Origin of the sequence: Schaalia meyeri (assembly GCF_900105015.1) — a bacterium.
Lineage (GTDB): Bacteria > Actinomycetota > Actinomycetes > Actinomycetales > Actinomycetaceae > Pauljensenia > Pauljensenia meyeri.
On sequence record NZ_FNLK01000008.1, the window covers coordinates 115343 to 164280 of the forward strand.

The following is a 48938-nucleotide window of genomic DNA, read 5'->3' on the forward strand; positions in this document are numbered from 1 at the left end:
TCACGATAGGAGACCTTTTCAACGGCTCATTCGCCGCCCTGCGCGCCAACCCCAAGGTTCTCTTCGGTTTCACGTTCGCGGTGATGGCGGTCGTCGCCCTGATCACCGCCATCGCATCGTATCTTCCAACCCTCACCTTCCAGTCACTGACGGGCTCCTCAGACCCCCAATCACTGTCCCGCCATTCGACTGAGGCCCAAGCGATAGCAATCATGACGTCGCTGGCCTCGAGCGGCGTGCAAACGCTGGCGACGCTCGCGGGGACGGCGATCCTCACGGGTGTTTTGGCCGCGACCGTGTCGCAGCTGATGATCGGCAACACGCTCACGATCGGCCAGGCATGGGCGATGACCCGGTCGCGGCTCGGGGCGCTGATCGGAACAACCATCCTGTCGGGAATCATCGCGGTCTTGCCGGTGATCTGCTGGGTCGCCGTATCGATCGCTCTCATTGCCGCAATGTTCTACTCCCCGGCCATCGGCTTCTCCATCTTCGGCGTGATCCTCGGATTCTTCCCCGTGCTCGCCCTGACCGTCTACCTGGTCACCAAGCTGCAGTTCTCACCGATTTGCGCGGTGCTTGAGGAGAAAGGGCCGATCCAGTCCCTGAAGCGCTCGTGGTCCCTGACCCGCGGGGAATTCTGGTCGACGCTCGTGCGGATGTTCCTCATGTCCCTGGTGACAAGCACTGTCGTGACAATTCTCAGCGGCGTTGTCGGCATCATCGTCTCCCTCGTCGTTTTCGCGATCGGCAGCTCCGAAGACTCAAGTGTTGTCCTCGCTGTCTCGTCGGGCCTCGCGGTCCTTGCCGCCAGCTTGGTCACGCCTCTCACATCGACGTTTACGACGCTGGTCTACGCGGACCTGCGCATGTGCAAAGAGAATTTCGCCGTGGTTCTCGCCCAAGCGAGCGCGCAGCAGGGGTGACACCCATGCTCGCGTGCGAGGCTCCGCTGACGCCCGACCAGGGCGAGGCTCACGAGTGGCTGGTCAAAGAGCTGGCTCGTGGCGAGTATTCGGATGCCCCGAACCCGGTCGTGCGTTTCGTCGCGTCGATCATCGATTGGCTCACCGATGCCGTGAGCTGGCGTGGTCATGGCGTCCCTCCGATCTCACTGGTTCTCATAATCCTGGCGATCATCGCGATCGCGGGCGTCGTTATCGCGTTGATTTTCAATCCGATTCGCCTGTCCTCGCGGCGCGTCTCCCACACAGTGTTTGAGGAAGAGATCGGCCTTCCCGAGGCACGGGGAGCCTTCGACCAGGCCGTCGCCGCCCAGGATTGGAACCTGGCCTACGTGTGGGCGTATCGCCTGATGGTCCTGGGGCTGGACGAGTGCGAGGTCATTTCCTCGACCCCCGGCCTCACGGCGCGCGAGGCGGCGGACGCAGCGACGCGTCTCATCCCCGATCTGGGTCCTCAACTGGCGCACTACGCGCAGACCTTCGACCGCGTGCGTTACGGAGGGTCGCCTGCCTCGCGCGACCAGGTCGACACACTGCGCGATTTCACGCCGCACCTGCTGCACGAGTGCCGCCACGCGGGGGACCAATCATGAAGGCTCGCCAGGTTGCGGTCGTTACCCCAACAGCCCGCGAGCGCTTGTCGGCGGCACGCCCGGGGCTCATCTTGATTGCGTTTACGATCATCGTCCTGTTCGCCGTCGCGCTGATCCCCCGGGCGGATTTCAACGAGTCGCCGGTGGGGATCCGCAACAGGGGCCCAAACGGCGCGAGGGCCTTCGCGCAGGTGCTACGCAGCCACGGGATCCGAGTCCGCGAGGTGTCGGCGTCGCAGGCGGTGTCCGTGGACGAAGACACGACTCTCGTCGTCGTTTTCCCGTCGCGCATGAAGCACACCCTGGCCAAGAGGATCGAGACGCGAGCAAACGTCGTCTACGTCGGCCTGGAGGAGGAGTTCGCGTCTGGCTCCCCATACATGGACAAGCTGGAGTCGGTACGCGACTGGGGGAGCCCGCACCGCGCGTCGCCGGGCTGTTCCTCCCAGGCCGCCGCCCGCGCCCAGGCGCTCCACACGTCCAGGTACATGATCACGGGCGACACCCCCGGATGGCAGCTTTGTTTCAGCGCCAGCGGCGCTTCCTACGCGTACGCCGAGCGCTCCGAGCCGGGACGTTTCCGCGCACTCATCCCCGACTCGGCGCGCCTGCGTAACCGCGGCATCACCGACGGGGGCAACGCGGCGCTCGCGATCAATGCGATAGCGCGCACGCCCAAGGTCGCGTGGTACTCGCCCAAGGAGTCCGACGACCTCACCGATGGCGGGGAATCGGCCGACCGGTCCCCCTACATCGCCCCCGCTTTCCTCATGGTCGTCGGCGCAGGGCTGCTGGCCGCCGTGGCCTACGGCAGACGGATGGGGCCGCTCACGTCCGAGCGTCTCCCCGTTGAGGTTCCCGCGGCCGAAACGCTCATCGGCAGGGCCCGGCTCATGCGATCCCAACGCGCCTACGCACACGCGGCCAAGGCGCTACGCAGCGCGACGGCCTCGCGGATCGCGACCGCGCTGGGAGTCGCACACACGGCGGACCGCCAGACGCTGACGCGAGCGATTGAGCAACGAGGCCTGCCCGCCTCACGCTCCACCGCACTCTTGTGGGGCCCACCCCCCACCTCCGAAGCGGCGCTCGTCCGCCTCGCCAACGACCTCGCCTCTCTCGAAAAGGAGATACGCCATGACTAGCCCGATCCCCGGTCCCGCACCGCAGGGACCCCCACAGCCCGGTCCCGCGCCCACGGCGCCTCCCAACGCGTTCACGCCCCAAGCCGACATGCCCCCGCAGGGAACCCCGACCTCGTTCGCCGCCCCCACCGGAGAAGGCTGGACGGGCCGCGCCCTGAGCGACACCGAAAAGTTGACGCAGGAAACCCTCCTCGCCCTCAAAGCAGAAATCGGTAAAGCGATCGTGGGCCAGGACGCGGCGATCACCGGGCTGATCGTCGCGCTGGTCGCGCAGGGGCACGCGCTGCTGGAGGGGGTCCCGGGCGTCGCGAAGACGCTGCTCGTGCGCACCCTCGCCCGCGCCCTTGACGTCGACATGGCTCGCATCCAGTTCACACCGGATCTCATGCCCGCGGACATCACGGGATCCATGGTGTGGGACGCGGGCCGCTCCGAATTCGTTTTCCGCGAGGGCCCCGTGTTCACGAACCTCCTGTTGGCCGACGAAATCAACCGGACGCCCCCAAAAACCCAGTCCGCGCTGCTGGAGTCGATGGAGGAACACACCGTTTCCATTGACGGCGCAACGCGAGCACTTCCCGATCCCTTCATGGTGATCGCCACCCAAAACCCCGTCGAATACGAGGGCACCTACCCGCTGCCCGAGGCGCAGCTGGACCGGTTCCTGCTCAAGCTTGAAATCCCCCTGCCGGAACGCGACGGTGAGATCGACATTGTCACCCGCCACCAGGCCGGATTCAATCCCATGTCCCTGGCCGAGGCCGGGATTCAGCCGGTCGCAAAGGCCGCCGACATTCACGCCGCCCACGAGGCCGCCTCCCGCGTCGAGGTCTCCCCCGCCGTCGTGGGTTACCTTGTCGACCTGTGCCGCGCGACGCGCACCTCACCCGCCGTGCGCCTGGGCGTCTCTCCCCGAGGAGCCACCGCGCTGCTGCGTACCTCGCGCGTGTGGGCGTTCCTGCAGGGGCGCGGCTTCGTCACTCCCGACGACGTTAAGATCATGGCCCCCGTGACTCTGGCGCACCGCTTGGGCCTGCGCGCCGAGGCAAACCTGGAAGGCATCACGGCCACTGACGTCATCACGGGGGTTCTCGCCGCTACCCCTGTGCCCCGCTGAGGCGCCCCATGGCGATTTCGGCACGCAGCGCGCTCCTCATCCTGGTCGGGCTCATCCCCCTGGCCTTCGCCCCGTCGCGTAGCTTCGCGTGGATGTGGTTCTGTCTCGTCGTGGCCGTGTGCCTGCTGGACGCCCTCGGAGCCCCCTCGCCACGCACCCTGCGCCTCAGCCGCGAAGTGACCGGCCCGATTCGCGCCGACCAGACGACCAAGGCGACGCTGCGGCTGACGAATACGACAAAGCGCCACATGTTGCTGGACGTGCGCGACGCGTGGCCGCCCTCGTTGCGGCCCTCGCCCTGCCGTCAAAGGGTTCGGCTGCGACCCGGCGAAGGCGTGCGCATCTCAACCACGCTGGCTCCCACCAGGCGCGGCACGCGCCACGCCGACGTTGTCACTGTCCGGTCGTGGGGGCCGCTGCATCTGGGGGCGCGTCAGGTTTCCTTCGGCGCGCCCCTGAGCCTGTCGGCGCTCCCGGAGTTCAAAGCACGCGTCCTCCTGCCCGCGCGCCTGGCGCGCCTGCACGAGCTGGAGGGAACCACCCCGACGACGCTGCGCGGAGCGGGAACGGAGTTCGATTCGCTGCGCGCCTACGTCATCGGCGACGACCCGCGCGACATCGACTGGCGGGCGTCCGCTCGATCAACCGAGCTCATGGTGCGCCAGTGGCGCCCCGAACGCGACCGACACGTCGTCATCGTCGTGGACTGCGGGAGAGCGTCCTCCGCGCTTCTGGGTGCCCCCGAACACGAGGAGGTCGACTCGATCGCCTTGGGGCGCGCCCCCCGACTGGATTCCTCCATCGAGACGGCGCTGCTCCTGGCAGCCCTGGCGGACCGAGCGGGCGACAAAGTACACGTCCTGGGAGTCGATTCCCGTGTGCGCGCACGCGTGTCGGGCGTGCGCGGCGCGAAGGTCATCGAGACTCTGGCCCACGCGTTCATGGACATCTCACCGCGCCTGGACGTCACCGACTGGTCCGAGGTGACCCGTGCCGTTGAGCAAACCGTCCACCACTCGGCCTTCGTCGTGATCGCCACGAAGATCCCTCCCGCCGGCATGGACACCGAGTTCACCGACGCGCTGGCGCGCCTGAGCGAGCGCCACACGGTGCTCGTCGCCTCCGCGACGGACCCCGACGAGATACGCGCGCGTAACAACGTCGGCGACGCCGAGCAGGTGTTCCTGGCGGCATCAGCGGCGCTCGCGGAGCGCTCCGACGACGCCGGGGCGGCCGACGCCCGTCTTGCCGGCGCGCTGACGGTGCGCGCCTCGGCCGGCCTGCTTCCGGCGCGCACGGCAGACTATTACATCGACCTCAAAAAGAGCGGCCGCCTCTAGGAGCACCGGCAAGAGCCCAGGCAATCCCCGACGCTGTCCGGGCGCTCAGCCGGCGACGGGTTGATAGTAGCCCGCGTCGATGCCGACGTCCGCGCTCTCCTGCGCCCGATGCGCCCGGCTGCCGAGGATTAGGGTGTACGCCCACGTGGCCACGGTCAGGAGGGTGCCAAGAGTGATCTTGAGAGCATCAGGCAGCTCGGAGGGCGTGACGAAGCCTTCGAGGAAGCCGGATCCTGCCAGAAGAATCGCGCACCCCACCGCCGCGGTTATGGAGGCGCGGGCGGCGCTGCCGACAGCCTGGAAGCGGGTCGCCTCACCGGGGACCAGGAGCGCCCAGAACACCCGCAGGCCCGCCGCGAGCGACATGAATATAGCCGTCAGTTCGGGCAGCCCATGTGGCAGGATGAAACGAAAGAAGTGCCAGGGACCCCCGTAGGCGATGACGATGCCCGCCACGTTGCCCAGCACCGTCGCGTTCTGCCACAGGAGCCAGAGGGGATACACGCCCGTGATGCCCGTGGCCACCCCCTGCAGCGCGATCCACGAGTTGTTTGCCCACACAGACAGGCCAAACTCTGAGCGCGTGTCCTGGTGATAGTACTCCACGAAGGCGCTGTGGGCGTAGTTTCGCAGCTGCTCCGGCGTTCCCAGCGCGTTCATGGCGTCGGGTGTGGTCATCAGATAGTGCGCCTGGATCGCGCTGATCGCGATGAAGGCGGCCATGATGGCCAGGGTCACCCACCGGATCCGATACAGCGTGAGCGGCAGCGAGACCGCAAAAAACCGCGCGATGACGGCCCCCGTCAGCCCGCCTGTGCCCGCCAGGCGTCCGCGCGCGGCGGACAGGGTACGCGATAACTCCGCGATCACGTCGGGATCGGGACTCACGGTGCGCACGCGCGCCAGGTCCGTGGTGGCCACCCGGTAGAGGCGGTCGAGTTCGTCGATCTGTTCGCCGGTCAGTGACCGCTTGCGTGTCAGCTCGTTGAGCCGTTTCCACTCCGCTTTTCCGCTCACCCGCAGCACGTCAATGTCCATTGGACTAGCGTGTCACATATGAGCGCACCACGCAGTCACACAAATGATGTTCCAGGGGACTACGTCCGCACCGGCGAGGCCGTATCCCTTGACATGACGCCGGCGTCTCCCCCGGAACGGCTCGCGGCGGCCTTCATGGACTGCACCACCTACCTCGGGGCTGCCCTGATCATCACGGTTATTGCCGCGCGAACCTGGTCGTCGGGTTCCGACTCGCTCGTGCGCGTGTTCTTTATCGGCGTGTTCTCCTCGGTCACGTTCTTCGCGCCTTTCGTCGTCGAGGTGGCCACGCGCGGACGATCTCTGGGGAAGTGGGCGATGAACCTGCGGGTCGTTCGCGACGACGGCGGAGCGATCACGGCGCGCCACAGCGCGGTTCGCGTCTCGACGGGCATCTTAGAAAACTGGCTGACCGCGGGGGGCATCGCCTGCGGCGCTGAGCTGATTAGCTCACAGGGCAAGCGCCTGGGAGACATGGCGGCGGGGACGATGGTGTGTTCTTTGGGCTCCGCTACGTTCTTCCCGCCCCTTGTGACGCCCCCCGGTCTCGAGGGGTGGGTGCGCACGGCCACGATCCTTCCCCTCGACAACGCTCTTGCCGCCGAAGCACGCGCGTTCTTAGGGGCGAACCGCTCCCTCAACAAGGATCTGCGGGCCCAGGTCGCCTTATCGCTGGCGGAGCGCTTATCGCGGCGCGTCCAGACTCCCCTGCCCGCGGGCCTCCCCCCAGAGATTGTGATTGCGGCGGTGATGGTGGCGCGCAGGAATCGGGAGTGGGAACGCGAAACGCGGCGCCGCGCGCACAGCAAGGCCCGTTTTCACGAAGCAACGCGGGCTCGTTTCGACCTCTAGGAGTTGCCCGTCGCCTCGTCGTCGGCGCCGCTCACGACGGTGAACTGCGCGCGCCTGCGCGCGTAGGGACTCGACGGGTCCAGGGGGCTGGTCGTGTCGGGGGTTCCCGCAAAGCGTGCGGGGCTAAAGGGACCGGCCTGCGCCTTGTGGGAGTCTGGGTTCGGGGACGGCGCTTCCTGAGCCTCTTCGGCAACCCTGCGCACGGCGTCAACGAGGGCGGCGAGATCGTCGCCCGACGGGGGCGCGGGCTCGAAGCTCGTCGCCAGGCGGACGACCTGCCAGCCGAGAGGGGCCGTCAGGTGTTGCGCATGTTCGTCGCACAGATCGTAGGAGTTCGGGTCGGCGACGGTCGCGAGGGGGCCGACGACAACCGTCGAGTCGCGGTAATCGTACGTGAGGGTTGCGACGGCTGCCGTTGAACAGCCGGGCTTGGAGCAGTGTCGTTGGGCAATCACGTCCCTAAGGGTACGACACTCTGCACCCGCATCGCGCGTTCCAACGCCCCTTGAGCCTAGGCTGAGGGGGTGATGCACAAGCGCCGTCATGTATCGAGTCGCGACCGTCATGGTCGCGGTCCGCGCGGTCCCCTCTTTTTCCCGGGGACCCCAGCGTGGAGGACGCGGCGTGAGGACTTCGATCTGATGGTCGGCGAGCTGGTGGCGGGGATGATTCGCCGTTGGCCGCAGGTTGCCACGATCGAGTTCGCCGTGGAGGATGTTCCCCCCTCAGACCCCGCCCCGTGGGAGTCCCATAATGTCGTCGTCGCCCGGGTTTTTCCGGCGGATCGGCGCAGGGGGCTTCGGGATCGGATCGTGGTTTATCGCCTGCCGATCACCCAGCGTTGCCCGCCAGAGGAGGTGTCCGTCGTGACGCGCCGGGTGCTGGTGGAGCGGATCAGTCACATTCTGGCGCTGCCGCCGGACGAGATCGACGATGCGCTTCGCTGAGCGCGCGGTTTAGTTGGCGGTGCGAATGTCGCCGGTGGCGGCGCTGATGCCCTCGGTTCCGACGTTCCACGTGGTGGTCATGGTGCCGACAGCGGTGTCGGCTGAGACCACGAGGGCCGCCTGAATCGGCGATTCCGCGTTGATCTGCACCGCAGCGTCGGGCGCCTCCACGAGGGTGGGGACACCGGGTGCGACGTGGATGGTCCGTCCCCCCACCCGAACGGTAACGGCTCCCGGAGTGGAGGGGGATGTGCCGCTTGACTGAGCATCCTGGGCGGGGCCGGATTGCGGGGGCGCAGGCGAGGGGGACGCCCAGATGTCGGGGGTGGGGGTAGGGTCGCCGGACTGAGCGTTATTCCGCCGGTTTTGCTTTGCCGAGACACCGGAAGTATCGGCGGGAACGTAGAGCAGGAGGCTCGCGCGAACGGTGCTCACCCCGGAGTCGGTGGCGAGGGAGGTGGCGCGTATCGGAGTCGAGGACAGCACGCGGGTGGCCATCTCCTTGAGCTGGGTGCGACCCGGAATCATCGCCTCCGTCAGGGGGGTCGAGGGGGTCGCGTTGGAGCGCATGATCCAGGCACTGGCGCGCTCGGCCCAGGGGGCGCCCAGGGTGATCGTCGTCGTCTGGGCGACGACCTCGCGATCGGATGTGACGATGAGGGCGATCGGGGTCGAGTCGCTCGAGGCGCCGTCCAGGGGCATTTCGAGGGTGGTTCCCTCCGCCACGGTCGCCTCTGCGCCGGGCAGCGCCCGCACGCCCGCTGAGTCCGCGACCGATACGCTGACGTGGGCGTCACCCGAGGGCGAGATGAGGCGCAGCAAGGAGGTTCCCCGCGGGTCCACCCCGAGGATGGTCTGGCTGGTCGCGGGCACCACCGCCGGGGCGAGCGTCGTTCCCTGGGGAACCTCGCCGTTCATCAGGGAAGCCTGTGCCCACGCGGCAACGCCTCCGCCGTCGGCGCGCACGTGCACGGCGAGGGCCGTTTCGTCCGGGAACCATCCGGCGAGCAGGACAGATGCGGATGAGGACGCCGGGACGGTCACCTGGCGCGGGGCCGCGTTGAGGGGCCCCGACGAGCCGTATCCGTCGACGCTGACGACGGAGGCCGTGGGTCCGGGGTTAGACAGGACCAGAACCATGTCGGCGCCGGAGGTGGTCGCGCCCGTTGCAATCCACTGGGAGGTGCGGGGGGCTGCACACCCGACCGCGCTGAGTCCGGCGAGCTCGCCGCCCCCCTGTCCAGCGAGTGTCAGCGCGCTCGGGATGACGCCTCCGTGCCCCGTCAGGCTGAAGGGAGCGGGGGTCGGGGCGGCGTCCAGTGAGGACCAGGTGGAGGCTGCGGCGACGTTGCTCGTATCGAAGGGGTCAACGATTCCAGACGGGCAGGCCAACTGGACCTGGGAGGGGTGGGCGCTCTGCGCGGTTCCGCCCACCGTTGAGGGAGCGGGACCAACCCACAGGGACGCCACCGCCATGACCGCCACCGCGCACCCGGCGCCCGCGGTGGTCATCAGGGAGCGGATCCTGGGGGGTATCATCTCTTCCTCCTCGATAGGGCGCTGGCCGTGGCGACGACCAGGCAGATGCCCGCGCCGATTCGCCAGGGAATGGTCCACCAGGGGCTGTATGTGACGCTCAGGTGTCCCGCCGTTGGCATGTCGAACGCCTGTGACCAGCCATCCGCCGCCTTGACGGCGGACAGTTCAACGCCGTCGACCGACGCGCGCCATCCGGAGCTGGCCCTCTCCGCGAGGATGAGGGTGCCGCTCGCGTTGACCTCGCCGTCAACGCGCAGCTGCGAGGAACCGACGGGGCTCGAAACGCCGCTGGGGGATTCGACCCGCACGAGGGAGGGCGCGACCCCTTCGGGACGAACGCGCCACACGGTACCGGAATTGGTCTCGCCCACCTTCTCCAGTCCCGCCGCCCGGTCCAGGCCCGCGGCGAGGGCCTGCGCGCCGCTGGCTCCGAGGGGGACGAGGATTGTGTCGACGCCGTGGGCGGCCAGGGTCGCCACGGTCGTGTCGTCGGGGTAGACCACCAGCGTGTAGGCTGCCTGCGCCAGCGAGGCTGTGGCGGGGTCACTCAGGGACCCGCTGGCCGCACCTGCGCGCGCTTGGGCGAGGGAGCGCGCGCGGGTCGCGGGTGAAGAATCGGTCAGGCTGACGCCCGTCCCGCGCCACAGGGCAGCATTGACGGTGCCGGTCGTCGGATCGCCGTCGAGAACGAGGACGCGTCCGGCTCGCTGCGAGCGCTGCGCCTGGGCGGCTACGGCGGAAATGATGGGGGAGGATATCGGCGAAACCGTCTCGCGCTGGGACAGGGTGTAGGTCGGGGTGGATGAGGCATCGGCGCGCGCAGCGATAGCGGAGGCAGCTGCGGCCGAGCCCGCGCCGACGAGGGTGACGGCAGCCAGGGTGGCGCACGCGCGCAGCACGAGGGGGCGCGAAGCGTCCCAGGCAAGGGGCTGGCCGGTTGCCTCCGCGCGCGCGAACCGCGTGAGGGTGAGGTTCGAAGACAAAGCGAGCAGGAGCCCGAAGGACAGGGACAGGGCGGGGGAGGTCCACGCGGAAGCGATGTATGTGCCGTGAAGCCCCACTGCGACGTGTGAGCCCGCCCAGCCGAGCGCGGCCGCGATGAGGGCGCGGCAATAGGCCGCAAAAACGGCGCGCGACCGACGCTGCACGAGCGCGATGGTCGCCAGCACCGCCACCGCGGCGCCTACGCCGCCGAGCGCAATCCCCTCCTGCAGGGACGAAGGCGCCGCTGGCATGCCCAGGATAGCGAGCCAGGAGGGCGCGCGCGTGTAGGCGTGCACTCCCCCGGCGGTGGAGGCCAGGGCGACCCAGGAGGCGGGACGTACCAGGATCGAGACATAGGTGGGGGCAAGCAGGACGGCCGCGGGCAACGCCACGACGAGGCGGCGCCTGGAGGACCACGCCAGCACAGCAGCGCCGACCGGCAGCGTCCACGGCGCGCAGCACGCCAGGACGAGGAGGGCCAGCGATGCGCAGCCTGCGTTGATGGCGCGCGGGCGCAGCGGCGCGGGCGTGACGCCGGAGGCGCCGGCGACGAGCAGCGGGCCGGGAGAACGCAGGCAATGCGCCGCAAAGATCGGCAGTGCGCAGTGAGCGAGGGTGCCCGCGAGGACGCCGTGGGTGGCGCTCATCATGAGCGCGGGGCCGAGCGACCACGCCAGGGACAGGAGGAAACGGGCGGGCAGGGACGAGGTCAGGGTCCGAGAGGGGATCCATGCGGCCATCGCCGCGATGGGGCCAGAGGCGAGAAGCAGGAATGTCGCCAGAGCCCCCGGAGTGACGCCCAGGGGGACGACCGGCGCGCTCAGGAGGGCCATGAGGATGGTCAGGGGGTCGGCGCCGCCGGCGTATCCGTCGCCGCCGGGGATCCAGGCGGACCAGGCGGCGCTCCACAGCTCGATCCACGTGGGAGGCAGATACGCCCATGCCCCACCAACGAGTCCCCCCGACGCGCCCCACCACTGCAACAGGGCGATGAGGCAGGTCGCGGCGAGCAGGCTCAGGCCCGTGGACGCGCAACGGATCCGGTAGCGCCGCATCGAGGAGCAGGCGAGCGGATCGATACGTTCTCCGCGGTCGTCTTCATCCGCTCCGGCGGGCTTTGCGCGCAGGGACGAGGGGGCGGTTTCCAGGGAGCGCAGGGAGGAGCGCGGCACGACGCGGGATTTGGCAGCCCGAGCGCGCCCGAGGAGCAGGCGCGGTGCGGCGCCGATCAGGGACAGGAGCGCGCCGAACTCGGGGAGAGCCAGGGACACGCGGCCCGTCAGGATTCGCCCGAGGGCGCGGGCGGGGGTCCACACCAGGAGCCACAGCGCCAGGAGCGGGAGGAGGAGCGCGGGCACGGCCTTGCACCAGTTGTACAGCTGCGCATAGCGTCGCCTGCGGAAGGATCCGTCGGCGGCCGACTCGGGATCCGAGGGGACCGCAGCGGTATCGATGTGGATGTCGGGGTAGAGGGAGGCGCGGGCGTGGCGCACGCGCGCGCGGGGGGCAACGACGACGCGGTAGCCGGCCAGGTGAAGGCGGCGCCCCATGTCGAGGCCGTCGCCGAAGGGACCCAGCGCGGGGTCGAAGCCCCCGACGGCCTCGTAGGCGTCGGCGCGCAGGAGGAGGCCGACGGTTCCGGCTCCCAGGACGTCGCTCGTGCCGTCGTACTGGCCCTGGTCGATGTCCCCCTCGCCGACGCATTCGAGTCTGCGGGCGCTGGCCGTCGCGAAGATTCCCAGTTCAAGGAGGCGGCTGCCGTCCCAGCTGAGCTGCTTGACGCCGACGGCCCCCACCGTTTTGCTGATGGCCGCGACCCTGGTGAGTTCGCTGAGGCACCGGGGTTCGGGCGCGCAGTCGTCGTGCAGGATCCACCACCACTGCTGCGAGGCGAAGGGGGCGCCTTGGGCGCGCGCGCGCCGGATGGCGTCGCCGAGGTTGCGCGCACGCCCGACGCGCACGAGCTCCGCGCCTTCGGGCACTCGATCGGCCGGGAAAGGGGTTACGTGACGCCCCGCGACGTCAACGATGGTAAGGGAGTGTGGGGCCACCGTTTGTTCCTCGATGGCCCGCATAACGGACTGTGTGAGCGGCGCTTCTCCCCGCGTGACCAGGATTGCGCCGACCGTGCGCTGCGTAGGACTCAACCGGCCATACGGCGCAGGCGCCGCCTCTCACGTTCGGACATGCCACCCCAGATACCAAAGCGCTCGTCGTGAGCCAACGCGTATTCGAGGCACTCTGCACGCACCTGGCAGGACTGGCAGACAGCCTTGGCCTCGCGCGTCGAACCGCCCTTTTCGGGGAAGAATGCCTCAGGATCCGTCTGGGCACACAGCGCGTGCTGCTGCCACGCCAGAGGGCCGTCAATGCGCGCATACAGCGCCGCGTCGGCGTCCTCGGACCACTCAACGGGCCCGTCACCGAAGATGTTCCACATTGCGGAGCCTCCTTATAACGAATCGATCAATAAGAGAATTACACGCGTGTCGTTGCTGGAAGTCAAGCGCATTCACGATAGTGAGACCTTTCCCGTTCCGCTTGACCCGACGGTAAAACAGTGCAGCATCCCGAAAGCTTCACAGTTACTAAGTACTTGGAGGGCATGACACCTCCGATATACTTGAAACCATGAACGATAATCTGCCGCATAATATGATCAGGCTCACTGACTGTGTCAGGCTGGTTAACGGCTGGTCAGGACCCGCTCTGACGCAGTACGGCCAGGAGCGGGTCGAACTCGGCGGCCCCGTTGTCAGCCGGTGGCTGGCAAAGATCGCGAACTACCTGACCAACGAACTTGCGACCGATCTGTTTGACACGGGGGAAGCGGCTCCCGCTCGCCTATACACTTCCCTTCAACCGTGGCAGGACGTCCTCTGGCAGGTCGCGGCGCGCGCAATGGCGTGGGAAATCCTCGGCACCCGGCGCCCCCTGCCCGGCGACCTCTTTGTGACGAACACTATAGGCCCTGAGTCCTTTAATGCCCTATTAGCGGGCGCTCACGTCCTGGCACAACCCCCCGCCTACCTCTCCTTCGCGTGGGATGGGCCACTTGACGGCGCCTTGGATTGCCTGGCGGAGATCGCCATGCAGCCCGACGCCCTCATCGTCGGTACTCCCCCCGTGCTCGCAGCAGCGAGGGACGAGGCGCTGGCGGGCTCGCGCCCCTCGGCGCCCATCGACGGCGGTCGCGTCGCGCTCCTGTGGGACGCGCATACCGGCGCGGGGCAGGTGTTGGATCAGTGGATGGCCGGCCGCTCCGTCGTCGTCATCGACCCGCGACACACCCCTCCCGATTCGCTCCCCCAGATCCTGGCCACGGAGGACGTGGATGCGGGCCTGGTGAGGTACCGGCGCTGACTACCAGACCCCCAGGACGCGCGCGGCGGCCAGCTTTATCCCCTCGATTCGGTCGCGCCTGATCTGCGGCCAGCGCAGGAAAAAACGCAGCCGGGACCCCAGCCCGCGGTCCTGAAGTTCGCCCAGGATCGCTACAAGCTCGCGGCGACGCTCGGGCTCGAAAGAACCGACCTCCAGGGCGGCGCGGGCCGTCAGGACGAATTGATTGCAGTAGAAACCGCTGCGCAGCCTGGCCATGCGAGCGTCGCGCGCTCCCGCGCCGGAGTTCGCGCCCTGCACGTTGCCCCCGTGCTGGCGGTATTCCAGGGTAGGCGACTCTCCGATCACCCACGGCAGACCGATCGATCGAGCCAGCGCGTACACGTACCAGTCGTGTACGCCAATCTCGGCGTAGTCCAGGCGAGCCAGAGCCTCCACCAAAGTGCGGTGGGCCTCGGGAGAAAATAGGTAGGTGGACCCGGGGCCGGCGGCCTCGAAGAGAAAATCCCAGGCGCGCTGGGGCTGAGACTTGCGAATGAGGCGCCGCTCCCCCACGCCGCCCCCCGGCAGGGAACGGAACGAGGTGACGTTGGAGGACACGACGAACGCTCCCGCATCGCGCATGAGGGCCAGCTGCCTCTCCAGCTTGTCCTCATGCCACACGTCGTCCTGGTCGGTGAAGGCAACGAAAGAACCGTCGGGAACGTGGGTCGTGAACAGGTGCAGGAAATTACCCGTCACCCCGGGCGGACCGTCGCGCTGGGGCAGGACTGTGATGCGAGGGTCGAGGGCCGAACGCCGCTGGAGGTGGGCGCGCGTCGCATCCGTTGAAGCGTCGTCGGATACGACGAGCGACACGTCCACGCCCACCTGGGCGAGCACGGAGTCAACCTGCTCGTCGAGCCACGCCCCGCCCTCGGCCATCCCGTTGTAGGTGGCCATGAGGACGGTGACGCGGGGACGAGGCACTCCCCCATCCGGGGTCACGCCGACCAAGGACTCAGTGCCCCTCGGCGGCGTACTTTGCCTCAACGGCCTCCTTGAGGGGAGCCCACCACGCCTCGTTGCCCGTGTACCAGGCGATCGTATCGGCCAGGCCGTCGCGGAAGTTCGTGAAGCGGGGCTGCCAACCGAGTTCGGTGACAAGCTTCGAGTTGTCGATCGCGTAGCGCAGGTCATGACCCGGGCGGTCGCTCACGTGATCAAAATCGTCGGGGGCAAAGCCCATCAACTCGTTCAAGATGGCCACGACGTCGCGGTTGTTGGTTTCGCCATCCGCGCCGATCAGGTAGGTGTCGCCGATGCGGCCCCTCATAAGAATGTCCCACACGGCCGTGTTGTGGTCGCGCACGTGGATCCAGTCGCGCACGTTCAGACCGTCGCCGTAGAGGCGGGGACGCACGCCGCGCAGACGGTTCGTGATCATGCGGGGAATGAACTTCTCAATGTGCTGATAGGGTCCGTAGTTGTTCGAGCAATTCGAGATGGTCGCCTCCACGCCGAAGGAACGCACCCACGCGCGCACCAGCAGATCCGAACCGGCCTTGGAGGAGGAGTAGGGCGAGGACGGATTATAGGGGGTGGTCGGGGTGAACTTCGCGGGGTCATCCAGCTCGAGGTCACCGTAAACCTCGTCCGTGGAGATGTGGTGGAAGCGGACCTTGTGGCGGCGCACGGCCTCCAGCAGGGTGAAGGTGCCAACCAGGTTCGTCTGGATAAAGGGCGAGGGATCGAGCAGCGAATTGTCGTTGTGCGACTCGGCAGCAAAGTGGACCACCGCGTCCGCCCCCGCAACCAGGCCGTCAACCAGGTCCGCGTCAGTGACGTCGCCCTCAACGACGGTGAGGCGCGGCGCCTGATCCTCGGGAATGTCCGCCAGGGAGGCGCGATTGCCCGCGTAGGTGAACTTGTCCAGGACCACGACGTCGACGTCCGGATGGTCCTCAAGCAGCGTGTGAACGAAATTCGCTCCGATAAAGCCGGCACCGCCGGTCACGACGATCTTCATGTATTTTCTCCTTTGAGCGCCCGCAGGCATGTCGTGGTCGTGTGTTGTCGGGCGCGCACGCGCCCGCCGCCGTCCCCATTATGCCGCAGATGCGAACGGAGTATTCACGCACGCGCTAGTTGGGGGAGGAAATGCCGCACGAACGGGAAAACCCGCGTGTCAGGCGTCCACCTCGATCGAGGAGTTCAGCGCCACGGGTCCCGACCCGATGCCGTTGCCCTGCACCACCAGATCCCACGCGCCGTCCCGTTGCGCGTAGGGTTGCCCGCCCGCGTCGTCGATCGACACGTTCATCCGGTACATCCCCTCGCCCAGGGTCAGGGTCGGAACGGTGATCATCACCGTTGCGTCTCCTTCGATAGCGGGCAGGCTCGCACCGGAATTACGCGAGTTGTAGTAGTGCAGCTTCTGCCCGAGATTCGTATCCAGAGAAAAAGCCGTCACCCAGCCCTCAATGCGCTTGGTGGCGCTGAGATCCATGCGAATACGGATGGTGTCGCCCGTCCGGGCGACGCGGATGGGTTCCCCGGCCTCGTCCACCATCGCGATGTCGCGGATGGATATCATGCCCGTTTCCTCCGTATGCACGGGAGCGGCCAGCGCATCGCGTTGGAATCCCTCGCGCAAAATGCGCACGGCATCGGACGTCGATCCGTCAAAGACAAGCTTGCCGTGATCGAGGACGACTCCTCGCGTGCACACGGACTCCACCTGCTCGGCCGAGTGGGACACCAAGACGATTGCCCGCCCCTCGGTCTGGAACTCGTGGATCTTATCCATGCACTTGCGCTGGAAGGGCTCGTCGCCGACCGCCAGCACCTCGTCCACGAGAAGAACATCCGGGTCCGAGTGGACGGCGACCGCGAACGCGAGCCGCACATACATGCCCGACGAATAGAACTTCACCTGGGTATCGATGAACTGTTCGATGCCGGAAAAGTCCACGATTTCATCGAAGCACGCTTCCGTTTCTGCGCGCGTCATCCCCAGGATCGAGGCGTTCAAAAAGACGTTCTCGCGCCCCGTGAGATCCTGGTGGAATCCGGCGCCAAGCTCCAGCAAAGCGGCCATGCGCCCGCGCGTGGTCACGCGCCCGGTCGTCGGGCGAATGATGGAACCCATAATCTTGAGCAGCGTGGACTTACCCGATCCGTTATGCCCCATCAGGCCGACGGATTCGTTGAGACGAACGTCCACGCTCACGGAGTCGAGCGCGCGAAACTTTTGGACGCGGGACCGCGAGGAACGCAGCACGCGGTCCTTCACGGAGGTGTCCCTGTGCAGCTGAAAGACCTTGGAAACGTTGTCCACTCGGACAACCTCGGGCATTGACATTACAGCTCCTGAGCGAAATTTCCCTCGAGGCGCGCGAAAACGCGGTGCGCCCCAAAGATGAGGACGAGACCGATCACGGCCGCGAGGGCCAAGCGGGTCATGAGGTGCGTGGGGCAGGGCTGATCCGCCCCCGCAGCCCACAGCGACCGCTGGAAGCCGAGAATAGCCAGCGTGATGGGGTTAGCGAGGTAGGCCTCGTGCACGATCGGATAGCTCGTGGCCAGCGCCCGCTGCACGTAGCTGTAGGAGTACACGATCGGGGAGGCCCAGAACGCCAGGAAGGTAATGACCTCGATGAGGTGCTGAATGTCGCGCATATAAACGTTGAGCGCCGACAGCGCCAGCGCGCACAGCGTCGCGTACAGGACCAGCACAATCAGGCTAAGCGGCAGGTAGGCCAGCTGGGAAACAGAGGGGACCGCCCCCGTGACACCGATCGCCACCAGCAGGACCACCAGTTGAATCGCAGAGTTGACCGCTGCGGTACCCAGGGTCGAGAGGGGAAAGATCTCGCGAGGCAGATAGACTTTCTTGATCAGCCCGGAATTGGCCACGATCGACCCGGTTCCCCCGGTCACCGCTTCGAGAAAGAAACCCCAGGCCGTCAGGCCCGTGAACACGAAAATCGCGAAGGAGGGGATGCCCCGGGAGGCCCCCAGGAACTGACCGATCACGATGAAGTAGATGAGCAGCTGGGAGAGCGGCTTGAACATCGACCACACGAACCCCAGGTTCGAGTCCTTATAGCGCGCCTTGAGCTCACGGTTGATGAGCAGACGCAAAAGCTCACGACGGTGCCAGATGTCGACAAAAGCACGCTTCGTTCCGGCCCACAGACCTCTCTTGTCCCCCAGCTCGCGCAGGGGCTCTCCCTCGATGCGCGCCACTCGCACCTCAAGGGGTGACGAAGGGGATTGTGGCGTGGTTTCAGTCATCATAACTCACTATCTCCGACCACATCGTCAGTCATTCACTGACCGTATCGCTTCAGCGGGGAACGAACGCCCCTGCGCACGCCCCTCCACTTTTGAACGTGGTAGGCGGGGTTTAAGAAGAAGCCGCTGATCTTGCGGCGCCTGCCGACCCCGCGGTCGCGGGCAAGACGCAGCGCGTCCTTCAGGATTCCCGTCGTCACCATGCGGATCACCGTGGGGATCGAGGGCATCGCGACGTCGATCCCCACCTCGCGCAGTCCCTGGGTCTCCTCGAACATGCGATCGTCATATTCGGCCACCGTCATCTCATTGGAGTGCATGACTGCGGCGCGAGGGGCGTAGGCCTTGATGTATCCGGCCGCGATGACGTCCCGCCCCAGCAGCTGGTCCTCCGCGTAGGAGACGTCGCGGTATGGGACCTCGCCGGTCAGCAAGTCCTTGCGGGCCGCGGAGTTCACGTCGGAATAGAAGGTAACGGCGTTTCTTACGCCCTCGTCCTGGATGAAGTCGTCGTCGTAGAACAGCGTGGTCCCAAAGCCCGGTCCGAACCCATTGAACACGCCCTTGATCTCGTATCGCAGCAGAGGAAAGGCATCGGGCCGGGGAATCTGCGATCCCATGACGGCGACGATTCGATCGGAAATCGCGAACGGCGCGGTGATCTCGTGCAGCCACCTGTCCGAGGCCGGGGTGGCGTCGTGCGTCAGGTAGGCAACGATGCGTCCCTTCGCCAGGTGCGCCCCGAGATTGCGGGTCTTGCCGTGCCCGAACTCGCTGTTTGGGATCTGGTGGAGGCGCACACCCGGATACTTCGCGACAATGTCCAAAGTGGAGTCGGTGGAACCTGAGTCGATGACGACGATCTCGTAGGTACCGTCGAAGCGCTGGCTGGTCAAAGAGGCGAGGATCTCGTCAATATGCCGCTCACCGTTGTACGTCAGGATGACCACGCTCGCGTCCAGGGTGGCGTCTTGTCCGTCAACGAAGTGGGTCTCAGTGGCCATGTGCTTGGATCTCCTGCCATGTTTTCGTGATCCCTTCGTCGAGCGGCGTCATCTCGAAAGGACCGAACTCTGCGTTCACGCGTTCCGTATTGAGGACGGATCCGTGCACGTAGGTTGAGGGGGTGGGAACGTGTTGAATCTCCGGGTTCGTCCCGGTAACTCGCCCGATGGAAGCGACAATCTGAGCGACGCTGGTGCCGTGTCCCGAGCCGATGTTGTAGATCGACCGGGTCGCACCCCGCTGGATCATGGTCGACACGATGGAGGCGAAGTCGCCCACGTAGATATAGTCGCGGAACATGCTCCCATCGCCCATGACGGTCAGCGGCTCGCCGCCCAGGACATGCCGCAGGAAAATGGGGATGATGCCCTGTCGCTTGTGCGGATTTTGCCTGGTTCCATACGGATTGGAGATGCGCAGGGAGGTCGAGTTCAGCCCGAACTTACGCGCAAAGAAACGCATGTAGTTTTCGATGGTGAGTTTGCCGATCCCATAGGGGGAAACCGGAAGCGTGGGGTCGTCCTCGTGGTAGCTGACCTTGTCCTGGTCGCCGTAGATCGTGCCGCCGCTGGAGGCGAAGTACACGTGCTGCACCCCAGCGTCCACGCACGCGCGGAAGAGGTCAATGCTGCCCTGGATATTCGTGCGCACGTCCAGCGTGGGGTCGTTCTCCGCCGTCGCAGGGTCCGTCGTCGAGAGCATGTGCACGACGATGTCCATCCCGCAAACGGCGCGCGATACGTCGTCGCGGTTGAGGAAGTTACCGTCGAAGGCCTCGACGCCGCGAGCGCTCCAGTGGGTTCCGTTGCCGAACATATCGAAGGCGCGGATCGTCGTCGCGTCGCCCTGCGCGAGCGCGTCGACCAGGTGAGAGCCGAGGAACCCGTTTCCTCCAACCACCAAAATCTTAGACATGCATGGCCTCCGCAAAGTCTGAGACGAACCGCCTGCCCGAGTCCTCCCAGCTGAGGGACTTCACCGAGGCCGCGGCGCGACGCGAGAGCTCCACCTGGTCGGACGCGTCAACGATGCGGATCAGCTCTGTTGCCAGGGCGCCGGGCGACAGGGGCACGTAATCGATATTGGGGTTGTCTGCGACCAGCCTGTTGTTGGGGCCATCGTTGACGACCGGGATCGTCCCGCAGGACAGCAACTCGAGGGGCAGCAGCGACAGATTCGTCAGCGACATGACGAGGGCGGCGGCGCACTGGTTGTACAGCGGGGAAAGTTCCTCGAGTTTCATGGCCCCGTGATTCACATAGTCGAAGGGGACCTTCCAGTCCGAGACATCCCATCCCGCCATGTGGATGCGGATGTCGGGGCGGCGCTTCTTGACGTCGGCCAGCACAATGCACCCCAGTTCGAAGCCGCGGCGCATGGTGACCGGACGAGAGTAGAAGAAGAGGTCTTTGCGCCGCGCATCGTTCGTGCGCTGATAGAGCGACAGGTCCGTTGCGAAGTCAAAGGGGTGGGTCGTCATCCCGTAGTCATCGTGCAGCCTCTTAGCCAGCCACTTGCCCGCCGTGAACGCCTCGAAACCGAAGCGGTAGGTGTTTTCGGCGAGCTGATTCTCCGATCCGACGGGGTAGAAGGACGGTTCGAAGTCCTGCACGAAGTAGAAGCGCCGAGCGTTGGAGGGGTCGAGGTAGGCGGGGTAGGCGGTCTCCCACCCCGTCGCAAAGATGGCGTCGACGTCCGATCCCACCCCGACCGGCGGGTCGTAGAGGGCGTAGCTGGCTTTCAGGGACGGATAGGCGCTGGAACGCTCCACCATGTCGCGCACGCGCTGGGCATCGACGGGAATCTTTTGCGCCCAATACAGGAATATCTTCACGCGGTGCCCAGCGGCCTCCAGATAGGACAGGAAGCGGAAGATGTTCTGGTGTCCTCCCGAGGACTCTCCGGGAGGTGACATGATCCACGCTGTCGTGTAGGGTCCCTCGCCGACGGCGCGCGGCTCGGTCTTCCAATGAGGTTCGCTCGCCCAGTCCAGCGCGGCCGCGTCAGAGAATTTAACGAGCATCTCCAGGGGGATGCTGCCCTTGCCTTTTCCCTTGCCGGAGTTCGCGATCTGGTTGCCCATGCCCTGCAGGAGCCGGGCGGTGGTCATGCGCACCCCGTGACGTCTGAGGTAGGAGGTGCCCTTCACGACCTTACGCACCAGAGGATTCGTCTGTGTCATGCTCGCCAGTTTAGCGGCTAACGGAACCATACTCGGATGAGGGAGGCCCCAAGGTGCTGGGCGACGCTGTATCTTTACTCACTTTCCCCCGCCGCGCGCTTGCGGACCGCATTTCCTGACGCGCCGCAGGGCTCGCCTGCGCAGCGCGGCGGGGAGGGCCGCGATCCCCTGGGCGACGCCGCGGGAAGCCGGGCCACTAAAACCTGCGCGCGCGGCTCGGCCCAGGGAACGGGCCAGCGCCCTGGCGAACACGCGCCAGGGGGCGTGCTCGGCTGCCACGATCAGGCGGTTGCGCGCGTTGACGCGCGCAAACATGGGCGAGGCGGCATCCGAGGAGGCGGCGTGCTCGTGATCGGCGATGGCGTCGCGCACAAAGCGCACGCCGTATCCGGCTTCGCGCAGCTTGTAGGACAGGTCCGTGTCTTCGTAGTACATGAACAGGTCGGCGCGCATCCCGCCGACCCTATCCCAGGCGTCGCGCCGGATCGCGCACGCTCCCCCGCATACGCCGAACACGTCGGCGGGTGCGCTGAGCAGCGACGCCTCCTTCAGCCAGTCTCTGTCCTGCCCATTTCCGGACGCGTCCACCACGTTGCCGGTCGAGTTAACGAGGACCACCCCCTCCCCCGCCTCGGCCTCGGCCTCGCTGACCCGCACCCAGCGTTGACGCCCCTTCCCGCTCAACGCGTTAGCCTCGTCTTCGCGCGCGGGTCGGTACCTCCCGGCCAGGAGGAGTAGCGCGGTGGTGGCTCCCACCGCGGGGTCGCGCAGCGGCGTGAGGAGCGCGTCCAAAAATCCGTCGCGAGCCGTGGCGTCGTTATTGAGCAGGACCAGGGCGTCCTCGCCCATCCCGCGCGCGCCCGCCATGACGCCGGCTCCGAATCCGCCATTCTCTCCCGCGTCGAGAACCTCAACCTGCCCGCATTCGGCGATTGCCGCACCCTCCAGCTGCCCGTCTTTTTCCGTGTCTCCCCATTCGCCGCACCCTCCCGCGAGCGCGCGCAGCCCGGGCGCCTCGGCGCGCATGGCACTCAGTGAGCCGTCACCCGAACCGTTGTCGACCAGGACGAGGCGGTCGCCGGGGGCCAGCTGGGGAGCGATGGAATGTGCTGCCCGCAGGGTCAGGGCCGCGTTCTTCCAATTGACCAGGACGATGCGCGCGCTGGGGCGCGCGGCTCCCGGGGACGGGCAGGACGCCGTCACTCGCGGAGCGTTCGCTCCGGGCGGGGGGGTCATCGCGCGCCTGCCAGGGATTCGTACAGGCGGGCGTGGGAGGCGGCCGAGGACTCCCACGTGAAGTCGCGGGCGTGCTCGCGTCCAGCCGCGCTCAGGCGATCGTGATCGGGGCCTGCGGCGGCTTGAAGCGCCTCGGCCAGGGCGTGGGGGTCGGTGGCAGGTGCCAGCAGTCCCGCGTCGGCCCCGGTAATCTCCGCCATGCAGGTGCCTTCGCTGGTGACGACGGGGGTCCCGTGTGCCATGGCTTCGAGGACGGGCAGGCCAAAACCCTCCCAGATGGAGGGGAAGGTAAAGACGCGCGCTCCGGCGTAGGCGCACGCCAGGTCTTCGTCGTCCAAGCGTCCCAGGACGTGGACGCGGGAGGCGGGCAGGTCCGCCTCGGTGGGATCCTCCCCCCACCCCGCGGGTCCCACGAGGACCAGGTCCAGCTCCGTGGTGGGGGCCAGTGCGCGGTATGCCTGAATCAGGGTGGGCAGGTTCTTGCGGGGTTCGCGGGTCCCGACCCACAGGATGTACGGGCGGTTCAGGGTGTGGCGGGCGCGAAATGCCTCGACCTGCTGGTGGGTGACGGGCGTGTGCGTCAGGCCGTGAGGGATGACGCTGATGAGGTCCTCATCGATTCCGGCTTCCACGCAGTCTGCGGCCGTCGCCTGGGAGGGGACGATGACGGCGTCGGCGTGCTTCTTCGTCGCCGCCAAGGCGCGACGAAAGTAGGCGGCCCCGTGGGCGGTGAAATGGCTCGCCTCGCGCAGGAAAGCGACATCGTGGACGGTGACAATCAGGGGTCGAGACGTTGGGGGAATCGCCCAGGTCGTCGCGTGAACCACGTCGGCTCCCCGGCCCGATCCCGCTCCCAGCACTCGATCCACGCCGGGGATCCCCAGCCGATCCCACGCGGCGTACAGCGCGCGGCGCGGCAGGGCGCAGCTGCGCACGGGGATGGACAGGCCAACCTGCTCCGGCCGCTCTGCTCCCCTCCCGTGGCGCGCAGCGATACCGATGGCGTTTACTCCCTGGGCGGCCAGGCGCGAGGCGACCTCCACGATGTAGCGCCCCGACCCGCCGGGCACGCTCTGCCACATCTGCTCCACAACCATTCCGACGCGCACGCTCATGCCCTCACAATAGTGGACGCGACGGTCTCGTCGGAGGTCGCGCGCGCATCATGCCCTACAATGAGGGAAATCCATCGCCACGACCGGGGACCGTCATGCCTGTTTCTCTCTCCTCCACACCAATCCGCGTCCTGATGGACGCCACCGCGATTCCCGCGAACCTGGGGGGTGTGGGACGCTACGTGGATGATCTGGTACCCGAACTGGAAAACCAGGGCGTGAAACTGACGATGGCCGTGCAGGAGCGCGACGCGGAACACTTCGCCAGGCGCTTGCCATCCGCTCGCATCATTCCCATTTCCCCGCGCTTCGAATCGCGCCCGACGCGCATGGCGTGGGAGCAGACGGGCCTCCCCTCCCTCGTTCGCAAGGTTCGCCCCGACGTCCTTCACTCCCCGCACTACACGTCGCCGCAGTTCCCGGGCGCGCCTGTCGTCATCACCCTGCACGACGCGACTTTCTTCTCTCACCCCCAGGCCCACTCGCGCCTGAAGCAACGCTTCTTCACGTACGCCATCCGGCGGGCGATCCGCCGCGCCTCGGCGCTGGTGGTCCCATCTGAGGCAACGCGCGACGAGACGATCAAGTACGCGGGCGGGGACGCCTCCCAGTTCTACGTCGCCTATCACGGGGTGGACCGGGCGATCTTCCACCCGGTGGATGACGCCGAGCGCGAGCGCGTGAAGGAATCCCTCGGGCTGGCGGGGCGAGACTACATCGGTTTCCTGGGCACGCTGGAGCCCCGTAAGAACGTCCCGAACCTGGTACGAGGATGGGTGAAGGCCGTGTCCGAGCGCCCGGATCCCCCCGCCCTGGTCCTGGCCGGCGGAAAGGGGTGGGACGAGGACATCGACCCGGCCCTGGCCTCGGTCCCCCATCAACTGACGGTGCTGCGCCCCGGCTACCTGCCCCTGGAGGACCTGCCCGGTTTCCTGTCGGGTTGTCTCGTCCTGGCCTACCCGTCGATCGCGGAGGGCTTCGGGCTGCCCGTCCTGGAAGCCATGAGCTGTGGAGCCGCGACGCTGACGACTCGCCTGACCTCCCTGCCCGAGGTTGGCGGGGACGCCGTGGAGTACTGCGACACGGACCCCGATTCCATCGCCCACGCGCTGGCCGCCCTGCTGGAGGCCCCGGCGCGGCGCGCCGAATTGAGTGAGGCCGCTATCCAGCGCGCGAGCGAGTTCACGTGGGAACGCGCTGCCCAAGTCCACGCACAGGCCTACCGCGCGGCCGCCGCCTGACCAATCCCCATCACACAGATAGCACGAGGAAAGAACTCCATGGCCCCCGCCGATCTTCCCAGCAGTGACACCGAGGAAAAAACCACCATCCTCTCCCGCATCCGCTTTCGTCCAACGCGCCGCCAGTGGCGAATCCTCGCCGTCATCGCCCTCATCGCCTCCGTGTTCGGGACGGGCGTGGCGTGGGCCGTTTCCTCACCGATTGGCGCCTCACCGGACGACGACTATCACCTGGGGTCCATATGGTGCACTCCCCCGCTGTCCAAATCGGGATGCGCGACGGGATACACGGACAAGAACACGTACGGCCCTATCGTTCCCGAAACGATCGCATCAAACCACGTTGCGTGCTACGCGTTTCACGGGCAGGATTCCGCCGCCTGCGTCAATAAGCTCTCCGACGAACGCTCGGTCGTGACCGACCGCTGGGATGACGGAAACTACCCGTGGGGTTACTACCAGTTCCACCACCACTTCATCTCTCATAACACGCACCGCGCAGCCCTGGTCATGCGCGTCATCAATCTGAGCATCGCCCTGATCCTGCTCGGGAGCATCGGCGCACTCATGCCGCCTTTCCTGCGTCGCGGCTACGTTCTGGCGATGCTGGCCGCCTGGACTCCCATGGGGATCTACTTCATCGCCTCGAACAATCCCTCGTCGTGGGCGTTCAGCGGCGTCCTTGCCTTCGCCGCGGGATTGTGGTCCGCCACCCACACCGACGGCTGGCGCCGGTGGGCTCTGATGGGCACGGCCGCGGTGGGCGCGCTCCTGGCGTGCACGTCACGCGCAGATTCGGCGTTCTTCCTTTTCGTCGTCTCCATGGCCCTGGTTTTCGCGGTTCGCTGGCGACGCAACCGTTGGCCCGAGGGGGTGCTCGCGGCTGTTTCGTCCGTCGTCGGCATTCTCGTCATGAATTCCACGAGCATGGCTTCCAACAACCTGACGTCGACGAATGCCGCCAAGATGTCCTTCATTCAGGCGCTCGCGGCAAATCTGCATTCCCTCCCCCAGTTCTTTTCCGGCTTCTACGGGTATCGCTGGGGACCGGGATGGATGGACGTGTCCTACGACGGCTCCGTGTCGACGGTTGGCCTCCTTGTCAGCGGCGCCGTGATTATCGCCAGCGCGCGATGCTGGTCATGGCGCAAGGCGATGACCGCGCTGATGGTGGTGGGGGCGATGGCGGGGGTCCCCACGGCCCTGGGCATTCTCCAGAGGTTCAACAACGTAATTGACTACCAGCCCCGCTACATGATGCCGCTGCTGGCTGTGTTCTTCTTCTTTATGCTCACGATGGATCGACGCGATCGCACTCTCACGCGCCCGCAGGCATCCACGCTCGGGGTTCTGCTGGGCGGGATGCACTTCTACGCCCTGTTTGTGCTGCTGCTGCGCTACACGCACGGTTCCGCGGCGACTAACACTCTCAACCTGAGCAAGACGGCGGCGTGGTGGTGGAAAAACGCGCCGATCGGCCCGAACATGGTGTGTTTAATCGGCTCCGTTTCCTTTATCGCAGCCCTGGCTCTCTCTCTGCTTTTAACGCGCGAGGAGCCGCTGGGGCGGGGAAGCGCCGCGGCTGAGGCTTGACTGCTCGGGGCCGAGGAGACGCGGATTCTGCGAGACAGCAACACCCTGCGTTCACAAAATGAACAAAAGGTGCTAAGCTCGAACACGCAGTAATCAAACCGTCGAATGAACGAAAGGGGGAGAGCATGCCTCCCTCCACCACAGGCCCCCTCACCGAGCCCCAGTTCAACATCCTCTCCGCTCTGCTCGAGAGGGAGCGCCCGCTGACCCAGCGCACCCTGTCAGAGGTCACCGGCATGAGCCTGGGTCGCGTCAACACCGCGACCCGCGAATGCGAAGCCCTGGGATACATCAACGATCGCGCGATCACGCGGTCCGGCCGCGAGGCCCTGGACCCCTACCGCGTCACGGGCGCCGTCATCATGGCCGCCGGCACGTCCTCCCGCTTCGCCCCCATCAGCTACGAACGCCCCAAGGGCACGCTCAAGGTGCGCGGAGAAATACTGGTCGAACGCCAGATCCGTCAGCTCCACGAAGCCGGTATCACCAACATCACGATGGTGGTCGGCTACAAAAAGGAGTACTTCTTCTACCTCGCGGATAAGTACGGGGTCACCATCGTCGTCAACCGCGAATACGCCACCCGCAACAACAATGGCTCCCTGTGGCTCGTGAAGGATCTCCTGGACAACACCTACGTGTGCTCCTCCGATGACTACTTCACGACCAATCCCTTTGAGCCCTACGTGTACAAGGCCTACTACTCGGCGAACTTCGTCAAGGGGCCCACGCCCGAGTGGTGCATCAAGGTGGGCCCTGCCGACAGGATTACGGGCGCGACCGTGGGCGGCGCTGACGCGTGGGTCATGCTCGGTCACGTCTACTTTGACCGCGCCTTCTCCGAGCAATTCCGTGCCGTCTTGGAGCGCGTGTACTCGCTCCCGGAGACCGCGTCGAAGCTGTGGGAGGCCATCTACCTGGACCACATCAAGGCATTCGACATGGTGATCCGCCGATACCCGGAAGGCGTCATCCACGAGTTTGATTCGGTCGATGAGCTGCGCAGCTTCGATCCCCTGTTCATGGAGAACGTCGACTCGGAGGTCTTCGATCACATCGCCGCTACGCTTCACTGCGCGAAGTCGGACATCCGCGACTTCTATCCGCTTAAGCAGGGCATCACGAACCTGTCGTGCCACTTCGCTGTGGGCGACGCCGAGTACGTGTATCGCCATCCCGGCATCGGCACCGAAAAGATCGTGAACCGCGGCGCCGAATTCGCGGCCCTGCGGCTGGCAGCAAAGCTGGGCATTGACGACACCTTCGTCGCGGGCGACCCGGGATCCGGCTGGAAGATCTCACACTTTGTGTGCGGCGTTCGCAACCTGGACGTCACCAGGGACGAGGAACTTCGCTCTGCCATGGAAATGGACCGCGCGCTGCACTCCTCGGGGCAGGTCCTTGATCGCTGCTTCGATTTCATCGCGGAGGCCGACCGCTACGAGGGGCTGCTCAAGCAGTTCGGACCGATTGACGTGCCCGGCTTTGAGGAGCTTCGCGATAAGGTGGCGCGCCTGAAGGCATTCGCCGACGCCGACGGCTTTGAGGTGGTGCCCTCCCACAACGATTTCTTCCCGCCCAACTTCCTGGTGGCGCCCGACGGCGCGATCAGTCTGATCGACTGGGAGTACGCGGGCATGTCGGACGTGGCAGCAGACTTCGGCACGATGGTCGTGTGTACGCCCGAGATGACCCGCGAGCGCGCACGGGCCGCCCTGGAGTTTTACCTGGGCCGCGTACCGACCCAGCACGAGGAGCGCCACTTCTTCGCCTACGAGGTCTTTGCGGGGTGGTGCTGGTACGTGTGGGCGCTGGTCAAAGAGGCCGAGGGGGACGACGTGGGCGAGTGGCTCTACACCTACTACTCGCACGCGACGCGCACGCTTGATGCCCTGCTCGCCTCGTACGAGGCCTCCTCCAGCCCTCGCGACACCGCTCCTCGAGGGGGTGAATCGGCATGATTACACGCCACGGAGGTAAGCGCTTTGGCATCTTTTCGGGCGCCCTGTGGGGCCTGGATACGGTGGTTCTGGCGATCGCTCTGGCGATGACGCCCTTTGCCTCGTTCGGGCAGTCGGCGCTGGCCGGGGCGGTCCTGCACGACGTCGCGTGCGCCCTGATCCTGCTGGCGTACATGGCGATTCGCGGGCGCCTGACGGACACGGTTCGGGCGCTGCGCACCCGGCCGGGGCGCGCGGTGATTGCGGCGGCCCTGCTGGGAGGCCCATTCGGCATGAGCGGGTACCTGATTGCGATCGATAACATCGGACCGGGTCCAACCGCCATCATTTCGACGTTCTATCCTGCCCTGGGGACCCTGTTGGCCTTCGTCCTCCTCAAGGAACGCATGGCGCCGCGCCAGATCATGGCTCTGCTGGTGGCCCTGGCTGCGATCGTGGCGACCGGTTGGTCGGCGACCTCGGAGTCGGTCGAGGGCGGTAACGCCATCCTGGGTGTCGCGGGCGCATTGGCGTGCGTCATCGGGTGGGGGTCCGAGGCCGTCATCCTCACGTGGGGCATGCGCGACGAGGCCGTGGATAACGAGGTGGCCCTGCAGATCCGCGAATCGACTTCTGCTCTGGTCTATCTCTTTGTCGTCGCGCCCATCACCGGTGTTTTCGGCTTCACGCTGCACGCCCTGGGTCACCTGTCAGCGGGCGTGGCGCTGCTCGCCGGCCTGGCGGGGACGGCCTCGTACCTGTTCTATTACAAGGCCCTGTCGTTGATCGGCGCGTCGCGCGGCATGACGCTGAATATCTCGTATTCGGCGTGGGCGGTCATCTTCGCTCTCGCGCTGCAGGGAACGGTGCCCACCGCGTTCCAGGTCCTGTGCTGCGTCGTCATCCTGGTGGGGACGATCCTGGCGGCGACCTCCTCGTGGGGTGAGCTGCTTCCCAAGCGCACGGCTACCGTCAGCGATGACCAGCCGTGAGACAATGGCTGGTGGGCGCGCGTGCGCCCACCAGCCACCCCACCCGGAGGACTTATGACAACACCCCGCAGTGACCTGCGTAAGCTCCACATGCTGCTGACCTTCATCCTGGCCGAGTTTGATCGGGTGTGCTCACAGATCGGCGTCACCTATGCGCTCTACGGCGGCAGCACGATCGGGGCGGTCCGCCACGGCGGTTTCATCCCGTGGGACGACGACATCGACGTCTTCATGATTCGTCAGGACTACGAACGCTTCCTGCGTGAGGCCCCCGATCTCCTGGCCCAGGGGTTCCGCATCGACAATCAGCGGACGGTGCCCCGCTACCATCTATTGTTTTCCAAGCTCGGCCTGGACGGGACCGTGTTTCTCTCTCAGGGGGAGGTTAACCCCGACTACACCCCTCCGATTTTCCTGGATATTTTCCCGCTGGACGCTGTTCCCAGCGATCAGCGTCGCTTCCGTGCGATGCGCCGCCGGACCTGGTGGTGGGGGCGCCTGCTGTTCCTGTCGGGCATTCCGACGCCGAAACTGCCGGACATGGCGCCGTGGAAGCGATCCCTGGTGCACGCGGTCACGCGAACGGCGAACGTGGCGTTGCGGGCCTGCCGCCTGTCCCCCGTCGCGCTGTATGAACGCTGGGAGAAGGCGGCCCGGTCGGCCGAAGACGAAGCGACGGACACCTACACGGACTTCACGATGCGCGACCCGCAGAACTGGATCGTTCGCCGCGACGAGTTGCTGCCGACGCGCCGCGTTCCTTTTGAGGCTATCGAGGCCCCGGTCCCCCGCGACGTGGAGGCGTTGCTGACGCGAGGCTACGGCGACTACATGCGGATTCCTGACCCTGCCGACCGCCTCACCCACCTGCCAGAAAAGATCCTCTTTGGCAGCTACGATCCCGACCGGGGAGGCGTCCCGGACCTCCTGGCACCCCGCGACCCGGCGGATTCGTCCCCCGGGGACGCGAACACGACCACGCACACGGCTACCGTCAGCGACGACCAGCCGTGAGACAATGACGGGTGGGCGCGCACCCACCAGCTATCATCCACAGTGGAGGACTTATGGCGACACCCCAGAGCGACCTGGCCAAAGTGCAGAAGCTTCTGACGTTGATCCTGGCCGAACTCGATCGTGTCTGTCAGCTCATCGGGGTTTCCTACGCGATCTACGGAGGCACCGCTATCGGCGCGATTCGCCACGGCGGTTTCATCCCGTGGGACGACGACATCGACGTGATGATGACGCGCACCGACTACGAGCGCTTTCTCGTTCAGGCGCCCCAGCACATGGATGAGCGCTTCCGCTTGGACAACACCCGCACGCGCGACGACTTTCCGTTCATGTTCACGAAGATGGTGATACCCGGGACCCTGCTCGTCCCAGAAGCGGCCCGTGATTCGACGTATCGGATGCCGTTTTTCCTCGACATTCTCCCCCTGGATGAAATTCCCTCCGACGAGGAGGCTTTCCGTGCGATGTCTCGCGCGTCCTGGTGGTGGGGGCGCCTGCTGTTCCTGCAGGGAACTGCTCGCCCCTACCTCATCAATCCGCCCGCATGGAAAAAAGCCCTGATTTATTCGGCGACGACTGTGGCGCATCTGGGGCTCAAGGCGCTTCGCGCAACCCCGCGCAGCCTGCAGGCCCGCTGGGAACGTGCCGTTCGTCGTTACGAGGGGGCGGGGACGGGAGTGTACGCCGACTTTACGATGCGTGACCCGCAGCATTGGATCGTGCGTGAGGAGGAGTTTTTCCCCACCCGCCGGGTTCCCTTCGAGGATATTACCGTGATGATCCAGCATAGCTACGACGCCCTGCTACGCCGGGGGTACGGTGACTACATGCAGTTGCCACCGCCGGACAAGCGCTACAACCACGCCCCCGCCGTCGTTGATTTCGGCCCGTACGAGTCCATCCTGTAATCCGCCCCCCCTGTTGATCGGACACACATGAGCGCAGCAGATCCCGCAACCCTGGCAGCCATTCAGCGCATCACCAAGCGGTGCCTGGCTGAAATCGACCGCGTCTGCACTCTCCTGGACATTCGCTACGTCGCCTACGGAGGGACCGCGATCGGAGCGGTCCGGCACGGGGGGTTCATCCCGTGGGACGACGACGGGGACGTGTGCATGCCGCGCGCGGACTATGAGCGCTTCATTGCCGAGGCCCCCGCCGTTCTCGGCGAGGAATTTTTCGTTGCTTCCCCGTCATCTCACTCCGACTATCCAATTAGCTTCGGTGTGCTCGGCCTCAAGGGGTCGGAGTTCATATCAAAGGTCGCCAAGGATAGGCCGTTCCGCATGCCCATCGGCGTGGATCTGTTCGTGCTCGATGAGATCGCCGACTCCCCTGCCCGCTTCCGTTCGCAGATGCGGGGAACATGGCTGTGGGCGAGGCTCATGTTTCTTCGCTCGATTCCGTGCCCCCCAACGGGACTGCCCACGCCGGCTCGACAGCTCGCGGCGGTTGCGATGGCCAGCGCCCACTGGGGCATGCGGTTGCTGCGCGTGACCGAGGCATCCCTGTACCGCCGGTGGCTGAAGGCGGCCCTCAAGGGGCGGGCAGAACCCCAGAAGGCGGCCGATGGGACGACCCTCTTCGGCGACTTTTCGACGCGCGATCCGCGCCGCTGGAGCGCCTCGGAAGCGGAGCTTTTCCCCGCGCGCACCGTTCCCTTTGAGGACATGACGATCCGCATTCCCGCCGCGTACGACGTCATCTTGACTCGGGGATACGGCGACTACATGCGCATCCCCGACCCGCAGGAGCGCGTCACCCACGAGCCTTTCCGCATCGTGTTTGGTCCTCACGATCCGGGTCCCGCAGCTCCGGGGGGTGAGGGCGTGTGACAGGCAAAGAGACCACAGTATTTCCCTCTGGGGAGTCGGGAAGCGACGGGGAGGTCCATGCCGACGTTGCCGAGGACGCGCGCAAGTCGCGCGGGCAGCTAGGCAGGGACTACCTGTGGAACACGGCGGCCTCCCTGATGTCGAGCCTCGCGGTCATCATCATGGGCGTGGCGATCGTGCGTTCGGGGACCACCGAGTCGTTCGCCCGAGCCCAGTACGGACTCTTCACCCTGGCGCTGGCCATCGGCCAGCAGTACCAAACTGTCGGCATGTACGAGGTGCGCACATTCCACGTCACCGACGTGCGCAGGCGCTTCGACTTCGGCACCTACCTGTCGACGAGGATCCTCACCTGCTTCGTTATGGTTGCCCTCATCGGCTACCACGCCTGGGACGTGTCGCTTAAGGACCCTTATCCGGCATTGACGGTCATTGGTTCCATAGCGTTCTTGCGCATTTTCGACGCCTTCGAGGACGTGTACTACTCCGAGTTCCAGCGCTCGGGACGCCTTGACATCGCGGGCAAAGCCTGCTTCGCCCGCATCTTCACTACGACGATGCTGTGGTCGGTCCTCTACTGGGTGACCCAGGATCTCCTCGTATCTACACTCATCACGTTCGCAGTGACCTGCGTCATCCTCTTAGTTGTCTACGGTGCGCCGGCGCGCGGCATGTTCTCGCTGCGCCCCTCGATCGCGCTGGGCGCCGTCGGTCGGATCCTGTGGGAGTGTTTGCCCCTGTTCGTCGCCGCATTCCTCAACCAGTACTTGGCGAATGCTCCGCGTTTCGCGATCCACTCGACTCTCGGCGACGAGGAGCTCGGCGTTTTCGCCATCGTCTTTATGCCGGCCATCGCAATCAACATGCTCTCCCTCTTCGTCTTTCGCCCACTTCTGACTCGCATGGCGCTGCACTGGGCGGAGGGAGACCGCAGCACATTCATGGCGATCGTCCGGCGCGGCCTCGCAACCACCGGCCTCGCCTTTTGTCTCGTCGCCGCCGTGACCTACGTGGTCGGCGCTCCCCTGCTCTCCCTCGTTTTCGGAACCGATGTGTCCGGCTATGTCCGCGAGCTCATGGTCCTGGTCTTGGCCGGCGCCCTCAATGCTGCCGGCGTTATTCTCTACTATGCTCTGGCCACGATGAGGCGCCTGAGGGCAGTCCTGGCCGCGTACGCCGTTGCGGCCGCGTACGCCTACGTGACCACGCCGCTGCTAACGGAATCGCTAGGTATGCTCGGCGCTTCGGTTGCCTACGCCACAATCATGACTCTGCTCGCCCTGCTCTTCGGCCTCATCATGGTAGTTTCGCTGCGGCAGCGTCGTGAGGAAACGGAGCCCACTGGTGATTGATTGTACTCGCGCGGCGCCGCACGCTTCGCTCCGCGCTCGGCCTGCCTATCCCGGGCGCTGCGGTAGCGGGAGTGCGATGCGTTTGTGGGGCCGGGCCTCTTTCGCAGTGATGCCTATCGCGGTGATACGAGGCCGCCCGCACCCGTACAGCCCGGATCGTTGCCAGCCACTGACAAGGAGCAGTGAATGCGTATTGCGTTCGTCGTGAACAGCTATCCGCCCCGGCTGGGCGGATTGGAGTCCCACATTTACCACCTGTCGGTATCCCTGGCACGGTTGGGGCACCAGGTGTACGTGCTGACCATTTCCGATGAGCCGGGTCATCGCACCCAGGAGCGGGTCGACATCCGCACCAATCGGCGTTATTTCCCCATCGCGGACATCATCAGCTTCCCCGCCGTGGGAACGACTCGCCAGATCGCGCGCTTCCTGAAGCGAGAGAGCATCGACGCCGTCAGCGTGCACACGCGGTTCTTCCCCATGAGCTTCGTCGGGGTCCGCGCCGCACGCAAGGCGGGTATCCCGGTCATCCACACGGAGCACGGGTCGGGGTTTGTCGCCTCCTCGTCGCCCGTCATCAGATCGGCGTCGCGTGCGGTTGACGTGACGATGGGACGCTACGTGCTGCGCCACGCGGACCGCGTGCTGGGCGTGTCCGAGCAGGCCGCCGCTTTCGCCTCACGCCTGGGCGGGGTGAACACTCAGGTGTTCTACAACGCGATCACGCCGCCCGCGCGCCGCTCAGTGCCGATCAATGATCGCCACCGTCACCTGGTCTTCGTTGGCCGCATGGTCCCGGGAAAGGGCTGGGACACGTTTATCGAGGCCGTGGCGCGGCTGCGCGAGGCGGGTGCGCAGGTGAGCGGCGAACTGCTGGGCACGGGCGCCGACCTTGAGGCCGCACGCGCGCTCATTGCGCGGCGCGGCCTCACCGAGCAGGTCTGCGCGCCGGGTCGCGTGAGCGCCGACGAGGTCCGTTCCCGTCTGGCCGGTGCGACCCTCGTGAATCCCACGGTGTTGTCTGAGGGCTTCCAAACGACGCTGCTGGAGGCCCTCGCTGAACGCGGGCGCGTCGTCACCTTCACCGTCCCGGGGGCGCGGGTCCTGGCCGAGCAGGGAAATCCGGTGATCATCACCGCCGAGAGGACGGTCGATTCGCTGGTCGCCACCCTGCGCGATTTCCTGGAGGCCCCGCCGCCCCTGGGGGAGCCCGACCTGATCGACGCCTGGACGTGGCCGGTGCGGGCACGCGAGTACGCGGCCATCGCCTCGTCGCTGATCGCGGGTTCTGGCCCCGATGTCCCGCACCCCCTGGCCCCACACTGAGGCTCTATCCTCGCGCCCTCCTTGACGAAAAGGGGCGCCCGTACCGGCCAGCGGCAGCCCGCCTGCGAGGCGCGGTGTTACGCCGCCTCACCCTTCACCTCATCCGGTGAAACAGGCACGTGCCCACGGCGCGCGGTTACACGAGCCGGGGGCGTGGCCGCGCCAATGAATATTCCCCGCGCATCACCCGGCGTAGGGCTGGTCGCCCACCCATTCCGCGGAGCGGACGTGCGCGGGCGGGCGCTGGTCCTCAGGGGGGATGCGCTGCCAGTCGCCGTAGTAGTCGCGCAGGATTTTCTCGGCCTGTGCGGGGATGGCGAAGCGCCGTCCCTCGAAGCTCGCCGTGCGCGTCGGGAAGAGTTCGTCGGGCCGGATGGTGTTCCGGCTCATGACGTCGTCGACCAGCAGCACCCAGCGTTCGTTATCCTCCTCGCTTACCTGCGAGCGGTGACAGCCCTGGGCCGTCTCGTCTTGCCTGCGTGAAATGGCATAGAGATTGGCAAAACGCGTGATCGGGTACAGCAGGTACTTGATGGCGCGACGCGCAGCGGACGTGGCGTATCGCGGGTTCGATGCCGCGATGTACTTCCACCACACCAGCCGGTGTTCCTTCCGCGCCGCGCGGTGAACGTGCGGATCGGTCACGTCGACGCGCTCGAGCGGGAAAATGTCGACCCACAGCCCCAGGGTGCCGGCCGATTCGTCGAGGAATGACTCAACGGCCCGAGTGCGCGTATCGACCAGCTTGCAGTAGGAGTTGATTGACGTGCGATCCCGGTAGCTCGCCAGCGCATAGTGCTCGCCGAGCGCCCCTTCCTGCCACAGGCGATAGAGCTTCTCGTAGTCGTCGCGGGGCATGTAGACGTCGATGTCGTCGTCCCACGGGATGAAACCGCGATGCCGCAGCGCCCCGATGAGCGTTCCGTACGCCAGCGCATAGGACAGTTGATGGTCGCGGCAGACGCGATCGAGTTCGGAGAGAATATCCAGTTCAATCGCCTTCACCTGGCGCGCCTCAAGTTGGGTCATCGGCTCTCTCATCGTGTCGAATTGAGGGGTTGTGAACTGGTGTCCAGGGTAGTACACCGCCGCGGGCGTGCGCACTTCCTTCCCTCTCCTGGGCCCTTCGGACATAGGGGCCTGGCCGCGCACGGCGACCGTAACGGGGTTTCGTCACCCTTAGATCGGGCCACACAAATCCCCATTTTGTCCAGACAATAGGTTTAGCGCGTCGCTCCGGGGAACAACACCAGCGCTGATACCATGTAGCCCTAACAATTTATCAAATCCGTTGTGCCGCCACACGAAAGTCTCGCCATGCCACGATCAGCCGCCGCAGCGACGCCCCCTTACATCCCCGACATTACGCTGGACCGATCCTCCCCGGTCCCCCTCTATTTCCAGATCTCGGAACCCATCGCGCAGCTCATTAATTCCGGCACGCTGCCCGCCGATACTCGCTTGGAAGACGAGTTATCCATGGCCGCCCGCCTGCACGTCTCGCGCCCCACCGCCCGCCAGGCCCTCCAGCGACTGGTGGATCGCGGCCTGCTGACGCGCAGGCGCGGCGTCGGCACGATCGTGTCGCCGCGCCACGTCCACCGCCCCATGGAGCTCACCTCCCTTATGCGCGACCTCGTGGAGGCCGGGCACAAAGTTCACACGACAATCCAGCGCTACGAGGCCCGCCCGGCCACCGCACGGGATGCCGACGCTCTCGGAACCGACGAGGGAACGCTCATCGTTAGCATCGAACGCACGCGTTTTGCGAACGATGAACCCATCGCCGTGCTCACCAACTTCATCCCCGCAGACATCGCCCCAACAATGCAGGAACTCACGTCAGGCTCCCTCTACGAGTTGATGCGCGAGCGCGGCGTCACCCTGGCCTCGGCCCGCCAGGTGATCGGAGCGCGCAACGCCACGGCCAAGGAAGCCAAGCTCCTATCCGAACACCGCGGCGCCGCCCTGCTCACAACGCAGCGCACGACCTACGATCCCTCGGGGCGGATCGTGGAGTACGGCGACCACATCTACCGCGCGTCCCGATACTCCTTCGAGGCGAACCTTTTCGCGCAGTAGCCTCCTCAAAACTCTGCTTATTGCCCGACAGGCTGGCACGGGTTAGCCTGCCCGTGCGCACCGCTGCGGGTCGTCGCTCCCCACCTCACGCCCGAGGAGCGACGACGACGAGGGGGAAAGCCCGTCCGCGAGCATCCCTCAGCGGCTGTTCCCCGGCGCGCACGCTCAGGCTCATCCCGTCCCACGAGCACTCCCCGCCCGGCGTGAGGGCCGCGGCCCGCGAGTAGTCAAAGCCCGTCGGCAGCCCGCCGACCCGACAGGCGAGGGAATCGGCCACCACGGCGACACGGTCATCGTGGGCGAGAAGGCGAACCCAGACCTCGTCCGAGCCCCCCACCGAGCGCGCGCTCGGCACGGGGCTGGCCTTTGGGGCCAGCGCTTCCGCTCCCACCAGCTCCGACCCAAACAGGTCGTTCCACACGCCCATGTCCTCCAGGCACTCGCGCTGGCCGCGCGGGATGATCCCATCCGCGCGCGGGCCGACGTTGAGCAGGAGGCGACCGCCTCGCGAGACCACGTCCACCAGGTGACGGACGGCCGCGGCACCCCCGAGGTAGTGGTGTTCTCCCTCGGCGCGGTTATACCCGAAGGACTGGCCGATGCCTCGGCAGTTCTCCCAGGGCTTTCCACTGGCCTCCGATTCCCCCATGTGCTGGTACTCGCTGGTCAGGTAGTCCGCGTGAACACCGCCGTAGCGGTCGTTCGTCACCCCCTCGGGGCGGGCCTCGTAGAAGTATTCGAACAGCGTCCCCAGCCCGTAGGCCCCAAAGTTCTTGCCGTCGTCCGGCCAGTCGATGTCGTTCCAGATGAGGTCGGGCTCGTAGCGGTCGATCAGGTCCCGCACGTGCAGGAAGCAGTACCGGGCGTAGTCGGCGTCCTTCGGGCGACACAGATCCGTGCAGTCCTCTTCGGAGAGGATGGGCCGCGCGGGCCGATAGTGCCAGTCCAGGCCGCCCGAGTAGTACAGTCCCACGCGCAGTCCCACCTCCCGTGCGGCATCCGTAAAGCCCGCCACCAGGTCGGCGCGGGGGCCCCGACGAACCGTGTTCCTCGCGCCCGTTTCCGGCGCGTCCCACAAGGTTACGCCGTCGTGGTGTTTCGTCGTGAGCACCGCATAGCGCCCGCCCGCTCGGCGGAACAGGCGCATCCATTCGGCGGGGTCCCACGCATCCGGATCCCACGCGTCCAGGAACGCGTCGTAGGAGGCCGCCCCGTACAGATCCCGGTGGCGCTCGGCCGCCGGGGAGCCCGGGATGCGAATCGTATTGAAGTACCACTCCGCGTAGGAATTGTGCGTAAACCACGCCTCCCAGTCGTCCTCGACGCCCAGCTCACCGTGGTCCTCCGCCCACGCGGGCACCGAATAGGGACCCCAGTGGACGAAAATACCCAACGGGGCGTCCTGAAACCACCGCGGCGTCGGCCTCGTCAACGCGCGCCAGCGCTGGTCGTCGCCCGTTTCACGCCGTTCCACGCCCGTCACCGCCCTCCGAACGCGCCCAGGGTGACGCCCTTTTCCAGCTGCTTTTGCAAGAACACGACCAGCAGGATCGACGGGATCGTCGTCATGGTGACTGCGGCCATCAGCGGCCCCCAGTCGGTGCCGCGCTCGCCCGAAAACATCTGTAGGCCCAGCGGAATGGTCGCCAGAGACGAATCCTTGACCACGATCAGGGGCCACAGGAACGTCGACCAATACTCGATGAACGCGAACACGCCCACGACCGTAATCGGAGCCTTGAGCAGGGGAAGCAGGATCTTCGTCAGGATCTGCCAGTCGCCGCAGCCGTCAATGCGCGCCGCCTCCTCGAACTCGAGCGGCAAAGACATGAGGAACTGACGGATCAGGAACGCCCCGAAAGCGCCGAACGCGAAGGGGACGATGAGGGCGAAATAGGAGTTCACCAGGCCCGCACGCTGCATGCCGATGTACAGGGGGATCACCAGGACCTCCTGCGGCAGGACCAGCGTGCCCAGGAACAGCATGAAGAGGTGGTCGCGCCCCCTAAAACGCAGCCGCGCAAAGGCGTAGGCGGACAGGATAGACACGATGACCACGAGGGCCGCGCCGGACAGCGACACGATGAACGAGTTCAGGACGACCCGCCCGAAGGGAATCGAACGCAACGCGGAGGGGTAGTTATCCCACGCAACCTCGCTCCCCACGGGGCTGATGCCCGACGTGAACACCTCGTTGGTCGGCTTCAGCGACGTGGCGACCATCCAGGCGAAGGGAAACAGGAACGCGACCGCAATCAGCCCCAGGAGGATCACCGAAATGACCGTTGATGCACGCTTCTTACGCATCGTAGTTCACCCACTTTTTCTGCCCCGCGAACTGCAGAGCCGTCACCGTCATGACAATCACGAAGAGCACCCACGCCATCGAGGAGGCGTAGCCGAGCTTGTCGAAAGAGAAGCCGTTGCGGTACAGGGACAACACGATCGTGTTGGTCGATTCACCGGGGCCTCCCAGCGTCAGGAAGTACGGCTGTGCGAATACCTTGAACGCGCCGATGATCGTCATGACCGTGCAGAAGAACACGGTCGGGGAGATCATCGGGAACACGACCTTAAAGAAGCGCTGGGCACCCGTGCAGCCGTCGATCGTCGCCGCCTCCAACACCGACGTGTTGAGGCCGTTGAGTCCGGCCGTCAGCACCACGATGTTGTAACCCAGGCCCTGCCACAGGCTCATCACCAGCAGCGACCCCATCGCCAGTGCGGGGTGGTTCAGGAACGGGACCGGCGAGATGCCCACCTTCTCCAGCGCAGAGTTGACGACGCCCTGGTCGGACAGCAAGAGACGCCAGATCAGCGCGTTGCCGACCATCGGGGTGACAACCGGGATAAAGAAGATCACGCGCAGGACGCGGCTGAGCCACTCCGGCACCCTTTGAAGCCAGTAGCTGAGGCCCAGGGAGATCACCAGGTTCGCCGCCGTGTAGCACGCCGCAAACACGACGGTGTTGCGCATGACCGTCCAAAAGGCGGGGTCCTCGCCGCTGAGCATGCGCCGGTAGTTCTCCACGCCAACGAAGCGCCCGCCCCCGAAGAGGGACCAGTCGTAGAAGGAGATCGCCAGCGATGCGATCAGGGGAAGGACGATGAACAGCAGGAAGCCGCTCATGCCCGGCGTCAGATAGGCCAGGGCTCGCAACCCTTCGCCGCGTTTGCCCCCGTCGCGCGCCCTCGCGTTCCGCACGTTCTTGGAGGCCCTTGCTCCTCCCCCGCCCGTCGCGGCGCCAAGGGGCGCGCTGCGATCAGGTTTCGCCATGTCAACGCTCATCGGGTGTGCTCACCTTTCCATCATGTCAGCCACAGCCAACCCCACGCGCATCAACGAAGCGGCGCGGACGCACACGCCCCCGGCAAGGCCGAAGTTACAAGCGGGTTGCCTCCGGCCTCGCCGAGTGATCGGTGGCACTCAGCCGGCGGAGTTTTGCAGCTCAGTGAGGATCTCGGAAGCGGTCTTCGTGCCTCGGAAGCCCTCGGGCGAATACTGCTGGAAGGACGTGTTGATCTGGTTCCACGTCGTGGTGGTCACCAGCGGGGTACCGTGTTCGAGGAGGGTGCGCACGGCCTGGGCGCTGTCCTCGGGCTTGTTCGCAGCCCACCTCCCCATCGCGGACTCAACGGAGGGGACGGTGCCCTGTTTTTCCGCGACCGCGCCGATGACCTCGGGGGTCACCAACTGCCTCAGGACGTCGAACGCGGCCTGCTTGTCGGGGCAGGACTTGGCGATACCGAAGCCGGAACCCTGGATGACCGCTCGCGGCGTACCCGTCGGCGTGGGGATCGTGGCGACGCCAAGCTTGTCTCCCAGGGATTTCTCGAAGGTTCCGTACATCCAGGGACCATCGATCAGCATGGCCGCTGTCCCTGACGTGAACGCGCCCTGCGCCGGGCCGTCGTTGTCGGCCGCGTTGGGGGCAACCGCCACCTGCTCCTTGAACGCCAAGTCAAACGCGAACTGGACGCCCTGGACGAACTTCGGGTCCGTCAGCGTGTTCTTACCGTCCTTGGACACGTCTCCGCCGAAGGCGATTCCAAAGTCGCCGGCCGCGTTCGCCAGGAGGAGCGGCTTGACGGCCATGCCGTAGTTTCCATCCCCCGTCAGCGCCTTCGCGTCCTTGAGGAACTGCTCCGTGGTGTACGAGGTTGTGGGCGCGCTGCGCCCCGCCTTCTCGAACAGCTCACGGTTGTAGTACAGGACGTCGGGCTCGGCGTCGTACGGCAGTGCCAGGACCTTGCCGTCCACCGTCATCCCCTGCATCATCGCGGCGTTATAGTCGGATGCCTTGATGCCGGCGGCGTCCATGTAGGAGTCGAGGGGTTCGAGCAGGCCGTACAGCTCCTGCGCGCGAGCGGCCTGGGTGGTGAGGATGCAGGGCGCGTCGGAGGTGACCATGCGGGTCTTCACCTTGGTCCAGTAATCGTTGAAGGACGGGCCATCGAAGCTCAGGGTGAAGTTCGGGTCCTTTGCCTTGGCGGCGTCCACAAAGGACTGCCATTGGGCCCGGTCGTTGTCCGTGGAAACCCACGTGTACATCTGGTGGACCCGGTCGCTACCGGAGCCGCCGGTCGCGCCGGTTCCCGAGCCGCACGCGCCTGCGAGAAGAGCGAAGGCCGAGGCCGCAGAACCGAGCATGAGGAGTTTGGAGGTAGTGGGGCGCATGTCGCGCTCCTTCCTGTTCGGGGCACGAGGCGTTCTGCGTCGACGCACGCCGCCTCTTAGTAGCGTGCATCGAGGATACTTTCCTGTGTGTACCGTCATTCGTCATCGACAATTGACAGGGCAACCATACCCGTACCTGAGTTGGGCACACAAGAGGAAGTTCAAATTTTCTAACAAGTGGCAATTGGCGCTGCTCCGCTGTTAAGCGACACATTCACACGGGTGGCAGCATCTTTGACCCGACGCACACAGAATCTGTCAACCTGCCTGCCGCCCGTGTCGATTACGCGCGGGAGCGCCCCTCCCCCAGCGCGCCTCGCACCGCATCGTCCAGGGGCATGCCAGCGCTGCCGAGAATCCGCTCCAGGTCCTCTAACGCGAAGTGCGAGGGACCGGCCAGGAAGGCGACCATCGCACCCACCTCGCCCGGGTCGACGCCGACGCGGGATGCCCACGCGCGCCGGTACAGGCGCAGCTGGGTCACAAAGTAGGCGATCTTGTCCGGCTTCGTGCTGGCCGTGACCGGCTGGCCGCTCTTCCAGTCGACCACCAGGTAGCGCGGCCCGTCGCCGCCCGTACGCTCAAACACCGCGTCGATGCGCCCCTGGACGGACACGCCGCCTACCTCCACGGAAAAGGCCTCCTCGATAGCAATCGCCCGATAGTCGGCCAGCTCCGTGCCTACGAACGTGCGGAAGTTAGCCCGCAGCCTCTCGAGCAGCCCGCGCTCCGCCTCCGTCAGCAGGGCCTCGTCGCCCCCGCCCTCGCCGCCGGACAGCGCACCGTCCACGCCCGGCGAGGCCATGGAGGGATCGGCGTCGGGGGCGACCTGGGCGGCGATGTGAAGTTCCCGCTCCGCCCACGCGTGAAACACCGTGCCGAGCGCGGACAACGAACTGGGTTTGCTCGGCATCGGCCGACGCATGTCCCGGGCGAACTCCTGTGAATCCTGCAGCAGCGCAGACACGGAGGTGGCCGGAACGCGCTCGGCCCACAGGTCCACGACCGGCGTCTGTTGGCCCCGGCGATGCTCCTCGATCAGGGCGACCGTATCCCTCACGGCGGGGTCATCGCCCAGCTGCTCCAATGCCTGATACACGTCCCCCTCGCCCACCAAGGCGCGAATCTGCCCCTCCACGGCCGCCGCCGCACCCGCAACCCGCCGACGCGACGGCCCGGGCTCCTGCGGGAAAGTCGCCGAGGAAGTGCCGCTGACCAACGCCGCCAGGTCCGCCTCGCCCGGCCTCGGGGCAAGGCAGCATGCCCCTGCGCCGGACACAGGCGCAACCCCCGTGCCGCGCCAGTGCCCCCCGGCCCACACGCTGCGGTCGCTCACGCCCGCGAGGGAGCCATCCGCCGGGTCCGGGGAATCGCCGAACAGCTGGTCGCGGGTCTCCATAAGGTAGCGCGACGGCTGCTTCACCGACGAACCCGTGCGATACAGCCAGGAGCCCACCAGCAGCTGGGCGCTGCGCGCCCGCGTCATGGCCACGTACGCCAAGCGGCGTTCCTCCCGTTCCGCGTGAACGCCGAGGGCGCGCCCGTACTCCTCTTTGATCCACTTCGAATACGCAGCTGACGGCTTCGGTTCGCCCTCCACGTCCAGGTCGAAGGGAGGCAGGTCCGCGCGGTCTCCGCGCAGGGGGTGAGGCAGCGCGCTGGAATCCGTCAGCCACGCCGTGTCGGTCGGCGGCTCGTCCAGCCACGACACGGTATTCCTCTTTCCGTGCGAAGGAAATACGCCGTCGCTCATGCCGAACACGACGACGCAGTCCCACTCGAGTCCCTTGGATGCGTGCACCGTCATGATTTGCACGGCGCGCGGATCCGGCTCGCCCAGGGGCGCCTCAAGCCCGTCCTCGCGGTCCTCCGCCATGCGCAGGTACGCCAGGAATGAGGCCAGGGACGCGCCCGGCGTGTCCCTCTCGTAGGCGGCGGCCACCGAAACGAACTCATCCAGCGCGGCGCGCCCGCCCATCGACAGCGGATCCGCGATCACGTCGTCCAAGGTCCCCATGATGAGGATCGCTCTTTCGACCTGCTCCACGACGCCGCGCCCGACCCCCGCGCGCACCGCGCGCAATCGCTCGCCCAATAACCGCACGCGTCGCACGGCCTCGTCGCTGATCGCGGGGCGACCGTCCGCGTGCCACCCCGCCTCCGGCGGAGCATCCACCGCGTCGAGGAGCACCGCCTGGTGGGGGCTGGCCCCCTCGCGGCGCGCCAGGGCGCGCGCCCAGTCCCCCAGGGCAATAAGGTCCGCCGTCCCCAGGTCGATGCCCGCCAGCAGGCGGGCGAGCCACGGGGAAGCGCCCACGTCGTACGCCAACTCCAAGGAAGCCCGAACGTCCTGGACTGCCCCCTGGTCAAGCAGCCCTCCCAGGCCGACGATCTGAGTCGGGACGCCCGCCTCGCGCAGCGCGGCGTCCACGAACGCAAAATCCTTGCGGCGCCGACACAGCACGGCCACCGTGCGACGCTTCCCCTCCTCCGACGCCTGGGAGCGGACGCGCTGGACAAAGTCGACGACCACCCCCAGAGCATCCTCGTAAAAGGGCGCGTAGGCGACCTCGACGTGCCCCTCGCCCGCGCCCGGTCGCGGCACCAGCACCGGCGACCGCGCATTGAGCGCCTTTTTCCCCTCCTGGTAAGAGGCGACCTCGCGCAGGGGCGCCGCCACTCGGTTCGCCGCGTCCAGGATCGAAGAATCGTTGCGCCACGCGGTCGACAGAGTGAGGGTTAGCCCCGCCTCCATTTGGGCGCAGCAGAATCGATCGAGAAAGGACTCCAGGGACGAGGCCGAGGCCCCCCTCCACCCGTAGATCGCCTGATTCGGGTCCCCCACCGCGGTGACCGCGTGATCGCCGAACAGCATGGACAACAGATCCATCTGAATGACGGAGGTGTCCTGAAACTCGTCCAACAGGACGGCGCGGAACTCGTCACGCAGTGCGCTGCGCACCGCCGGGGCCTCGCGCACGATGCGCGTCGCGAGGACCAGCTGGTCGGAAAAGTCCAGGAACCCCATGTCTCGCTTGCGCTGCTGATACGCCTCGATGGGGCCGAGAAACGCGATGCGGCGGCGATTCGCGCGCAGCAGACGGCGCGCGTCATCGTTGGTCTGGCCCACCTGCTCCAGCTCCCGCCCGAACTCCTCCAGCGCGGAGCGGGCGCTCCCTACCGTGTACCCGTGCTCGGCGATCTCCCCAGCCAGGTGAAGGATGTGTCCGACCGCACCCAGCGGCGTGAGTGAGTCGTCCAGGTCGGTGGGCCACGCCTCAACGATCTGGAGCATGACGTCCATGGCACCGGCCTCGGAGAGCATGGAAAAGTCCGGGTCGATGCCGATGCGCATTCCGTGTTCGGAGACGATGCGCTCCGCGAAAGAGTTATAGGTCAGGGACACGGGTTCCTCGTCCAGGCGGCGCCTCAGCTGCGGCATCGCCTGTGCCAGCAGGCGAATGCGCGCCCGCAGGCGGTCCCCCAGCTCGCCGGCGGCCTTGCGGGTGAAGGTCAGGCCCAGGATCGACGAGGGGCTCAGGTCCGGGTGATTGGCCAGGAGCCACAGCACCCTCATCGACATGGTTTCGGTCTTTCCCGACCCGGCACCCGCGACGACCAGGAGGGGCCGGCGCGGGGCCTCAACCACGCGCACCTGCTCCGGCGTCGGGTTCTTCGACTCGTCGACGATCCTTTGGATCTGGGTTGCGCTCAGCAGCATCGCTCTGTCCTCTCCCACGTCACTCCACCACCTTGCGGCCACGCTCACGTGCCGGGCACAGCCGGTCGAACGAGCAGTATCGGCATGCCTCCTGCGAGGGGGTCGCCTCGAAGTTGGGGCCTCGCGCGCACGCCGCCACCCGGCGGACGTCCGCATGCCATTCCGCCAGTTCCTCCCCCTCCAACGCCCGCTGGTCAAAGATCTGCGGTTTCGCGCCGCCGAGCAGGGCGATTCGCGCGCCCGCGACGTCCTCTCCAGAGGCCAGCAACGCCATCTGGTACGCGGCCAGCTGCGGGTTCGCCTGAACCCCCGCCCGCGTGTATCCGCGCTTTCCCGTCTTCAGGTCCGTGACGCGCACGCCCTGCCCCGTGTGTTCCACGCGGTCCATGCGCCCGCGGATGGTCACCCCCTCGACCCGGCCGCTCACCGGCTGTTCGACCTCGACGGCGCCGGGCACCCCCGCCACATAGTTCGCCAAGTTGTTCACAACGTCGCGGGCGTGCCGGTCGGCCACGCGCCCCGCCCACGTGTCCAGGTTGTATCCCAGCTCCTCGATGCGCGCCTCGAGGGCGCAAGTCAGCTCCTGGGCGTTTCCGTGCGGGTGTTCCTCGGCCACCGCGTGGATCAGCGTACCCAGGCTTGCGGCCGCGTTCGACGGCCTATCCGCCCCGATCGTGGTGAGGAACCAGCGCAGCGGGCACGTCAGGGCCCGCTCGAACTGCGAGGGAGAAAGCACGATCTCACCCGCATACGACCGGGCCGTCGTCACGGTCCCACCGGCGCCCAGCCATCGATGGGGATGGGCCGAAGCGACGCCCTCGCGCGCCAGCAGGGCCAGCAGTGTGGCGGCCAGCTCGCTGTCCGCCGGGTCGCCGAGTGCACCAGCCCGCGCCCGCAGGTCCGCGATGTGCCCCGACAGGGACAGCGGCGCGTCCACCCGGTCCACGGGAACCACATCGTCGACGCGTGGGGTGCCGGCCAGGCGCGCCACCAGGTCGAACAGCACCGAGGGGGCGGCGTCCTCTGAGCGAACCGCGCCGACGTGCACGATGCTTCGTGCCCGCGTCACGGCCGCGACAAACAGCCGATACTCGTCGTCCACGACCGCGCGGCGGGCAGCCCGCGCCGAATCGACGAGATGCTCGCGACCGTCCTCGCCCACGCACGTGCGCCCCGCGCCGATGTCCGCCAACAGGTCGGCACGCAGGATACGGTCGCGCAACCGCACGTTCGGCCACGCACCATCCTGCAGGCCGGCGAGGACGACGACCTCCCAGTGACGCCCCATGGCCTGCGCGGGCGTGAGGACCTCAACGCCGCCCGGGCGCACGCCCACGCGGGAAATCGTGTCGATGGGGACGCTTCCCGACACCAGCTCAGTCGCGAAGCGAGCCGCGTCGCCCGTCGGATTGCGCTGCTCCCACACGTCGGCCACACGCATCAGGGCCACCACGGCGTCCAGCTGGTCGTCGTACCATCCCGAGGATGCATCGGAGGCGATGGCCCGCGAGCGCCACTCGTCCGCGACGCAGGCTGCCTCCCAGAGGGACCACAGGCACTCCTGGGGACGCCCGCCCCCCTGCCTCCCCAGCTCCCACAGGCGCGCGGCTCTCTCCAGCGGCTCAGCGAGGTCGTTCGCCACCCGGATGCGCCCGCCCCCGCCCTGGATGCCCCGTTCCAGGGCGGGCCGCCACGTGGATGGATCATCCACGAGGTCAACCATCGTCAGCGGGACCGGCGCGTCCTTGTCGCCGGATACCTGGGCGGCCAGGGCGCGCTCGGCGTTGAGCCTGCGCAGGATGCGGCGGACGGCCAGGGGGTCGGCTCCCACGAGGGGCGAGGGCAGGAGGCGCTCGGCCAGCTCGCGGCGCGCGTCGGCCTCGGTGTCGGTGAGGCCTATGGGCAGGGTCACGAGGTCGAGCAGGAGCCGCGTCGTGGGCTGGGCGGCGAAGTCGAAGGCGTGCCCGCCCCCGGCCAGGGGAACGCCGCCGCGAGCGAGGTAGCGGCGCGTGTCGGCGACCATCGACGCGCTGCGCACGATGACGACCTGGTCCGTGAAGTCAATGCCGTCGTGCAGGTGGTGCGCGCGAATCGCCCGCGCGATCAGCGCCCCCATCTGTGAGGGCGTGGCCCCCAGGTGCGTGACGAGCCGCCCCGCCTGCGCTCCGGCCGCAACGTCGGCATCGCGTCGGGCGGGCGAACCCGACTGGGCGATGCGCGAGCATGCGGCGCGCGCCACGGTGCGCACCGCGCGCGAGGTTCTATACACCTGCCCCAGTTCCGAGATCTCGACGCCGAGGAGGGAGGCGAGGCGGCGGTCCAGGTGCGGCTCGCCCCCTCGGTATCCGGCGACCGCCACGTCGGAGTCCGAGAAGGCGACGATGCGCGCGCCCGCGCGCCTACAGGATTCCAGTAGCGTGAGGGTCGAGGGAGTGCAGTCCTGCAGGTCATCCACAATGACGACGTCGGGCACCGGGAGGGGCGCCTCAACGCCGAGCGCCGGACCATCCGTCTCCCACCTGCGGATCAGGTCGGCGGCGAGGGACTGGATGCGCGACAGGTCCACGCGCAGGGCCAGTGGATACTCTATGGAACGCTCGGGTCCCTCCTCCAGGGCGGCCACGATCGCGCCCGCCCCCTCCCACTCGGGCCTGCCGAACCTGATCCCCGCTCGCGTCAGGTCAGCAGCGTTCATCCCGGCCTCGCCCACGCGGGCCACCAGGTCACGCAGCTCCGCACGGAAAGCCGGCATGGCGCGCATCTGCGGGCCGATTTCTGGCGGCCACGGCGCGCGTACGGAGTCGAGCAGTTCCGCCAGCATCTGATCCTGGGCGGCTCCCGTCACCAGCTCGACCCCATGGAGCGGCGCGGCGCGCTGGGTGCGCCACGTGGCCACGACCTGATACGCGAAAGAGGCGGGCGTGCGCACCGGGCGCACCACGGACGGCCCGAGGGCCTGGGCTTGAGGCGTCAGGGCATCGGCGCGCGTACGGTCGGGCGTCACAATCAGGGCGGAGAGGCCGTCGCCCACCGCGCGCTCAAACACCGCGAGCGCACAGGTGCTGCGCCCCGAGGACGGGGCGCCCCGGGCGATCACGTCACCCGCCCGCGCGGCCTCGCAAATCGCCTTCTGCTCCCGGTTCAGTTCGGGCAGACGCCACCAACCGGCGGGCCGACTCCGCAATCTGACCTCGATTTCGCTCATGACGCAATACTGGCAGACCCCACCCGCATCTGTGGCACATATGATGGCCACGACGATTTTTCCCGGCAAGGAGCAAACATGGAGATCTTTATCGGCATTCGAGGGGGCGCGCGCCAGCTCAGCCTCGACGTCAACCTGACCGAGGAGCAGCTCATCTCGAGAGTGGACGAGGCCGTCTCCCAGAACGCCCTCCTTCACCTCACCGACACCAAGGGACAGCGCGTCCTGGTCCCCGCCCACGCGATCGGATACGTGCAGATCGCCAGCAAGGCCGAGCG

The 48938-nt window shown here is 66.7% G+C and carries 40 protein-coding genes (1 of these 40 cut by a window edge); 19 read left to right on the forward strand and 21 right to left on the reverse strand.

Annotation, left to right across the window (positions count from 1 at the left end; all coding sequences use genetic code 11):
• The 5 genes in view from BLT68_RS04025 to BLT68_RS04045 are tightly spaced (at most 8 nt apart) and all read left to right on the forward strand, a layout consistent with a single transcriptional unit that may run on beyond the window.
• Nucleotides 1-926, forward strand: partial view of a DUF7847 domain-containing protein gene (locus tag BLT68_RS04025; protein ID WP_050695083.1) — the 3' portion only. The gene continues 262 nt to the left of window position 1, outside the view; only the last 926 of its 1188 coding nucleotides appear in the window; its start codon lies off the left edge, out of view; it ends in the stop codon at nucleotides 924-926.
• 5 nt (nucleotides 927-931) lie between these two features.
• On the forward strand, nucleotides 932-1558 hold the full coding sequence (locus BLT68_RS04030; protein ID WP_050695084.1) for a DUF4129 domain-containing protein: 627 nt from the start codon (nucleotides 932-934) through the stop codon (nucleotides 1556-1558).
• The gene (locus tag BLT68_RS04035) at nucleotides 1555-2703 is read left to right on the forward strand and encodes a DUF4350 domain-containing protein (RefSeq protein WP_050695085.1); all 1149 of its coding nucleotides are present in this window, start codon (nucleotides 1555-1557) and stop codon (nucleotides 2701-2703) included. Before BLT68_RS04030 ends, BLT68_RS04035 begins: the two co-directional genes overlap by 4 nt.
• Complete coding sequence (locus BLT68_RS04040; RefSeq protein WP_082175880.1) at nucleotides 2696-3820, forward strand: AAA family ATPase; 1125 nt, start codon at nucleotides 2696-2698, stop codon at nucleotides 3818-3820. The genes BLT68_RS04035 and BLT68_RS04040 overlap by 8 nt, the downstream gene beginning before the upstream one ends.
• A gap of 8 nt (nucleotides 3821-3828) precedes the next feature.
• Nucleotides 3829-5160 (forward strand): DUF58 domain-containing protein, encoded by a 1332-nt coding sequence (locus BLT68_RS04045; protein WP_050695086.1) that lies wholly within the window; start codon nucleotides 3829-3831, stop codon nucleotides 5158-5160.
• 45 nt (nucleotides 5161-5205) lie between these two features.
• Here the strand turns inward: BLT68_RS04045 and BLT68_RS04050 are convergent, their stop codons facing one another.
• The gene (locus BLT68_RS04050) at nucleotides 5206-6198 is read right to left on the reverse strand and encodes a stage II sporulation protein M (protein ID WP_074632939.1); all 993 of its coding nucleotides are present in this window, start codon (nucleotides 6196-6198) and stop codon (nucleotides 5206-5208) included.
• Between the two features lie 18 nt (nucleotides 6199-6216).
• Here BLT68_RS04050 and BLT68_RS04055 point away from each other — a divergent pair, with 18 nt between their 5' ends.
• Nucleotides 6217-7050 (forward strand): RDD family protein, encoded by an 834-nt coding sequence (locus tag BLT68_RS04055; protein ID WP_074632940.1) that lies wholly within the window; start codon nucleotides 6217-6219, stop codon nucleotides 7048-7050.
• On the opposite strand, the gene BLT68_RS04060 is transcribed toward BLT68_RS04055, so the two are convergent.
• Nucleotides 7047-7505 (reverse strand): DUF3499 domain-containing protein, encoded by a 459-nt coding sequence (locus tag BLT68_RS04060; RefSeq protein ID WP_074632942.1) that lies wholly within the window; start codon nucleotides 7503-7505, stop codon nucleotides 7047-7049. The genes BLT68_RS04055 and BLT68_RS04060 overlap by 4 nt on opposite strands.
• 186 nt (nucleotides 7506-7691) lie before the next feature.
• On the opposite strand from BLT68_RS04060, the gene BLT68_RS04065 reads away from it, so the two are divergent.
• Nucleotides 7692-7997 (forward strand): metallopeptidase family protein, encoded by a 306-nt coding sequence (locus BLT68_RS04065; RefSeq protein WP_074632943.1) that lies wholly within the window; start codon nucleotides 7692-7694, stop codon nucleotides 7995-7997.
• Between the two features lie 9 nt (nucleotides 7998-8006).
• Here BLT68_RS04065 and BLT68_RS04070 read toward each other — a convergent pair whose 3' ends face one another.
• From BLT68_RS04070 to BLT68_RS04080, 3 genes are read right to left on the reverse strand one after another with little or no spacing between them, the layout of a single operon-like run.
• A complete protein-coding gene (locus BLT68_RS04070) occupies nucleotides 8007-9536 on the reverse strand; it encodes a DUF5719 family protein (protein WP_074632945.1) in 1530 nt (509 codons plus the stop codon).
• Nucleotides 9533-12667 carry a glycosyltransferase gene (locus tag BLT68_RS04075; RefSeq protein ID WP_074632947.1) on the reverse strand — a complete coding sequence of 1045 codons (3135 nt, stop codon included), beginning with the start codon at nucleotides 12665-12667 and terminating at the stop codon, nucleotides 9533-9535. The genes BLT68_RS04070 and BLT68_RS04075 overlap by 4 nt, the downstream gene beginning before the upstream one ends.
• Nucleotides 12664-12960 (reverse strand): WhiB family transcriptional regulator, encoded by a 297-nt coding sequence (locus BLT68_RS04080; RefSeq protein ID WP_050695093.1) that lies wholly within the window; start codon nucleotides 12958-12960, stop codon nucleotides 12664-12666. The genes BLT68_RS04075 and BLT68_RS04080 overlap by 4 nt, the downstream gene beginning before the upstream one ends.
• A gap of 191 nt (nucleotides 12961-13151) precedes the next feature.
• Here BLT68_RS04080 and BLT68_RS04085 point away from each other — a divergent pair, with 191 nt between their 5' ends.
• Complete coding sequence (locus BLT68_RS04085) at nucleotides 13152-13883, forward strand: hypothetical protein (protein ID WP_232618765.1); 732 nt, start codon at nucleotides 13152-13154, stop codon at nucleotides 13881-13883.
• Here the strand turns inward: BLT68_RS04085 and BLT68_RS04090 are convergent, their stop codons facing one another.
• The 9 genes from BLT68_RS04090 to BLT68_RS04130 all read right to left on the reverse strand — a co-directional run bounded on the left by BLT68_RS04090 (nucleotide 13884) and on the right by BLT68_RS04130 (nucleotide 23678).
• Nucleotides 13884-14849, reverse strand: coding sequence for a glycosyltransferase (locus BLT68_RS04090; RefSeq protein ID WP_074632980.1), 966 nt, complete (start codon nucleotides 14847-14849; stop codon nucleotides 13884-13886).
• 13 nt (nucleotides 14850-14862) lie between these two features.
• Complete coding sequence (gene rfbB / locus BLT68_RS04095) at nucleotides 14863-15870, reverse strand: dTDP-glucose 4,6-dehydratase (protein WP_050695094.1); 1008 nt, start codon at nucleotides 15868-15870, stop codon at nucleotides 14863-14865.
• 159 nt (nucleotides 15871-16029) lie between these two features.
• Nucleotides 16030-17205 (reverse strand): ABC transporter ATP-binding protein, encoded by a 1176-nt coding sequence (locus BLT68_RS04100; RefSeq protein ID WP_050695095.1) that lies wholly within the window; start codon nucleotides 17203-17205, stop codon nucleotides 16030-16032.
• On the reverse strand, nucleotides 17205-18092 hold the full coding sequence (locus BLT68_RS04105; protein ID WP_242649303.1) for an ABC transporter permease: 888 nt from the start codon (nucleotides 18090-18092) through the stop codon (nucleotides 17205-17207). The genes BLT68_RS04100 and BLT68_RS04105 overlap by 1 nt, the downstream gene beginning before the upstream one ends.
• Nucleotides 18093-18175: 83 nt before the next feature.
• On the reverse strand, nucleotides 18176-19144 hold the full coding sequence (locus tag BLT68_RS04110; RefSeq protein WP_070778129.1) for a glycosyltransferase family A protein: 969 nt from the start codon (nucleotides 19142-19144) through the stop codon (nucleotides 18176-18178).
• Nucleotides 19134-20060, reverse strand: coding sequence for an NAD-dependent epimerase/dehydratase family protein (locus BLT68_RS04115; protein WP_050695098.1), 927 nt, complete (start codon nucleotides 20058-20060; stop codon nucleotides 19134-19136). The genes BLT68_RS04110 and BLT68_RS04115 overlap by 11 nt, the downstream gene beginning before the upstream one ends.
• Entirely contained in the window at nucleotides 20053-21327 is a 1275-nt protein-coding gene (locus BLT68_RS04120) for a rhamnosyltransferase WsaF family glycosyltransferase (RefSeq protein WP_074632949.1), read from the reverse strand. The genes BLT68_RS04115 and BLT68_RS04120 overlap by 8 nt, the downstream gene beginning before the upstream one ends.
• A gap of 78 nt (nucleotides 21328-21405) precedes the next feature.
• Entirely contained in the window at nucleotides 21406-22563 is a 1158-nt protein-coding gene (locus tag BLT68_RS04125; RefSeq protein ID WP_083332361.1) for a glycosyltransferase family 2 protein, read from the reverse strand.
• The gene (locus BLT68_RS04130; protein ID WP_232618763.1) at nucleotides 22560-23678 is read right to left on the reverse strand and encodes a glycosyltransferase family 4 protein; all 1119 of its coding nucleotides are present in this window, start codon (nucleotides 23676-23678) and stop codon (nucleotides 22560-22562) included. The genes BLT68_RS04125 and BLT68_RS04130 overlap by 4 nt, the downstream gene beginning before the upstream one ends.
• 95 nt (nucleotides 23679-23773) lie before the next feature.
• Between BLT68_RS04130 and BLT68_RS04135 the strand changes: the two genes are divergently transcribed.
• From BLT68_RS04135 to BLT68_RS04175, 9 genes are all read left to right on the forward strand, one after another.
• Nucleotides 23774-24919 carry a glycosyltransferase family 4 protein gene (locus BLT68_RS04135; protein ID WP_074632950.1) on the forward strand — a complete coding sequence of 382 codons (1146 nt, stop codon included), beginning with the start codon at nucleotides 23774-23776 and terminating at the stop codon, nucleotides 24917-24919.
• Nucleotides 24920-24958: 39 nt separating this feature from the next.
• Complete coding sequence (locus tag BLT68_RS04140) at nucleotides 24959-26512, forward strand: DUF2142 domain-containing protein (protein ID WP_083332362.1); 1554 nt, start codon at nucleotides 24959-24961, stop codon at nucleotides 26510-26512.
• 125 nt (nucleotides 26513-26637) lie between these two features.
• Nucleotides 26638-28473, forward strand: a complete 1836-nt coding sequence (locus BLT68_RS04145; RefSeq protein WP_050695103.1) for a phosphotransferase — start codon at nucleotides 26638-26640, stop codon at nucleotides 28471-28473.
• Complete coding sequence (locus tag BLT68_RS04150) at nucleotides 28470-29444, forward strand: DMT family transporter (RefSeq protein WP_074632952.1); 975 nt, start codon at nucleotides 28470-28472, stop codon at nucleotides 29442-29444. The genes BLT68_RS04145 and BLT68_RS04150 overlap by 4 nt, the downstream gene beginning before the upstream one ends.
• A gap of 54 nt (nucleotides 29445-29498) precedes the next feature.
• Nucleotides 29499-30458, forward strand: a complete 960-nt coding sequence (locus tag BLT68_RS04155; RefSeq protein WP_083332363.1) for a LicD family protein — start codon at nucleotides 29499-29501, stop codon at nucleotides 30456-30458.
• Between the two features lie 53 nt (nucleotides 30459-30511).
• A complete protein-coding gene (locus BLT68_RS04160) occupies nucleotides 30512-31369 on the forward strand; it encodes a LicD family protein (protein ID WP_074632953.1) in 858 nt (285 codons plus the stop codon).
• Nucleotides 31370-31396: 27 nt separating this feature from the next.
• A complete protein-coding gene (locus BLT68_RS04165; protein ID WP_074632955.1) occupies nucleotides 31397-32296 on the forward strand; it encodes a LicD family protein in 900 nt (299 codons plus the stop codon).
• Nucleotides 32293-33648: a lipopolysaccharide biosynthesis protein gene (locus BLT68_RS04170; RefSeq protein ID WP_070778121.1), complete on the forward strand. Its 1356-nt coding sequence runs from the start codon at nucleotides 32293-32295 to the stop codon at nucleotides 33646-33648. The genes BLT68_RS04165 and BLT68_RS04170 overlap by 4 nt, the downstream gene beginning before the upstream one ends.
• A gap of 186 nt (nucleotides 33649-33834) precedes the next feature.
• Complete coding sequence (locus BLT68_RS04175) at nucleotides 33835-34974, forward strand: glycosyltransferase family 4 protein (RefSeq protein WP_074632956.1); 1140 nt, start codon at nucleotides 33835-33837, stop codon at nucleotides 34972-34974.
• A gap of 183 nt (nucleotides 34975-35157) precedes the next feature.
• Here the strand turns inward: BLT68_RS04175 and BLT68_RS04180 are convergent, their stop codons facing one another.
• Nucleotides 35158-36003, reverse strand: a complete 846-nt coding sequence (locus BLT68_RS04180; RefSeq protein WP_050695110.1) for a LicD family protein — start codon at nucleotides 36001-36003, stop codon at nucleotides 35158-35160.
• 288 nt (nucleotides 36004-36291) lie between these two features.
• Between BLT68_RS04180 and BLT68_RS04185 the strand changes: the two genes are divergently transcribed.
• Nucleotides 36292-37056, forward strand: a complete 765-nt coding sequence (locus tag BLT68_RS04185) for a GntR family transcriptional regulator (RefSeq protein WP_050695111.1) — start codon at nucleotides 36292-36294, stop codon at nucleotides 37054-37056.
• Nucleotides 37057-37141: 85 nt separating this feature from the next.
• Here BLT68_RS04185 and BLT68_RS04190 read toward each other — a convergent pair whose 3' ends face one another.
• From BLT68_RS04190 to BLT68_RS04215, 6 genes are all read right to left on the reverse strand, one after another.
• Nucleotides 37142-38530, reverse strand: a complete 1389-nt coding sequence (locus BLT68_RS04190; RefSeq protein ID WP_074632986.1) for an alpha-L-fucosidase — start codon at nucleotides 38528-38530, stop codon at nucleotides 37142-37144.
• A gap of 5 nt (nucleotides 38531-38535) precedes the next feature.
• The gene (locus BLT68_RS04195; RefSeq protein WP_074632958.1) at nucleotides 38536-39363 is read right to left on the reverse strand and encodes a carbohydrate ABC transporter permease; all 828 of its coding nucleotides are present in this window, start codon (nucleotides 39361-39363) and stop codon (nucleotides 38536-38538) included.
• A complete protein-coding gene (locus BLT68_RS04200) occupies nucleotides 39356-40345 on the reverse strand; it encodes a carbohydrate ABC transporter permease (protein WP_083332364.1) in 990 nt (329 codons plus the stop codon). The genes BLT68_RS04195 and BLT68_RS04200 overlap by 8 nt, the downstream gene beginning before the upstream one ends.
• Before the next feature lie 138 nt (nucleotides 40346-40483).
• Complete coding sequence (locus tag BLT68_RS04205; RefSeq protein WP_074632960.1) at nucleotides 40484-41734, reverse strand: ABC transporter substrate-binding protein; 1251 nt, start codon at nucleotides 41732-41734, stop codon at nucleotides 40484-40486.
• A 283-nt stretch (nucleotides 41735-42017) separates the two neighbouring features.
• Nucleotides 42018-45455, reverse strand: a complete 3438-nt coding sequence (locus BLT68_RS04210) for an ATP-dependent DNA helicase (RefSeq protein WP_074632988.1) — start codon at nucleotides 45453-45455, stop codon at nucleotides 42018-42020.
• Nucleotides 45456-45474: 19 nt separating this feature from the next.
• Nucleotides 45475-48660 carry a UrvD/REP family ATP-dependent DNA helicase gene (locus BLT68_RS04215; RefSeq protein WP_074632961.1) on the reverse strand — a complete coding sequence of 1062 codons (3186 nt, stop codon included), beginning with the start codon at nucleotides 48658-48660 and terminating at the stop codon, nucleotides 45475-45477.
• A 78-nt stretch (nucleotides 48661-48738) separates the two neighbouring features.
• Here BLT68_RS04215 and BLT68_RS04220 point away from each other — a divergent pair.
• A partial coding sequence (locus BLT68_RS04220) for a DUF3107 domain-containing protein (protein WP_074632963.1) occupies nucleotides 48739-48938 on the forward strand: 200 nt, incomplete at its 3' end.

Excerpts from the sequence above, each read along its gene's own strand:
- BLT68_RS04030 (WP_050695084.1), top strand. The coding sequence starts at position 932 with ATGCTCGCGTGCGAGGCTCCGCTGACGCCCGACCAGGGCGAGGCTCAC.
- BLT68_RS04035 (WP_050695085.1), top strand. The coding sequence starts at position 1,555 with ATGAAGGCTCGCCAGGTTGCGGTCGTTACCCCAACAGCCCGCGAGCGC.
- BLT68_RS04040 (WP_082175880.1), top strand. The coding sequence starts at position 2,696 with ATGACTAGCCCGATCCCCGGTCCCGCACCGCAGGGACCCCCACAGCCC.
- BLT68_RS04045 (WP_050695086.1), top strand. The coding sequence starts at position 3,829 with ATGGCGATTTCGGCACGCAGCGCGCTCCTCATCCTGGTCGGGCTCATC.
- BLT68_RS04050 (WP_074632939.1), bottom strand. The coding sequence starts at position 6,198 with ATGGACATTGACGTGCTGCGGGTGAGCGGAAAAGCGGAGTGGAAACGG.
- BLT68_RS04055 (WP_074632940.1), top strand. The coding sequence starts at position 6,217 with ATGAGCGCACCACGCAGTCACACAAATGATGTTCCAGGGGACTACGTC.
- BLT68_RS04065 (WP_074632943.1), top strand. The coding sequence starts at position 7,692 with ATGGTCGGCGAGCTGGTGGCGGGGATGATTCGCCGTTGGCCGCAGGTT.
- BLT68_RS04070 (WP_074632945.1), bottom strand. The coding sequence starts at position 9,536 with ATGATACCCCCCAGGATCCGCTCCCTGATGACCACCGCGGGCGCCGGG.
- BLT68_RS04080 (WP_050695093.1), bottom strand. The coding sequence starts at position 12,960 with ATGTGGAACATCTTCGGTGACGGGCCCGTTGAGTGGTCCGAGGACGCC.
- BLT68_RS04085 (WP_232618765.1), top strand. The coding sequence starts at position 13,152 with ATGAACGATAATCTGCCGCATAATATGATCAGGCTCACTGACTGTGTC.
- rfbB (WP_050695094.1), bottom strand. The coding sequence starts at position 15,870 with ATGAAGATCGTCGTGACCGGCGGTGCCGGCTTTATCGGAGCGAATTTC.
- BLT68_RS04100 (WP_050695095.1), bottom strand. The coding sequence starts at position 17,205 with ATGTCAATGCCCGAGGTTGTCCGAGTGGACAACGTTTCCAAGGTCTTT.
- BLT68_RS04110 (WP_070778129.1), bottom strand. The coding sequence starts at position 19,144 with ATGGCCACTGAGACCCACTTCGTTGACGGACAAGACGCCACCCTGGAC.
- BLT68_RS04115 (WP_050695098.1), bottom strand. The coding sequence starts at position 20,060 with ATGTCTAAGATTTTGGTGGTTGGAGGAAACGGGTTCCTCGGCTCTCAC.
- BLT68_RS04120 (WP_074632949.1), bottom strand. The coding sequence starts at position 21,327 with ATGACACAGACGAATCCTCTGGTGCGTAAGGTCGTGAAGGGCACCTCC.
- BLT68_RS04125 (WP_083332361.1), bottom strand. The coding sequence starts at position 22,563 with ATGACCCCCCCGCCCGGAGCGAACGCTCCGCGAGTGACGGCGTCCTGC.
- BLT68_RS04130 (WP_232618763.1), bottom strand. The coding sequence starts at position 23,678 with ATGAGCGTGCGCGTCGGAATGGTTGTGGAGCAGATGTGGCAGAGCGTG.
- BLT68_RS04135 (WP_074632950.1), top strand. The coding sequence starts at position 23,774 with ATGCCTGTTTCTCTCTCCTCCACACCAATCCGCGTCCTGATGGACGCC.
- BLT68_RS04140 (WP_083332362.1), top strand. The coding sequence starts at position 24,959 with ATGGCCCCCGCCGATCTTCCCAGCAGTGACACCGAGGAAAAAACCACC.
- BLT68_RS04145 (WP_050695103.1), top strand. The coding sequence starts at position 26,638 with ATGCCTCCCTCCACCACAGGCCCCCTCACCGAGCCCCAGTTCAACATC.
- BLT68_RS04150 (WP_074632952.1), top strand. The coding sequence starts at position 28,470 with ATGATTACACGCCACGGAGGTAAGCGCTTTGGCATCTTTTCGGGCGCC.
- BLT68_RS04155 (WP_083332363.1), top strand. The coding sequence starts at position 29,499 with ATGACAACACCCCGCAGTGACCTGCGTAAGCTCCACATGCTGCTGACC.
- BLT68_RS04160 (WP_074632953.1), top strand. The coding sequence starts at position 30,512 with ATGGCGACACCCCAGAGCGACCTGGCCAAAGTGCAGAAGCTTCTGACG.
- BLT68_RS04165 (WP_074632955.1), top strand. The coding sequence starts at position 31,397 with ATGAGCGCAGCAGATCCCGCAACCCTGGCAGCCATTCAGCGCATCACC.
- BLT68_RS04175 (WP_074632956.1), top strand. The coding sequence starts at position 33,835 with ATGCGTATTGCGTTCGTCGTGAACAGCTATCCGCCCCGGCTGGGCGGA.
- BLT68_RS04180 (WP_050695110.1), bottom strand. The coding sequence starts at position 36,003 with ATGACCCAACTTGAGGCGCGCCAGGTGAAGGCGATTGAACTGGATATT.
- BLT68_RS04185 (WP_050695111.1), top strand. The coding sequence starts at position 36,292 with ATGCCACGATCAGCCGCCGCAGCGACGCCCCCTTACATCCCCGACATT.
- BLT68_RS04195 (WP_074632958.1), bottom strand. The coding sequence starts at position 39,363 with ATGCGTAAGAAGCGTGCATCAACGGTCATTTCGGTGATCCTCCTGGGG.
- BLT68_RS04200 (WP_083332364.1), bottom strand. The coding sequence starts at position 40,345 with ATGAGCGTTGACATGGCGAAACCTGATCGCAGCGCGCCCCTTGGCGCC.
- BLT68_RS04205 (WP_074632960.1), bottom strand. The coding sequence starts at position 41,734 with ATGCGCCCCACTACCTCCAAACTCCTCATGCTCGGTTCTGCGGCCTCG.
- BLT68_RS04210 (WP_074632988.1), bottom strand. The coding sequence starts at position 45,455 with ATGCTGCTGAGCGCAACCCAGATCCAAAGGATCGTCGACGAGTCGAAG.
- BLT68_RS04215 (WP_074632961.1), bottom strand. The coding sequence starts at position 48,660 with ATGAGCGAAATCGAGGTCAGATTGCGGAGTCGGCCCGCCGGTTGGTGG.